This window comes from Alkalihalobacillus bogoriensis ATCC BAA-922 (genome assembly GCF_000621445.1).
Taxonomy (GTDB): Bacteria; Bacillota; Bacilli; order Bacillales; family Bacillaceae_F; genus Bacillus_AO; species Bacillus_AO bogoriense.
The window spans coordinates 57,672-115,342 of record NZ_JHYI01000011.1 but is presented as its reverse complement, the minus strand read 5'-3'; the positions used below and the strand labels follow the sequence as shown (position 1 = coordinate 115,342).

The window sequence follows — 57,671 nt, the reverse complement described above, 5'->3', positions numbered from 1 at the left end:
TAACTAATGCCTCGCAACCCTAGTCTTGTAAGTAAATCAAATTTCGCTTGGATAGAACGGGCATCTTCAAACCAAACTTTATGCTCATTCCCTTGTTCATCAACATAATCAAGATGTGGTGCCATAGCATCCAAATCAAATTGAATTGGAACATTGTATGATCGAGCAAGCCCAATCGCCTGTTGAGGGCTAATCGCTCTTGCGTACTCTCCTCCAGGTACAAACGGCAATGTCCAATCATACCCATATAAGTTTTGCCCCATCATGATTTTTGACCCTGGCATTTCTGTTAATGCGTACTGCAATACTTCTTCCACCGGACCGATTGGAGACACAGGCATTGGCGGGCCTCCACTATATCCCCATTCATACGTCATAATCACAACAAAATCCACGATTTCACCATGCGCCCTATAATCATGGGCTTCATACCATACTCCAGGTTGATCAGCTCTTGTTTTCGGAGCTAATGCGCTTGAAATGAGTAATCCTCTTTCACGGATCCTACGAGCCGCTTTTCTTAAAAATTGATTATACGCTTCCCGATCAGCAGGTCGTAAATATTCAAAATCAAAATGAATATCAGAAAAGCCAACCCGCTCGGCTTCAGCAAGAATAGTATCCAATAATAAATCTTGTACCGATTCACTCTGCAGGATATCCCGCCCAAGCTCATCACTAAATTGACCTTCTTCAAGATTTGTAATGACCATCATAAGCGCTACATCTGTTTGCTCCGCAATTTCTGGAATTCCAGCAAGTGGCTGCGGATTTAAAGATCCATCTCTTCTTGCCTCATAGCTGAACGGTGCTAAATAAGTTAAATATGGAGTAACATTTCTTGCTTCTTGCAAAAGTTCTGGTGCAACAAATTCTCCTCTCGGCTCAATATAAGCATTAATTTCTGCCTGTCTTGTAGGGAGCGGAGGGATATAAAGCCGTAATCCAATTGGCAGTGGTTGTGTTACATCAAGTTGGTTCACTTCGGCCAAGTTTTCCCATGATACCCGATACATTTGGGCAATCGATGATAATGTATCTCCTGCTCTCACCCAATAAAATCGACCGACAATCGGGATAACTAACGCTTGACCGACAACTAATTGTTCCGGTGCTTCTAACTGATTGGCTTCAATAATCGCTTGAGCGGTCGTTTCATAAGCTTGAGAAATTCCAAATAATGATTGACCTGGTTCAACAACGTGAATTTGCATATCTCCACCTCACTTCACATTAATATTCTCCCTTGATTTTATGAGGGAGATAAAAGATTCAGAAGCAAACAAGTTTTCTTTTTGATAGTGAATTTCTTAAAAGCTCATACTAAGGTAAAAAGGAGGAATGTTATGATGGAAGTTGCCATTATGGGAGCTGGTTTATCCGGATTATCGTGTGCTATCATTCTAGAAAAGAATGGGATAACACCAACAATATTTGAACATCGCAAAGAAGTAGGAGATCGCTTTATAAACGGCGAAGCAATTTTACCTTTACTTGATCCGCCAATTGATGATGCCATTCAATTTTTATCTGAACAATACGGTATATTTTTAAAACCAGTGAATAATATCCAACGGTTAACATTTGTTTCTGAAAATGAAGAAACAACGGTTCGAGGACATCTCGGTTTTATTAATACACGTGGTCGACATAAGCTCTCATTTGAAAAACAACTTATGTCTCAATTACAGGTAGACATTGTGTTTAATTCGAAAAAAACGTATGAAGATTTACTTCATGAATACTCACATGTTGTTTTAGCAACAGGTGATGCGAGTTTTAGTGAAGATATTTCTATTTTCCAAAAGGACTTAACGACTACGGTGAAAGGGGCAACAATTGAAGGTTCCTTTGATCCACGTCACGTCTATTTATGGCTGAACAATACATTTGCTCCAAAAGGATATAGTTACTTACTCCCATTTTCGAAACAGGAAGCAAGTATTGCGATTGCTTTTCCAGAATATGAGCCACAACAGGCGGACTTATTATGGGATGCTTTTATTAAAGAAGTTTCTCATTCATTACAGCAACAAATTCAAATAACAGACCAATTCCAAGTGTCCAATTATATTGTCGGTTTAAACAAATATCCGCGCATTGGCAACACGTTTTTTACCGGAAATTGCATGGGATCCATCCAGCCGTTTATGGGATTTGGTCAATTGTTTGCGTTTCTTACTGGTATTTATGCAGCAGAAGCTATTCTTGGTCAAGGCTCTTACGAAGCGAAAACAAAATCTCTCATTAGGAATTATAAAGACTCGCTTACGTTACGCAGACTATTGGAATCTTGCGATAACCAAAAATTTAATTTACTTGTCAAAAGTCTAAATACAGAAACGGGCAAAGAGGCGATTCGAGCGAAAAACCATCAATACTTAACAACCATAAGTTCTCTTTTAAAGCCTTTCTTTTCAAAATAGGAAACGGACATGGTATGCTAATAGCGGTGCAATGGAAAGGGGGAGTTTATTTGTTAAAGTATTCTTTTATCGTTTTACTAGGAGCATGCAGCTACGGAGTGTTGTCCACTTTTGTAAAGCTAGCGTATGGTAAAGGGTTTACACCGACAGAAGTAATTAGTAGTCAATTTTTAGTTGGTTGGCTTAGTATGGCTATTCTCTACATATTTACTCAAAAACAAAAAATACAAGGAAAAACCTTTATAAAGCTCGCACTTGTTGGAACAACAATTTGCTTAACTGGTACTTTTTATTATTTATCCCTTCAAACATTACCTGCATCAATTGCAATTATTTTACTGTTTCAATTTACATGGATTGGGATTATTTTAGAATCGATACATTCGAAAAAAAAACCACAAGTAAAAATTATAATTGCACTACTATTACTCTTTTCAGGTACGTTACTTGCGGCAGGAACAATAGACGTAACTGCTACTTTTTCTTTTTCCGGAATCTTACTTGGACTTTTAGCTGCTTTATCGTTTGCTTTGTTTATTTTCTTTAGTGGCAAAGTGGCTACGAACATTCCTTCCATCCAGCGAAGCTTTTATATGACATGTGGAGCTCTTCTATTAGCGTTAGTCCTGTTTCCACCAACCTATTTCATCCAAGGTACAACCGACCAAGGGCTCGTTTTCTATAGTTTGTCGCTAGGTATTTTGGGCATTGTATTACCGACACTTTTATTTGCAATTGGCATGCCCAAAATCGGGTCCTCCTTAGGATCGATTCTCGGTGCTGCTGAACTACCAACTGCTGTCATTATGTCTGTCGTTGTTCTTCATGAAGCTGTTACACTTGTTCAATGGCTTGGGGTTGTCCTTATTTTAATCGGAATTGCCTATTCACAAAAAAAAGATCAGTCTTTTGCGCTTCAACAACACACGCATTCAACCGATCATCCTTAAGAAAAAAGCGGAGCGTCTTTTCTTTCAAAGCTTCACTGCTATACAAAATTTTTCTTATCTTTAAAAGAAGGGTGCCCTATCGAAAAGGCACCCTCTACATTACTTTACTCCATTTTTGATCATACTTGCAATTTGAGCCGTTCGTTTAGCTTGAAACTTAACAGCTTCCATCACATCTTCTTTCATATTTCCTTCCTGGTCGACCGTTACACTTGTACCATAAGGGTTTCCCCCTGCACCAAATGTAATCGGATCAGCATATCCTGGTGCTGCAATAATAGCTCCCCAATGAAACATCGTTGTATATAAGGATAAGATTGTTTGTTCTTGCCCCCCATGCGAATTACTAGCAGACGCCATAGCACTAACCACTTTATTAACTAACTTCCCTTGAAACCAAAGGCCGCCCGTTGTATCTAAAAATTGCTTCATTTGCCCAGGAATATTACCAAACCGTGTTGGCATGCTGAATATAAAGCCATCTGCTTCTTCTAAATCTTCAAGTGTTACTTCAGGAACATCTTTTGTTGCCTCAATATGAGCCTTCCAGCCAGGATTGGATTCAATGGCTTCTTTTGGAGCAATTTCTGGTATTTTTAATACTTTTACTTCTGCCCCAGCTTCTTTCGCACCTTCTTCTGCCCACTGAGCTAATTTGTAATTAGTCCCTGTAGAACTATAGTATATTACTGCTATTTTCGTCATAGTCATCCTCCTTTTTATTTCATATTCATTATTACCTTAAATTATAAAATCATTTATTCTAAATGAAATCATGATATAATATGCCAATACTAGGTCTATTAAAAAAGGAGTTACTTACACGAATGCAAACAAACTTATTATTAATTGATGGATTTAATTTATTAAGTCGCGGATATTTCGCAACTTCTTATGGTAAATCAGATGAGGAATTGACGAAGAATAGCCAAGGACTTTATACAAATGCACTCCGAGTGTTTTTTCAAAAACTATGTAATTTAATATCTGATCATTCGATTAGTCATGTTGCAGTAGCATGGGATGTGAAACGAGAAGAAACAACCCGTAGACAAAAATATGATTTTTACAAAGCTACTCGAAATGAACTTCCAGACGCTTTAATTCAACAATACGAAACATGTACAGCTTTACTTGATAAACTAGGAATTACTCAACTTGTCACTCCCCCATTTGAAGCCGATGATGCAATTGGTGCCATGGCGTTAAAATGGACCCGTCTCGAACAAGGACATTGTTATATTTATAGTAATGATAAAGATTTACTACAACTTTTAAATGAGCAAACATCACAAATCATTGCTGGAAAAAAAGGCGATATGATTTATTCAGTTTCACATTTCCGCAATGAATATCAAATCGAACCAAATCAGTGGGTTGACGTTAAAGCTTTGTTGGGGGATAAAAGTGATAATATTCCTGGTTGTCCTGGTGTAGGGGAAAAATCTGCATTGCCACTCATTCAACAATACGGCTCAATTGAACAATTGTTTGAGCAACTAGATGAGTTAGATGCAAAATTTAATCGCTATAAAAAGAAATTAGTAGAAGGAAAAGAAACGTCAATTATTAGTAAAGAATTAGCGAAAATCATTTGTGACATCCCACAACTACATGAACTAGATATGGAAACATTAACGTATGAATTAGAAAGAGAAAAATGTCTATCGGCTTTCTCTGAAATTGAATTAAAGATCAAAGTATTAGCGTAAAGAAAAACATGGGAGCGTCTTTTCATTTCATGCGAAGTGCGGAGCCCTGCCCGCTTTTGACAGTGAACCCCAAGTGGTCTTCTTGGGGTGAAACGCGCAGGTGCGCAGCCTTCGCTCTTCTAGAATAAGCTTCCAAAGCTTTCAAAGCTTTCAAAGCTCCCCTACTATACCAAGATTTTCTTATCTTCAAAAATAGGAAAGACGTAGTAATGTCAACGGTTTGTGAACTACTACGTCTTTTTTATTAGTTGTTGTTATTGTTATTACGATTATTACGGTTGTTGCGGTTGTTTTGGTTTACATCGTTTTCAGCTGCAAATTCTGTATTTGCATTGTCGACGTTTAACTCATTATTATTGTTGTTATTGTTGTTATTGTTATTGTTGTTGTTACGGTTGTTACGTGCCATGTGTACTCACCTCCTTAACAATAACTACTATTCCTCAAGAAATTTAAACATATACAAAAAAATGTAAAATAATTTTATACTAAAAGAAAAACAGCGCCTCGTGAAGTAGAGGCGCTGTTTTTCTTTATAAATATACAAGGATTAATGTCCCTGCAATGAAACAATAATAAGAGAAGTATTTTAAGTTTCCTTTTTGCATAATCCCCATAAACCATCGAAGGGAATAATAAGAAAAAACTAGTGCTAAGAGAAAAGCAATCGTATATGGAATCCATAATACGTTAATTTGTGGGTCATTGATTATATCTGATATTCCTAAAATACCCGTTCCAACACTGATCGGAATATAAAGTAAAAATGAAAAGCGTAATGCTGTTTCTTGTTTCATTCCTAGCCCCATCGCCGCTACAATTGTCGCCCCTGATCGGCTTATACCTGGCAACAGTGCTAATGCTTGTGCAAAACCTACAATGATAGCATCCTTCACTGTTAAATTCCCATCATTTTTTCTTCCCTTTAAATTTCGAATCAGCCATAATGCAACACCAGTAATGAGCAAGCTAATCCCAACAACAACCGTTCCTTTTAATGTTTCACCGATAAAATCTCCAAAGAGGAGACCAAGGACACCAGCTGGTATCGTGCCAATAATTAAATAGACAATAAAGTTGAAATCTGATTTTGCTCCTGGTTCACGTTTCACAATATAAACGAGTCCATTGTTGATTATCATGAATAAGTCACGACGATAAATGATAAGGACTGCGATCAAAGAAGCAAAATTGACGAGGACTTCAAAACTCATTCCTTCTATGATAACTCCTGTCATCTCTTGGATTATCACAAGGTGACCACTTGAAGAAATCGGAATCGGCTCTGTAAATCCTTGTATTATACCAAGCAATGCATATTTTAATAATGTATACAAGTCTTCCACTAACATTTGCTCCCTTCCCTTACTCTGCCTTAACTTGCTTCACTTCTTGTCCAGCCACTTCTTCCTTTGATAAAAACCAGCTAGCTAAAACAATAATAACGAGGACTGTCCAAAAAATTATCTTCCACTCAGTTTTATGCGAAAACCCTTCAGGTAAGAACGCCAAATTTGGATGGGCCATCGTATAAACCGCTAATTTCACACCAACCCAGCCAACAATTAAATAGGCCCCTGTTTCTAATCCAGGTTTACGATGTAACAAGGCTACAAACTTCCCTGCCGCAAATCGCATAATAATGACCCCAATTAATCCACCTGTTAAAATGACGAGAAATTGTCCCCCATCAAAGCCACCAATATTCGGTAAAGACGTCGCAGGTAACATTACCGCTAAAGCAACAGCAGCAAGGATGGAATCAACAGCAAAAGCGATATCAGCAAGTTCAACTTTTAATACCGTTATCCAAAAATTGCTTTTTGCTTTTTCTTTTGCTGCTATTACTCCTCCGTCTTTTGCTTTTAATACATATTTCTTAAGGAGAAAATGCACAGAAATAAACAATAAGTATAAAGCACCAATAGCTTGAATTTGCCATACATTGATTAGAAATGAAATCAAAAACAACGAAGCAAACCGAAAAACAAAAGCTCCTGCTAACCCATAAAACAAAGCTTTTTTACGTTCTTTTTCTGGCAAATGCTTTACCATCATTGCTAACACAACCGCATTGTCTGCTGCTAATAAACCTTCTAATCCTATTAGCACGACTAGTACCCAACCATACTCCAACAATAACTGAACATCCATCTTCATTCGTCTCCTCTTTTTATCATACTGTTCTTGAAACAATTGCTGCCCAAGGTGCCGTGAACCGATAAAACAACAAAGTATGCAAAAAACAGCATGTCATAAATAAAACCCTTCACTACTTTTCCTAGTAAAGACTTTTATCCAAAGGAAAAAGACCTCTACCAGAGTTTGGCAAAGGTCTTGCTAACAACGAATTCGTTGCCACCAAAGCCGGGGTTTTCGTTTAAACCCGGGATGACGACTTTGAATGAACAGCTACTCCCCTTTGAGTAGTATGAAGTTAAACGTATCTTAATCTATAGGAACTTAACCGTCAATAACAATCCTGTGTAAAAATAAATAAAAAAATTTTAAAAATGTGATAGTTTTCAGTAAATTGGACAAACTTATATAGAACAAGGGAGAAATCGTTTTCATTATTTGATTTTTTTATTGACATTCATTCTAATAAAGTGATAATATTAAAATTTTACGAATTTTGATTAACTTCACTTAATATGATATAATGTAGACATTAGCTTTTTAAGGGGGCATATTATGTATCAAGTTGGCGATAAGATTGTGTATCCGATGTATGGAGCTGGAGTTATTAAGGACATTGAGGAAAAGGAAATTTTAGGCGAAACGAAATCATACTATATTTTCCATATGGACCATAGTAATATGCAAGTGATGATACCAACTGGAACAACATCAAACCTTGGCATTCGTCAAGTTGTAGACTCAGAAACGTTAGAGCAAGTATTAGATATTATTTTTGACGGGGAACCAGATATGAGTGTAAATCGTCATCAACGATATCATCTTAACGTAAAGAAAATGAAAAGTGGCGATATCTTTGAAAGTGCTCAAGTTATCCGTGACCTTATTCATTTAAAAAGTCAACAAAAAATTAGTACACAAGACAAATCGATGCTTGATAACGCCCTGCAAATTTTAACAAGTGAACTTATTCTCGTTAAAGGTATTTCCGAAGAAGAAGCAAGTGAGATACTAAATAAAAAAATAAGTTAATGAAAAAAGAACTCTCTCCAATGGAGAGTTCTTTTTTTTTTGCAATTCATCCTTATATTATGAAATTTTTTCTATACAATGTAAAAAGTTGTATTATAATAGTCCCATAAGGATTAAGGGGGAAAGAACGATGTCAAAGGAAGATTACATGATTCAAAGTCGAAATAAACTGTTAACGCTTTTATTATGGATCGGGTATGGTTTGGGGATTATCGGAAACGCGATTGCAAATCCATCAAAGATGATTCCATACGTTATTGTTGGATTGCTAGTAGCAATTATTATTACTTTCTTATCATGGCAAAATATTGCTCCTTATGCGATCCAATATATCGCTGTCATTGCTTTAGCCATTTTAACTTTTGCAATGATTTCAACTTCACCTCGACTTACAAATTTCTTTATGATTTATGTCTGTCTTTCATTTATTACGATTTATTTCAATTATCGTGTCATCATTTTCTCTGGAGTTGTCGGATTAGGATTAATTAATTATTTTTTCCTTACTTTTCAAGAAACAATGTTTTTTGGAGCGGGGAATGATTACCTTCTTGGCTTAAATCTTTTTTACCTTGTCGTCACTATTATATTATTAATGCAAACTCGAATCGGGACAACTCTTCAGCAGCAGGCTGAACGGGATAAAGAAAAAATTGAACAGCAGCAAAAACAAACCGAACACCTATTACAAAACGTATCTCAAACTGTGGCTACCTTGTCAACATTCAGTGACAATCTTAAAGCTAATGTCCAGTCTGCTGGAAGTATCTCACAAGAAATAACGGCAGCCTTTGGCGAAGTCGCAAAAGGGGTAGATTCGCAATCTGCAAGTGTGATGGGGATGAATGATTCGATACAATCGACATGTCAAAATGTATTTCAAGTAGCAGACTCTTCTGTTTCTATGAAAACACGCACAGAAGAAACAAAACAAATTACAGTGGATGGACATACACAAATGGAAAGACTTTCCGAAGAAATTAATAATGTTTATGGCATTATCGATAATACGGTCGTTTTAATGGAAGGATTAACGAAACAAAATAAAAATATTAACGGGTTCTTGTCTAAAATCACTGAAATTTCCGAACAAACAAATTTACTTGCCTTAAATGCAGCCATCGAAGCTGCTCGTGCTGGAGAACATGGTCGAGGGTTTGCCATTGTAGCTGATGAAGTTCGAAAGCTAGCGGAAGACTCCAAACAGGCGACAACAGATATTCGCGAAATCTTACAAGCTATTGAAACACAAACATTGACTGTGACAAATGAAGTAAAAGAAGGACAATTGGCCATTCAAAAAAGCGAACAAGTCACAAAGGACACACTTCAACGATTCAACCAGATTAGCACAAATACAGAAGCAGTTGCCACTCAAGCAACATTGGTTGAAAGTTTAGTAGAAAAACTTCAAAAAGATATTGAAGCGTTAATTACCGAAATATCTTCTGTCACTGCTGTTACACAACAGTCAAGTGCGTCAATTGAGGAGATTTTAGCGAGTGTAGAAGAACAGCATCAACGAATTGAAGACGTTGTTTCTACTTTTAAAGAATTAGAGGAAGTCACATCAAAATTAACAGTATTAATGGAATCCTAAACATGAAACCCCAACGTTTCCTAAACGATTGGGGTTTCATTTATTCCCATGCTTCTTTTACGATATGTTGAAAGAAGGCTGTAAGCTCCCCCTCTTCCTTCCTTATACTTTTCTTTTTCACAACTTTGTGGGCAAAATCATTTAACTGTTGTAAAACAAATGCTTGAATGGCATTAAAGTCAAGCTGTTCTGTTATTTCACCCCGTTTTACTTGCGCCATTTTCAGGAATTGCTCTTTTAGCGAGTCTGTTATATTTACAGCTTGTACTAATGTTTCAAAATGAATAGGTGGAATTGTCCCATATTGAACAATCCACCTACATGCTAATAGCGGTTTTACCACCGTGATATAGGACTTTACATTATCAATATCCACTTTTCTTTCATTTGCTTCTGCCATCTTCCTATAGTGATAAAAACATGTACCAGGACAGAAATATAAAAGACTTTTCTCTTTTAGTTTCTGAAAGATAGCCTCATTTGTCACTGGAAGTTGCGGGGATTGGAACCACTCTAATAAGGATGGGTTTGATTTTATAAGAAGCAAGATCGCTTTTTTCATATCCCAGCCGTGTAGCTCAATCTTGTTTTCTAATAACGTGATTGTATCTGGATATTCAAATAGAGTGACATACGAGTCAAAACGCCTAGTATAAATAAAACGGTTATCATAGTCACTAAAAGGAGAGTGTAACCCTGCTGCCAAGCTCCCTGTTTCACAAGCAAAGACGATTTTCACATCATGCTTTGTTTCAATTTCCTTTATCATTTGATTGATATACGTATGCACTGATAACTCCTTTTTTTATTTACGAAAAATAATGTTCGCCCTCTGTTTCTTCCCCCTTAATATAATCTAACATCTCGAGTGAAACTAGTCTTGAATGAATGACATTATCCATAAGAAACCGGATAAATAACTCATCACGGGCGAGGGAAGCACCCTCTGTTCGCTTAATCATTCGTTCTGCTTCTTCAAAGCTTGAATATTCTTGCTCCAGCTTTTCTCCATTTTTTTCAATTGCCCAAACTTCTTCTTCGGTTGGATAAAGGTAAAATTGATCTTGCTCGTAATTTACGTATAAACATCCATGACTGGAGCCTTTTTCATTATAACGATTTCTTGTCGCATCAATTCGCAATGGCTCTAACGGAAATACCTTAGCTACATATTCGTCATATGCTTCTGTTGTTAACGAACAGCCCGACGCTTTCGCATGACCTCCTCCTCCATAACGGTGTGCAATTTCGGATACATCAATATCGTCATGAATCGTTCGTAAACTAATACGTTTCCCGCCGACATTAATAATAGCAATATAGTCAAGATGAGGACTGTCTTTTCCTAGTTCATTTCCTAATTCTGAATGATAAGATTCCGCGTGAACAATCCCAGTACAAAAACCATGAATAAACGTTTGGGTTAGCTCTCGACGTTTTTTCCTCACATACCGTCCAATCTTATCTTCTTCCATCGCCAATATTTTTTGTTCAAACTCATTGAATTCAAATTGTGTTTCAGTCTGTAATCGGGCCACCATTCTTTCTTCAAATTCATCAATCGACAATAAGAAAAATAGGTCATTTAACTGTTTCGCTGTCAGTTCATTTTTTCCTTCCCATTCCCATGTATCATACAGTCTTACAAGTTCAACAAACTGTTCGACAATAGGAGTTGGGGGCAACAGCTTATTTTCAATGAAATAATCATAAAGTAAGCTCGTGGCAGAAGTTAATCTCCCATCCTCATAAGAGACTTTCACATGTCCCCAACTATATTCATTCAAATGAAGCGCTGTTTTATGATGGTCTAGCAATGTGACATGACCACCTGCTTTTACAAACGCTTCTATTTTCTTTTCATTTTCAGCATGAACAGATAAATCAGTAATCAACAATACATCTTGCTTATGTTTTTTTTCCAAATACCGTTCAACTTGTAAATCTAACCCTGACACAGAATTATAGCGTACCTCTGCTTGTTCGCCGAAAGCTAATTTAGCTAAAATCCCACAACCGACACCATCTAAATCATTATGGGAAAACAAAAAATACATAGCGCTCCTCCTCTTTTCTTTCATCAACAATAGTATGTGTAAACACAATAAAAATTATGGAATAAGAAAAACGCGGATCCATCTTTTCGTTTCAAGCGAAGTGCGGATCCCTGCCCGCTATTGACAGTGAACCACAAGTGCTCTTCTTGGGGTGAAACGCGCAGGTGCGCAGTCTTCGCTCTTCTTGAATAAGCTTTCAAAGCTTCACATGCTTTCTTATAAGTTTAGAAAAGGAGAACACGGTTCACACTTTCTTCTTATTTAATAACCAAGAATATATCTATACTTACAAATGAGGCTATGGTACTATTACTTTAATAACAAAACTTTTAAAAAAGAGGTGTAACCATGACCGCAATTGAACAATTACATGTATCTGATTATAAAAAGAAAAATCTTTTATTGCTCGTCACTTACTCGATTACATTAGTTACTGTCCTAATTCTCTCTATTATTACAAATGCTGTTGAAATGATGATTATATATGGAGCTCAATTAGTTATTCTTACTACGGCTTATTTCATTCAGTTGTACTTAAATAAACCGTTCCCTTTTCCATACGTTGCTATCATTGTTATGAATATTGCTGCAATTTCTGTTATTTTTGTTATCGGAAGTCAAGAAACCATTCTTTTAATCTTTCCCTTTACAGCTTTATTAGCGGCTGTTCATTTAAACCGAACTGTGTTTTTAATCGGCTTTTCATTTGGGATTGTAGGACTTATTTTAAATAAAGTGATGGCGGTTGGACCAAAAAAAGAAGCTATCGATTATCTCTTTAGTTATTCGATGTTACTGTATGTGTTATTAGGAGTTATTTTGCTCGTTGTTATTTCTTTAAATCAAAACCAATTTAAAGCATTAAAACGTTTTACACAGGAAGCTGAGGAAGAAGCGGAACGAAAAGAAAAAGAACGGGTACTTCTTCATCAAAACGTTTCAACGATTATTGAAAATGTAACAGATGCGAACAAACGCATTCAATCAAACTTAACGGCTCAAAATGAATTAAAGACAGCCATTCATGAAGTTTCAGCTGGAAGTCTTATACAGGCCGAACAAATTAGCGATATTTCAGAACGAGCCTTTGAAACAAAACAATCGATGGAACAATTGCATCACCTATCCATTGATCTATTATCAGAATCAGAGCAAGCAACAGGCGTTATCCAAGAAAATCAAAAACAAATGGAATCTCACCATAAAGAAATGGCTGAATTAAAAGAAGGAATCCTCGCTTTAAATAAAACATTTAAAGTGCTTAGTCAAAAAATCAGTGAAACAAACTCGTTCGCAGGAACGATTAAAGAAATAACAGAACAAACGAATTTACTCGCGTTAAACGCTTCGATTGAAGCGGCTCGAGCAGGAGAAGCCGGTAAAGGATTTTCAGTTGTTGCCAGTGAAATTCGCAAACTAGCTGAAATCACAGGAAAAACAACAGAAAAAATTACAACAAACTTAAACGAATTAAATCAAAGTAATAATGAAGCTGTTGAAAGAATGGCCGTTAGCAGCTCAAGAATTGAAAAAGGCGCAGAAACAACGGATAAAGTTTCCCAATCGTTTATTCTCATGGCCAAAACATTAACGAATTTAAATCAAAATATCGAACAATTAACAAAAGTTTCTGTTGGGGTAAAAGAGGGTTCTACCAAAATTGAAGGGGCTACTTCTGAACTAGCTGCAATTATTGAAGAAGCTAGTGCAAGTCTCGAAGAAATGAATGCTACTGTTGAAGATTTAACAAATGACAACTTAAAGGTCGCACAATATATGGATTCAACAACAGAAAAGGCTCAAAATTTAATGTAATCAAGTTTCTATCGGACATCGATTCCGCTATTGCACGAAAAAAAGGCCATTTTCATTTTGTTACGGACATACGTTCCGTTACTTAAAAAAAACAGTGGTAAAAATGCTTTATTCCTTATAGATAGCGGAACATACGTCCGTAAGCAAGCACGGAATCTCAATTTTTTACAAATAGCGGAACCAATGTCCGCACCCAAAAAAGAAAACCACACCACGTGGTTTTCTTTTTTTTATGGCTGTTTTCTTGCTTTATGATGCTCCCATTTTGGGATGAAATCAGATTCCTTTACTTTTTTATGATGTTCTTGCATTTTCTTTACGATTTCTTCTGCTTTTTCAGTTGAAATAACTCCAAACTCAGCATACTTTTTGATGATTTCTTCTTTTGTAGAAAACAACTCTTCATACAAAACTGCCATTTCTTGTTTTTGTTCCTCATTTAGCTCAATGGCTTGTTCTGTTTCTTTATGCAGCCCATTTTCTTTTGCGTCTACAGTTTGTCCCACAAAGGATGCTGTACTCATCATCATAAAAGCTATACCTGTTACTATCATTTTTTTCATATACATACACTCCAATCCTCACACTGTTTTGTTAGTGTGTTTGGGTACCACCAACTTTATACAGAAAGGCACAATTTTTTTTATGTACCTTGGATTTACTCAGTTGTTTGAGCTTCCTTTTGTTGATAATACACTAATATTCGCCGAATAATCGTTCCAATAAATAAACCAATCGGTAAAAATAGAATTGGTAAAAATACTGGACCAAATAATATCCCAAAGATTGTAACCCTTTCCGAATACATTAACCCTATCGTTACAAAATAGGCCCCAAATACAAATGGCAAGTAGAAGTGAGGAGGTGAATCCCCTTCTGCATCACTGTAGGCGTCCCATAAGGAATACATATATAAACATGGATAAAACATCAACCATTGGTAGTCAATAACTTCAATCGCTTCTTGTATTTTCCAATTGAATGAATAAAGAATCGCTAAATTAAAGCGACTCAATACATTAATGACGACCTCTGAAACAGAAAATAAAATACCTTTTATTATTTTTCCATTTAAAAACTGACCAAATCCTGGTAAAGCAATAGTCCATAACAACGCTTCATGTTTTGTAGGTTTCTTTTTTCTCATATTGACCTACCAGTTCAAAAAAAGTTTTTTGTTTTTTTGAAATAGAAACTTTAGATTATATGTATTCTTCCTCCATGTTTTCTTACCTTTTGTTTCACCTCCTATTCTTAATACATGAAAACGCCTCACCTCTAAGATGTGTTCCATCCTATTCTCTCCCTTTACTTAGTTGATAATGTTAGGATTTGTAAATTTGCATTTTTTCATACTGTTGACTTCTTCCAGTTTTTAATTACTTTTTTTAACAATCTTACACAATCCTTTACGCCTTCTTCATTGACTGTTTTTCTTGTTAGCAGTACGATCAAAGTGACCAAGTGGTCATTTTGTTAAAAAGGAGTATTCTTATGGACAATTTTAAGAAATGGAAAGACTTTCTGTTACCATATAAATTTGCCCTTGATGAATTACAAACAAAAATAAACATCATTGCTGAAGAAGCAAAATTTATGAATGACTATAACCCAATGGAACACATTAAAACTCGACTAAAAACACCTCAAAGTATTATGCAAAAGCTCAAACGAAAAAATATAGAGCCTACCTTAGATAATGCAAAAATGAAGCTTTTTGATATTGCCGGATTACGGATCGTATGTCCATTTACTACTGATATTTACATTATCCATCACCAGTTATTGAAACGAACGGATATCAATGTTGTTGAAGTAAAGGATTATATTCGCTTCCCTAAACCAAACGGATACCAAAGTTTACATATGATTATCGAGGTTCCAATTACGCTCTCTACTGGTGTTGAACATGTCTATGCAGAAATACAACTTCGGACGTTAGCCATGGATTTTTGGGCAAGTATTGAACATAAAATTTTTTATAAATACGGAAAAGCCATTCCAGCGTACCTTGAAAAAGAATTAAAAGAAGCGGCTCATACTGCAAATTTAATGGATGTAAAAATGAAACGGATCCATGAAGAAGTAAAATCAATCAAACAAGAAAACGATGATGAAGTTTATTTATATTTACAACAACCATAAGAAAAACGTGAGAGCGACTTTTCATTTCAAGCGAAGTGCGGAGCCTTTGCTCTTCTAGAATAAGCTTTCAAAACTTCACTGCTATAGCAAAATTCTAATGCTCTTTCTTATCTTTTAACAAAAAGTCCTAAAGGGATTAACACCCTTTAGGACTTTTCTATTATTGTTTCTCATCATTATCTTCTTTTTTTCCTTTTCCTTTATCAATAATTTTTTCTAATAGGAAAAGCAATTCTTCTTTCGATAAGTCATCTGATTTTTGAGTTGATGGTAAAGCTTCTTCATCTTTATACCCTTCATTTAATTCCATTCTTTCTTCATGTTTGATTTCTTTTGTGTCTTCTTCTCTTTCTTTCTCGACTACACGCTCTTCAATCAAATAAGCTGGAATTAATTGTCCATCTGTCGTTACATATTTTTTATTTAAATTTCTCGTATCTTTATCAAAGAAACTATATACAACAGGGATGAAGAACAAGGTTAGGAATGTACTACTAATTAAACCACCGATAACTGTAATTCCTAACGGCTGCTGCATCTCAGTTCCTTCACCAAGCCCAAGCGCTAATGGTACAAGTCCAAGAATTGTCGTAATCGCCGTCATTAAAATTGGTCGTGCACGGTCTTTTACTGATTCAATAATAGCATCATAACTCTTCACACCACTTGCTTTCTTTTGATTGATATAATCGACGAGCACAATGGCATTATTGACGACAATACCAGCCAATACAATGAGCCCAATAAAGGCCATAATACTTAGTGGCGTCTGAGTTGCGGTTAAACCAATCATGACTCCAATGATAACAAGCGGAATGGAGAACATAATGACAAATGGATATTTAAACGATTCAAACTGAGCAGCCATTACTAGATAAACAAATACAATCGCGAGTAAAAAGGCAAACATTAAATCTCCCATTGTATCATCTAACAATTCTTGGTCCCCTGTAAAGCGAATTTCTGTTGCTTCATCAAGATTTAAGTCGTCTATTTTTTCCATGACATTCGTGGAAACGACACCTAAATTCGTCGATGATGAAAACCGAAGTGAGAATTCGACGGCTTCTCGTTGGTTTTGACGGTTGATGGCAACCGGACCGTCCCCTTCAGTAATTTCTGTTAACTCAGCTAGCTCAATGTATTCACCATTTTGATTACGAATTAATAACTCACCTAAACTATCGATACTTGCCAATACTTCATCATCATAACTCACATGAACTTCATAAATGTGGTCATTACTCTCATCAACCAATTGTGTGGCAAACGCGCCTCGTGTGACATTATTAACAACATTTGCAATTTGAGCTGGTGCCAAGCCATTCTCTCTCGCTGCTTCTTCATCTACTGAAATTTGAATCTCTGGTACCGTTTCTTCACGGTTATTTGTCACTTCTTCAATATCATCGACATCTGCTAATTCAGTCCGTAATAATTCAACAGCTTCATCTAAACGGTTTTTATCACTATCACTGACAACAAAGGATAACGTATTAGGAGCTCCTCCGAACGAAGCTTGTAAGTTTACCGTTACTTCTGCATCATCACCCGCTGCGCGTTGAAGGTCTCGACGAATCGATTCTGCAAATTCCATTGTTGTTTCATTTCTTTCCGTTTGAGGAACCATCGAAATAAACAATTGAGCTTCATGTCCACTAGCTCCTCCACTAAATCCGTCACTAGAGCCTATTACTGATAGATAATCTTGAATTTCTTGCTTATCTTCTAGAACATCTTCTATTCTAGATACGACTTCATCGGTAATTTCTAGTGCTGTTCCATGTTCTAGCTCAACATCAACCGTAAAAAATCCTTCATCTGATGCAGGAATAAACTCGAGTCCTACTTGAGTCACACCGACAGCCCCAACAACGAGAAGGGTGAATGTTAAAATGATTACTACAATTCTTCGGCGTAATGACCAACGTACAGCTTTCTCTATTCCTTTTAAGAACGAGGAATTTTGGCGCTTTGCTTCTTGATCTTCTTTAGGCGCTTTTAAAATTCTGCTCGCAATCATCGGAACTACCGTTAATGCTACGGCAAGAGAAGCAAACAAGCTAAAGGAGACCGTTAATGCAAACTCTCGAAATAAGTTTCCAATAATTCCTGTAATAAATAACACTGGTAAAAAAACAGATATCGTCGTAAACGTGGAAGCAGCAATAGCACTAGCTACTTCTTTTGTCCCGTCTAGGGCTGCTTTTTTCGAATCCTTACCCATGGATAAGTGACGGTAAATGTTTTCAATAACAACAATCGAGTTATCGACTAACATCCCAATACCAAGCGCTAATCCACCAAGTGTCATAATATTTAATGTGAAGTTTGTAAAATACATTAATACGAATGTAACAATGATTGAAAACGGAATCGCAATCCCAATAATGAATGGACTTTTGAAGTTTCTTAAAAATAAGAACAACACAAGCATTGCAAACAGTCCACCTAGAACTAGAGCATTTGACACATTTCCAATCGCTTCTTTTACGAATTCACCTTGGTCAAAAAGAATGGCTACTTCAATATCTTCATATTTTTTTTCATCTAATAAATCATTTAATCTTTCATTAAAAGCAGTAGAAACCATTGCTGTATTGGCATCAGCTTGCTGCTGCATACTTAACATAACAGATGATTCATTATTTGTTCGTGTAATGGTTGTCACCGTTTCTGGTGCAATTTCAACAGTACTAATATCACGTAATTGAACTTCATCACCTGTTGCCATATCGACAGTGACGACGATATCTTTCACATCATCAACACTCGTTAAAAGCGAGATAACTCTTGTCGTTAATCTTAAATCTCCACTTTCTACTGTACCACCTGGCATAGTTACATTATGACCTTGAATAATGCCTACAACATCATCTTGAGATAAGCCGTAATCACGAAGTTGTTCCTGGTCTAATTTCACTTGAATCTCTTCAATAATATTCCCAGAAACATCAATGCTTGCTACGCCCTCCACTCGGGCAAGCTCTAGTTCTAAATCATGAACGAGGTCTTGAAACTCCGTTGTATCCGTCGTATCGGAACGTAACGTAAATTGAATAACTGGAAGCTGAGATGGGTCAAACTTTAAAAATTGGGGATTACCAGCATCTGAAGGAAGTGGCGTTTGATTCATCCTCGTAATAATATCCGTTTCAACATCATCAATGGAAGCTGTCCATGAGAATTCTAATAGTGATAAGGACACTCCTTCCATTGATTGAGAAGTAATATTTTTCAACCCTGGAATTGTAGATAAATTATCTTCAAGTGGTCGTGTAACTTTATCGACAACCTCTTCTGGACTCGCACCTTGGTAACTTGTGACGACAGCTGCAATTGGAGGGTCAATATCCGGAATTAATTTAAGTGGAATGTTTAATAGTGAAACAACGCCGAGCAATAGGAATAAAATCATTCCAACAATCGTAAATATTGGCCGACGAATCGAGAAACCTGTTATTTTCATGTAGTACCCCTTTCTTGTTCTTCAATCATTACTTCTTTTAGTTTTTTAAATGAATCTCGAAAAACAGTTAAATCTGCTTCTGTCATTTTTGAGACATATTTATTAAAGATAATCGACCGTTTTTGCTCAAACTCTTGTAAAATTCTCAATCCTTCAACATCTAACTGTACAATGATGTTTCTCCGACTTGATTCATCAATCGAACGCTTCACAATTTTCTGTTGTTCAAGCTTTGATAAAATTTGACTTACTGCACTTGCAGAAATGTTTAGTTCTTTTGCTAAATCTTTGACATTACTCGCTTTACCTTTTGCAATTAATAACAGAACATATTGTTGATTTTGTGTTAACTTATTATTAATTCCCATTTGAAACTCACGATGTATGACACGGGAGACATCTAACATCATTTCTTCAATTTCTGTATATATTTCTACGATTCTATCATTGCCCATTATTTTCCCCCTTTGTTTATCCTCCTAAATAATAAAGTGAATTAATTGTTAAGTGGATTAACTATTAATCGAATTAACTATAATACTACTAGGCTAATGTCCTATAGTCAACATTGAAAGAGTTGATTTTTTGTAAACATTTGTAGTGCTTTGTAAACTGTCACAAAATGATCAAAAATAAAGAAAAGTATGTAACGAAGATCAAAAAAAACCACATGCAGTCCATGTGGTTTCTTTGGCAGTTTGTTGCCTTATGGCCAATGTAGTTATCGATATAGGAATGATCTCGGAGTTATCGGACATCTGTTCCGCTAAAGTCAAAAAAAGGACCATTGACAGCACAATTTTCGATGGTTAAAGGAACAGATGTCCGTAAAAAATGAAAATAGCTCATTTTTTCTAACTTAGCAGAATACGTGTCCGTTAAGCGACTCGACTAATCATTTGCTTATGCTTCATGTAAAGATGCTATAATTTCTTCTCTTTTTTTCTCACGTTCCTCTTTTTTCATAATCGGACATGTATAGCAATATCCAGGTTGCTGAGTCGTTTTATAGTATTTACAACACGTTGGCTTCATCCGAAGTTGTTCAGACGGTTTCCATGGATTGTCTATGTATATCCATTTAAAATGTAGTGGATTTTTTTTCAAGAGAAAGGGTAACACAGTTTGTTTATTTGTTATATACTCAATATCTTCTTTTATCGCACGCTTGTTTTCTTCTGAAGCCAACGATTCATATTGTTCGAAAATCCAAGTCATAATGCCATATGCCTGCCTCCACAAATGAGCAACAGGAACATTCCCCGCTTTTGCTAGGTGTAATAACAGCGGTGACATCGTTTCAGAATAAAATGCGGTAATTTCTTTTTGTCTTTCTTCTATCGATTCAACCAATGGCCACCCCTTCCCTGTTTTCAATGTAAAAAACAAGCTAGGAAATGCCCCCTCTCCTACTAGCTGCAAAGAAAAACTACTGAAATCTTTTTCGAGAGTATTGTTTTCCTCAAGCATTAAGAGGTGAAACCCCGCAATAAAATAGCCAAGTTGATTTGCTATAAATGTTGCGGTAGCATCATTAGATATTGTACAAGCTTCTTGTGCATAGCGTGTAAAAAACAACTCAAATAACGTATCATCGAACAAAAATTGTTCTACTGTTATTGACTGTATAACGTTCGGGTGATCACTCGTCATTATTTTTGTATGGGCCAATAACATTTCCTTCATGTTCATCTTCGTTCCTCCGCTACTGAAACTGATTCTCAATTTCATTTTATCGAGAAAAAAAGAAAAAAACAACCCCATCCAAAAGGAAAGAGGATGAAAGTTGTTTTTTTCTTAGTCTTTTTTTAAATTCAATTTCGCTAACGCTTCGGCTAAAGCTGGGTTAAATGGCTCTTCCTGAGTTGAATTGTTTTGTTTCTTTAAATATTGATTGACATCTCGTTTCGATGCTTTTGTATTTTTTTCACGTTGTTTGCGTTCATTAAATGTTGATAATTTTTCTTTATGACCACAACGGCAAACGAAAACTTGTCCTTCACCTTCACCGCGTAATTCTAATTTCTTTTTACATTGCGGGCATCTTGCGTTTGTTACTTTTGCGATGTTTTTTCGATAGCCACACTCACGATCTTGACAGACACGAATTTTTCCTTTTTTTCCATTTACCTCTAACAGCAATTTGCCACATTCCGGACATTTACTTCCAGTTACATTGTCATGCTTGAACTTTTTATCACTTTGCTTAATTTCGGTTACAATTGATGTGGCATAGCCTTTCATTTCTTCGGTAAAGGTTTGTTTTGTTAATTTTCCTTTTGCAATAAGCTCAAGCTTTTGTTCCCATTCACCGGTTAATGCTGCAGATTTTAAATCAGGAGGAACAAGCTCTAATAATTGTTTTCCTTTTGAGGTAATGATGATTTCTTTGCCCTTTTTTTCGATTAAGAAGCTGCTAAATAATTTCTCGATAATATCGGCTCGAGTCGCAACAGTTCCGATTCCTCCTGTTTGCCCTAACGTTTTAATAATATCTCGGTTTGAACTTTCTACAAACTTCCCTGGGTTTTCCATTGCGGACAAAAGACTCGCTTCATTATAACGACTTGGTGGTTTTGTTTTTCCTTCTGTCGGGATTAGCGAGGAAACCGCTAATGTCATCCCTTTTTCTAATTGTGGTAATTGTTGTTCGGATAAATCGTCCGTATCTTCCTCATCAAAATTACCTTCATAGATTTCCTTCCAGCCTAACATTTTCACCTTTTTTCCTTTTGCGATAAAAGATTCTCCTGCTATTTTTGCTTCAATCGTTGTTTGTTCGTATTCAAAGGCAGGAGATAAGACGGCTAAAAACCGCTTGACAACTAAATCATAGATTTTCCGTTCTTTTTCTTGTAATGCCTGTAGATTCGCCCGTTCTTCTGTCGGGATAATAGCGTGGTGATCGGATACTTTATTGTCATTCACAAAAGAAGGTTTTGCCTGAATCTTTTTTGTTAACAATTTATTCGTTTGTCTTGCATATGGCCCTACACCACAGCCACGAAGGCGGTCTGAAATTGTTTCAACAATATCACTCGAAAGATACCTTGAATCTGTTCTCGGGTAAGTTAACACTTTATGTTGCTCATATAATTTTTGCATAATCGATAACGTCTCTTTTGCTGAAAAGCCAAATCTTTTGTTTGCGTCACGTTGAAGCTCTGTTAAATCATATAAAGCGGGTGCTTCTTTTTTCTTTGGTGTTTTTGCTATATCGGTTATAATCGCTTTTTCATTTTTCATAAGCTGTAGTTTTTTTTCGCGCGTTTCTTTATGAAACACTCGTGTACTCTTTGTTTTCTCATCTTGCCAAACAAGGACAACACCGTTTACTGTTTTCGCTGTAATGCCATAGTATGGTTTTGGGATAAACGCCATAATTTCTTTTTCTCGTTCTGCTATCATCGCCAGTGTCGGTGTTTGGACACGCCCACAAGATAGTTGTGCATTGTATTTTGTCGTTAACGCTCTCGTTGCATTTAAGCCAACAAACCAATCTGCTTCTTGTCGAGCGACAGCTGCTGCATATAGATTTTCGTATGCTTTTCCATCTTTTAATTGAGCAAATCCTTGTTTAATTGCCTTATCTGTAACAGATGAAATCCATAGCCGCTTTATTGGCTTTTTTACATTGGCTTTTTCAATGATCCACCTTGCGACAAGCTCCCCTTCTCGGCCCGCATCTGTAGCGATAACAATGGCTCCGACATCATGACGTGTTAACTGTGTTTTTACACTTTGAAACTGTTTTCCTGTCTTCTTAATGACAACGAGTTTCGTTTGTTTAGGAAGCATCGGCAAATCTTCTAATTTCCATGTTTTATATTTTTCATCATATAGTTCTGGGTCTGCTAACGTCACTAAATGACCAAGGGCCCATGTGACAATATACTTGTCCCCTTCTAAAAAGCCATTTCCTTTTTTATGGCATTGTAAAACTCTAGCTATATCTCGTCCAACAGATGGTTTTTCTGCGATGACTACTGTTTTCTTCATATAAACATTCCTTTCTTTCTGCTCCACTACTATACCATAGTAGTATACCTGATTCGAATAAACTCGTGCTACATGTTACTCATATAAAAAGGGTGACTTACAGCCATACTGTAAAATCACCCTTGTTTTTACTATATTTTAAATGTTGCTAATTCGGCTTGAAGTTTTTCTGACATTTTTGCTAATTCGTTTGCACTTTGTGCAATCTCTTCAACAGTTGCGCTTTGCTCTTCTGAAGAGGCCGCCGCTTCTTCCGTCGCTGCAACACTAATTTCAATCGTATCATTAATTTCCTTCACAGATGTTAGTACATCTTGAGCGTTTTGTTTAATTGTTGTTAACACTTGTTTAATTAATTCTACGCCTGATTCGGTTTCCTTTACGTTGTTCACGATACGATTTAATGATTCTCCACCTTTTTGAATCATATTCACTTGGCTGTTAATTGCCTCCATATTGGATTCCATCGTATTGACCGTTACTGTCGTTTCAGATTGCACATCTTCTATTAAACTTGTAATTTGTCCAGCTGCTTCGTTTGATTGCTCAGCTAGCTTTCGAACTTCAGTTGCTACGACCGCAAACCCTTTGCCATGTTCACCTGCTCTTGCTGCTTCGATGGCCGCATTTAAAGCCAATAAGTTCGTTTGATTAGCAATATCTGAAATCACAGTTATAATGCCACCAATTTCTTCTGAACGTTTGCTTAATTTTTGAATAGAATCTGTCGCAAATTCAATCGTATGAGTGACTTTATCTAAATGTTGAATCGCATCATTAATGGCGATATTGCCACTTTCAGCTTCACCTGAAGATATTTTAGCCCACTCTAATGTTTTTTGTACCATTGTATCCCCATTACCGACTTCTTCCATCGTCACATTCATTTTCTCTAAAATTGCAGTAGCTTCATTGGATTGTTTTGAAGACGCTTCTGCTAGGTCATTGACAGTTTTGGCAATTTGAGAGCTCATATCTCCTGTTACATCTGAACTCGCAGCAAGCTCTTCCGCTGTTGCTGCTGTTTGTTCTGATGTTGAAACAACTTCTGATATTAATCGTTTTAAATTATCTATCATTTGATTAATTGATTGTGAGAGTACGCCAATTTCATCTTTTGATTGAACCGATAATTTCTCTACTTGAAGGTTCCCACCTGCAACTTCTTTTGCAATTTCAGTAATTTTTACTAATGATCTTACTCCACGTTGAATGACAATGAAGACAATCACTGCCATAATAGCTACCGATATCACTGCAAACATCACAACTGTAAATTGAAATTGCGATACCATTTGATAATAAGGAGCCGCTGATTGACCAACAAATAACATGCCAATCCTTTCTCCACTATCATCTGTAATTGGCTCATATATCGTAACAAGCTGTCTACCAACAACCGTTGCTTCCCCTAGATATGTTACTCCTTCTGTTAACGTCTTTTGTTCCACTTCTGGAGATACTTGTGTTCCTACAGCCCGCTCTCCGTTCTCTAAAAGTACACTTGTCGCTACCCGGGTATTTCCTTGAAAAATCGTGACGGCATTGTTCGTTAATTCTGACACCTCATCAATAATCGAAAAATTATCATTCATCAATGTTGTTCCTTTATATAACGCACCATCTTGAATCGACCATTCTCCTGGAATTTCACGGTCTAGTAACCCTTTTGTTACTTTTAAATCATCAACTAAATTTTCAGAGGCGACTAACATCACATCTTTTTTAACCGTATAAACGGAATATGAAATAATAATCGACACTCCAATGATAAAAAACAAAACAAACAATAAAGTTAATTTCCCTTTAACTGCAAGTTTCACTTGTTATTCCTCCTCTTCTCCAGCCATTGCTTCTTCTACGGTATTATAAATAGGAAATACTTGATTAAGCTTTGCGATTAAAAGTAATTCCAATAAAAAGGGATCTTCGATTACTATCGACATCTTTTTTCCTTCTACTGCTTTCAAAAACGTAAGTAAAATTCCCATCCCTGTACTATCGATTACAGTTACTGATCGTAAATCAATGATATATTCCATCACTTTTTCGTTTACGTTTTCTAGCATTTTATGTTTGATCTCATCGCTATTCGCATATTGAATTTTTCCTTGTAACGAATAGATTTGAACATGTTCAACTACTTTTTGTTCTACTATTTCTTTTTGAGTTGTCATTTGCTTATGTCCTCCGTTTTCTTATCGTTGTAATGACATCGTTCCCGTTTCCCTTTTGAAACGAGACATCATCAACAAGTTCTCTTACTAAAAGTAATCCTCTTCCTCTATCTTCAAACAACGTCTCATCGATTTGCTTTTCATTTACAATCGCTTGACAGTGTTCAATATCTCCACCACCATTATCGGTCACAGTGCCAATAACTTCTTCTTGATTTAATTCTATTGACACGATTAATGAATTCCTCTCAGTTTTATCCCCATATTGAGATTGCACAGATTCATAAGAATTAATTAAAATTTCGTGTAAAGCAAAATAAAAGCGGTGTTGTGTCACCTCACCAGATTGCTCAATCACAAATGGAACAACTTCATCTAAATACGAGATGGATTGTAATGAGCAAGGTAATGTAAAATTAATTACCATTTGTTATCACCTCTTTGTTGCTAAGATTTCTACATGTACAAAACAAATATCATCTTCATAATGCGGAGCAGATAATTCTTTTTTTACATAATCGACGATAGAGCATTTGGATTGAATTGCGATTTCTACATGATTGGTTATCATTTGTCTTGCAGAGGTTGACTCCGTTTTTAGTGCATCAATTAATCCGTCTGTATACAACATGACTTCACATGTTTCGGTAATTGGAATCTGCTCCGATTCAATTGAAATCTGTTTTATGAGCCCTAAAGGAAGCGACCCCTTTTCTAAAGGATACAGCTGTTTGTCAATAAGTAAATATCCAGGCGGATGTCCTGCATTACTATACTCCACCATCATGTTTTCCACATCAATAACGAGATAAATTCCAGTGACATACGTGATCACTTCTTCAAAATCACCAAAAAGGCGGTAAAATTCTGTATTTAGCTTTTTCATCATTTCTTTTGGACAAATACTTTCTGTTGAAGCTAATTGAATGAGCGCCTTTAATGACATTCCGATTAAAGCAGACGATACACCATGTCCCATTACATCAAGTACAAGGACCCCGTATTTTTTTTCATGAATCGGAAACCAAAAAAACAAGTCACCTGAAAGCTGTGAAGATGGTAAAAATATATTGTGGATGCGTAGATATTCATCTTCATAATCTTTACTTAATACAGAATTTTGAACTTTCCTCGCTAGTTCGAGCTCTTTTTTCGTCTGAATTTCATACGTTTTTAACTTACGAAACACCGTTTCTAACTCAATTGCGTTACTAATGAGCAAGGCATAGCTTTGGAGTTTTTCAACATCTTCTAACGTCACTCGATAAGGCATTGGGTCTAGCGCACACAATGTACCAAATACCGTATTGTCTTCTAGTAAAATCGGAACACCTGCATAAGATCCAATTGAATACTCTTTCGTGACCTCCAGATTTTTAACTAAATAAGACAAAGACGTATTCTCAATAAAAAGCGGTGTTGCTGTTTTGGCAACAATCGAGCAATATGATTTTTCAAGTGGTTCATCAACAAAGCTCGGAATCGTACAACCATCATTTGTATTAATGACTTCCACAATTTTAAACCGTTGCTTTGTCGTTGTTGCAATAAAAAACGTCCGAGCTTGTAATGTGTCTCTCATTAAACGTAAGACATTTTTGGCGGTTTGTTCAAATCTAGATAGCACGTCTTCCATTATAGAGCTCCTCTGCATTATATAGTTTTAACTATAAACTATAATAAGGGTAAAATCTACTAGGAAATTTATACTACTCATTTCTAAAAGTGGAAAAAGAGATCCCAAGGTTCTCCTTGAGATCTCTTTAACTATTTATTTCACTCTATACGTGTTGTTTTATCGTCTCTTTCAGAACATAACGTATTTCAAAATACGTCACTTCTTTCGGTAAACATTCTTTAATCGGTTTAAGTTTTTCTGCACCTACTTGATTAATCGCCTCTGTGATTAACGGGATATGTTCCTTAGTAATAAATTGCTCGAGAGTAATGTCTAATCCTTCTTCAGCGCATTTTTCCATATGAGTAAGAACGGTTTCTATTGAACATTCTCGTTCCTTTGCAATTTCCTCAATCGTCAACCCGCTTTGAAAACGGTCAAAACTAATATGGTGGCTTGGTGTCTTTGTGTCGCGAAGCTTTACTTCACTTTTCTTTTCAACGATAACTTCCTTTTCCTTCGCAAATGGTTGTAGAAATAAAAGGAGGTCTTCCCCGTATTTCCTTAATTTTTGCTCTCCCACTCCACTAATTTGCAACATTTCCTCTTCAGACAAAGGAAGGACTTTACTAATTTCCCGTAACGTTTTATCAGAGAAAATAACGTATGGTGGCACATTTTCAGCCGTGGCAATGTTTTTTCGCCATTGTCGTAATTGCTCAAAGAGCTCACTATTTTCCTGCAAAACAGCGGCTTTCTTTTCTTTTTTAAATACTTGCTGTTCCCCTTTTAATACAGACACAGCTTGCATCGTTAATCGCAATGTCGGATATGCTCCTTCGGTAGGCTCTAAGTACTGCTCAGCAACTAAAAAATCAATTAACGCTGCTACATTTTTACTTGTCCAATGTTGGAGTAACCCATATGTAGATAAACGATGAAAACCTAATGATGTCACTTTTTGATTTTTTGAACCTGTTAATACTTGGGCAACAAGTGTTTTTCCAAATGATTCATTCATTCGTTTCACACATGAAAAGACCATTTGAGCTTCTTTCGTTAAATCAATTACTTCACTATCCTCAAGGCAATTTGAGCATTTGCCACACTCTTCAAATACATCGTTGAAGTATCGACCAATATATTGCTGTAAGCATCCGTCAGTATGACAGTAATCAACCATTTGTTGGAGTTTTTTATACTCCCGACTTTTTCGGTCTTCACTTCCTTCTGATTGTTCAATGAGAAACTTTTGAATGCGAATATCATCAGCAGAGAAAAGCAAAATACATTCACTATTTTCCCCGTCTCGACCAGCACGGCCTGCTTCTTGATAATACGCTTCAATCGTTCTCGATAAATTATAGTGAAGAACAAAGCGAACATTTGACTTATCAATGCCCATTCCAAACGCATTCGTTGCTACCATAACTGTAATATCATCACGGAGAAAAGCATCTTGAGCTTGCTCTCGCTCTGCTTCATTTAACCCACCATGATACTTCCCTACTTTAAATCCCTTTTCAAACAATTTTTGATACAATGTTTCCGCCTGCTTGCGTGTCGATGTATAAATAATGCCTGAATTATGGGCGTTTTTCTTTAAGTAAGAAAGGACATATTTAAGCTTATCCTGTCCCTTTGCGACTTGCAAATGAAGATTATCTCGTCTAGCTCCCGTAACGACAGTATGATGTTTTTCAATTTGTAAATAAGAACAAATATCAGCTTGGACTTGTTCTGTTGCCGTTGCGGTTAAAGCTAATATAACAGGTTTCGGTTGGAGAACGGAAAGAAATGTAGAAATCCCCATATAACTTGGGCGAAAATCATGGCCCCATTGTGAAATACAGTGGGCTTCATCAATGGCTAAAATGGAAATATCCATTTTTTCAATTAACGACTGAAAATACGAGTCTTGTAAACGCTCTGGCGCGACATAAACAAGCTTGTAGTCCCCACTTACCATTTTATATAAACGCATGTCCACTTCTTGTTGCGTCAAGGAGCTATTAATATACGTTGCTGGAATTCCCGCTTGTTTCAGTGCATCGACTTGGTCTTTCATTAACGAAATTAGGGGAGAAATGACAAGTGCTGTACCAGGCAGTAATAGTGAAGGAATTTGATAGCAAATGGATTTCCCACCTCCAGTCGGCATAATCCCAAGACTATTGTTTTTGGCTAGTATATTGTCTACAATTTCTTTTTGACCTTTTCGAAAAGAAGGGTAACCAAAATACCGTTGTAACAAAGCTTCTGCAGTTTGCATGATGTTACTCTCCTTTCTTTTTTATCCTATCGATTACTATATCATATTTTTTGAAGGGCTTGTTCACATTAATTTTAATGAGTAACTCGCAACTTGAGCTAGACTCTTTTTTCCTACTTTCTAGCAGGAATATTCTCACGTTTACGTCGTAGTATGATTGTTATCAGTTTAATATAAGGCTCTATTGGACACTTCTCTTCAGTTGCCCACTTGTTTTGTCTAATAGCGCCCCTTAAATTGGTTATATATGTTAAAAACAGTAAGAAAATATCGATAATTATAAAATTTGAGAGGATGAGTTGGATTATGGATAACATTGAAAAATTCAATACTATTGCTACACTTGCTGTCGCTAACTATAATTTCAAGCTTCAAGAAATCAAATTTTTAGCGGAAGAAACGAATATTTTATACAAATTGACGGATGACAAAGGCAATCCATTTATATTAAAGATTTATCAGGAAGACTCATGCTCTTTAGAAAATATTCTTATGGAAGTTTATATGATGGAACTAGTAAGCCAAAAAGGCGAAGTTTCTGTCCCATTCATCATGACAGCCAAAGACGGGAGTAAAATACAAGAAATAAAGATCGATGAGGATAGCGAGCCTAAACAAGTTGTGGTTTACAGCTGGTTAGAAGGAAAAGAGTTAGATGGAAACGAAAATGAAGAGAGATTCGTTCAATTAGGAGAACTCACTGCCAAATTACATAATGCGACTTACGGTGCCACGGTTCCGAAGACTTTTTCACCTAAGCGATGGGATTCGGTATTTTACTACCATCAAGAAAACGTCGTCTATAAAGATAGCAAATACCAGCATTTCTTGACAAAAGAATACCATGATATCATGGACAAGATTATCCCCTATTTAAATCATCAATTATCGTCATATTATCAAAAAAATGAAGAGAATCTCCAACTCATTCATAGTGATTTAAACCCATGGAACATCTTAGTTCATGAGAAGGCTATGCATGTTATTGACTTTGGCGATATATTGTTGGGATTACCACAACATGACATTGCTATTCTATTATACTATTACCGATATGAAGAAGAATTTAATTATAAAGAAGTTCAACAGCTTTTCTTTAAAGGATATGAAAGAGTAAGACCTTTACCAATGTTTGAAGAGTTTGACTTAGAATTGTTAATGACCGCTAGGAGAGTAAATTTTTTAAACTATATTTTAACAGTAAGTGAAGACCCAAGTAACTTCATTGAAAAAAGTCTGCTTAGAGTGAAGGAGTTTATTAATACGTATAACCCTAAAATATAAATTTTCCCCTCGTTTTATCCCATAGAGCCTTTGAATCCTAAAACGCCAAAGAAAAAGGGCCATTTCCCCTTTTTTCTTTGGCTTTCTATCTATTTTAAAGCGGGTCCTTTTGATGCTTTCACTTCATATAATCCGTGCTCAAAATTTAATACATGATCTGGCTTTGGTTTGCCACGATTCGCACGATGCCCTGCAATATGTTCTTCACTTGTTTCCCACTTTTTCCAGACTTCTTCAGATTCCCATCTTGTCATGACAATCACTTGTTCATCTCCACGCCTTACCTTTTTTACAAGCACGCTTGAATCAATAAATCCTTCTGATTTTTCAACTATCCCTGCTCCACCAAAGCGTTCTAGGACTAAGTCAGATGTTCCTTCTTTTACAGTTATTGTTTTTGTTTCAATAAACACTATGTATCATCCACATTCTTCTCGTTTCCTTTATTGTATTGATAATAATAATTATCGTCAATTAAATTAACTCGACACCATTTCACCAATAGAATGAGTCGTGTTCTTTCAGAATGAAGATAAAAATGGTATAATCGCAAAGGAGATTAGTATTGGAGGAATTAATAAATATGATTACAGTAACAAATGTTAGCTTACGATATGGTGATAGAAAGCTTTTTGAAGATGTCACGATCAAATTTACACCAGGAAATTGCTATGGGTTAATTGGAGCCAATGGGGCTGGAAAATCCACGTTTCTAAAAATATTATCAGGTGAAATTGAATCACAATCTGGTGATGTACATATGGAAAAAGGCCAGCGATTAGCCGTTCTTAAACAAAATCACTTTGAATATGAAGAACATGAAGTCATTAATGTTGTCATTATGGGCCATGCTCGTCTTTTTGAAGTAATGAAAGAAAAAGATGCGATTTATATGAAAGCTGATTTCTCAGATGAAGATGGAATTAAAGCAGCTGAACTTGAAGGAGAGTTTGCTGAATTAAATGGTTGGGAAGCAGAATCTGAAGCCGCTATTTTATTAAAAGGTTTAGGTGTCGATGAAAGCCTTCATAATAAAAAAATGGCTGATTTAACAGGTGGAGATAAGGTAAAGGTTCTCCTTGCCCAAGCTTTATTTGGCAAACCTGATGTTCTCCTTCTTGATGAGCCAACAAACCATTTAGATATCCAAGCGATTGAATGGCTCGAAGAATTCCTTATTTCCTTTGAAAATACAGTAATTGTCGTATCCCATGACCGCCATTTTTTAAATAAAGTGTGTACTCATATCGCAGACCTTGATTTTGGAAAGATTCAAATTTACGTAGGAAATTATGATTTCTGGTATGAGTCTAGCCAACTTGCTTTGAAAATGGCTCAAGATGCAAATAAAAAGAAAGAAGAAAAAATCAAGGAATTACAGGAATTCATTGCCCGATTTAGTGCCAATGCTTCTAAATCAAAGCAAGCCACTTCTCGTAAAAAATCACTAGAAAAAATTGAATTAGACGATATTCGCCCTTCATCCCGTCGTTATCCTTTTGTTCAATTTACACCTGAACGTGAAATTGGAAATGACGTGTTAGTGGTGGAAGGATTAACAAAAACAATTGACGGAACAAAAGTGTTAGACAATGTAAGCTTTCGTATGAATAAAACAGACAAAATCGCTCTTGCCGGTTCAGATGAAATCGCAAAAACGACATTGTTTAAAATCTTAATGGGTGAAATGGAGCCAGATAGCGGTTCTTACAAATGGGGGATTACGACATCCCAAGCTTATTTTCCAAAAGACAACTCCGTCTATTTTGAAAATAACGACATGGATTTAGTAAACTGGTTACGTCAGTTTTCACCACAAGACCAAAGCGAAAGCTTCCTTCGTGGCTTTTTAGGAAGAATGCTATTCTCAGGCGAAGAAGTAAAGAAAAAAGCAAGCGTCCTATCTGGTGGAGAAAAAGTTCGTTGTATGCTTTCCAAAATGATGTTAAGCAGTGCTAATGTATTGCTACTTGATGAGCCAACAAACCATTTGGATTTAGAGTCAATAACTGCACTGAACAACGGCTTAATTGCATTTAAAGGAGCTATGATTTTCTCCTCACATGACTACCAATTCAATAACACAATCGCAAATCGCATTATCGAAATTTCTTCTAACGGTGTTATCGATAAAGAAATGACATACGAAGAATTCATGGACACAAAACTAAAACAAAAACACGCTTAATAGAAAAAAGAGTCGAAAGGGTGGGTTTCCCTTTCGACTCTTTTTTTTCATTGTATGTGAAAGAGCCGGAGCCTTTTTCAAAGACAATAGCGCTCTTCTATTGGCGCGCTCCGTGTGATTTCACATACCCCAGAAAGGGTGGGTTTCCCTTTCGACTCTTTTTCTATTTTTCCGTTTCTAATTTCGGCTGTTTTCCTAACACCACCATCGCTAAAAAGACAAAGGCTACTCCTACCCATGTTAGACCTGTAAGCATTTCTCCAACAAAAAAAGCACCTAATAATGTAGCAGTTAATGGCTCAGCAAGTGATAAGGTCACTGCAGTCGACGCGCGAATGCCATGTAACCCTCGCACAAAAAAGATATATGCTATAGCGGTTGCCACAATTCCGATATATAAACTTGACACAATCCCATTAATTTGGAATAACCAAGATAAATCAAAGAAAAACAACAACGGAACAAGCAAAATGGCACTACATGTGAACACAACAGCAACAACAACATCAGGAGGGTGAGTCTGTAACAATTGTTTACTCGCTAACGTATAAAGAGCAAACGACAAACCCGCTCCTAATGCAAGTGCAATACCAAAGGGCTGTATTGTAACGGCACTATCGTTTAAAAATAAGAAAACACAACCTGTTATTGCTAATCCCGTTGCTAACCACCAATATTTAGTTGGCTTTTTCTTCTGAAACGCCCATTCGATAATCCCAGCAAGAATTGGAGCACTCCCAATAGCAACAACGGTTCCTACAGCAATTCCGGTTAATTTAACAGCCGAAAAGAAAGCTGGTTGATAACATGCCATTGAAATAGCGGCAAGAAGTAAATGAGAATAAGACCAATTTGCCCATGTTAACTTTTTTTGGAATGCTACGAATAAAAATAATACACTTCCCCCAATTGCTAGTCTCATAGCGCCATAGGCGATCGGGTGGGCCGAATCTGGTGCTAGCGCTTGTGCTGTTCCTGTTGTGCCCCACAGGATGGCAGCAAGCAATACAAAAAAAATCGAACCTTTCAAGTTAAACCACTCCCCGTCTTTTACCGATGCAGCTTTGCATAATGTGAAATTAATTCTTGAAGAATAGCATCTGTCTTATCAAAAGTAAAGCCGAGGTTTGTAGCTCGATCCGATCGAAGCGAATAGTGGTCTGGTAATACAAATGGAGAAACCTTTTTGTCTCCATCTTTGCAAATGATTGCTTTTTTTCCTACTATCGATTCAATCATCGTTATAAAATTCCCGATTGTAATATCATCTACAGCTGAGCCGTTAATCGGTCCTTTAAATTCAATTTCACCTAGCCAATGAAGAAAATGTGCAGTTTGAGTTGATGTAATAAAATCAATCACTTTCGTTTGATCAGGAATAATCATCGGTTGTTCGTCTAAAATAGCGTCAACATGAAACTTTAATCGCTCTGTGTAATCATCTTTACCAACGACAAAAGGAAGCCTTACCATTGTCACTGGAAAGTCTGCTTCTGTAGCATATACTGCTTCAGCTTGACGCTTTGCTTCCTGATAGCCGAATATCCCTTTATATTCTGTTCTTCTTTTGAATAGTCCTTGTTCATATTCATATGGATTAAACTCGTCTTCTGTCCGCTTTTCTCCAAAGTCATAAACTGCTCCACTAGACGTAAATATTAACTTTCCAATCTTTCCATTTAACGTTTTGCAAATATCATATGCTTCAATCGGAGAAAAACAACTTTGGTCATACACGACGTCCCAACTTTTATTTTTAAACGGTTCACGAACAAAGTTTGAATCTTCACGATCTACAATGATACGTTTGACACGGTCACCAAACCTATCTTTTGCTTTTCCTCTCGTTGCAATCGTGACGTCGACACCATGTTCAAGAAGTCTATCGACAAGCCTTTTTCCAAAAAACATCGTTCCACCTAATACTAATGCTGATTTCATTCTTTTCCCTGCTTTCTCCTCTATTTCCACTCGATCCTACTGTATGTATAGTTCTTTTCCATTCCACATAACCTAAATATTAAAAAAGGAGGAAAAGTGATGGACTACAATCAACTTACCCAAATTGTATTATTGACTCAAGATGCAAAAGCACTTGGTTGGGACTTTTCCGTTGAAGAAAATAGACTAACTGCCATTGACAGCAATTATCAAGAAGACCCTGTTCAATTTGACTCTACAGACCAACTACTAGAATGGTTTGAAGAACAGTTTGACAAAAGAGATTCCATTTAATCTTTGATTCATAGGTTACCAAATATTTCGTATTTTCACAATCATTCAGAATCATCAATTGCTATGTTCTAATTAATCACCTCCTTTTCATATGATATGAGAGGAGGTGATACTCTTGGATTTCAACAAAATCCTTCGTTTACCATCGTATTTATATTTATTAGCACAACATAAAATTGAAGTAAAAAAATATGAAAGAGATATTATCCATGAATATAAACGACTTTATTTTCCACAAAAAACCATCGAAATGTTGAAATTAAAATTACATCGAGTATATCATAGCCATTCCAAGCAAGCACCCACTTCAATCGAACGAAAGCTTATAGATAACATTCAAAAAAAACGTAAGCTCGCAAATCAAAATAATATTACTCGTACGAAAGCTTATCTTGATTTCTATAACAATCATCCTGAAATACACTGGTCTCTACTCGCCCACCTTGTTTCCCGAAATGGTGGTTGGAATATGACCGATTTAAAAGGTAGTTTACTTTCTCCCTTTTTAACATCAGAACGAACATCAGACTTCTTTTTATTTTTAGAAAGAGCAAATGCTTATATTTTTTATGATGCATACCCACAATTACTTCTCTATGAAGCTAGTAAAAAGGAGAAAAAAAATTATTTTCATTTACTTCGATATTTTTCCGTCTCCACCTTTATGAAACCTTTTTGGGACCATTTTTATGCACTAAAAGACTCCAAATTATTAACGGTTGCTTTAATTATTAATGAACAACACTATATTCAAAAACGAGTCATTGAACATCCTTTTTTCAAACAAAAAGTCACAAAAACGATGCTATTCCAAGCACAGGATGCCTTTCAATTTACTCATGTTACATTCCCTTATGTTGTTTCTCATAATAAAATAAAACTAACAGGAATCTCGGTACAAGACTTTACTGATATCACCCAACGAATATTAATTGGCAAGCAATTATATATGCAATTATTTGGAATTTCCCCTCTGACACAACATATAAAAGCGTTCACTACAATTGACCATACTGGGTCTCGTGAAGATTTTTGGCCAACTGTATTTTCAAAAGACAAAAAAGCAGTAGCTGAGAAAGAAAATTTTTTTCTAAGTAAAAAAAGAAAACCTTTTATTTATAGCCCTGCTCTTGAGGATGTATGGGGATTGATCCATCATGCAACACCTAGTAAAGAAGATTGGTATACACCCGAATCACATGCATTTGTCTATTTTTCATCAATTGAGCAACCAGGTTTTCACGATATATCAGAAACATACTATAAGCAATTGCTTAAGCTTTCAACCATTACCGACCTTAAACAATTGCTTCCTTAAAGGTATTAATCAAAAAAAAGCTGGGACAACATTGTCCCAGCCTCTTCTTCTTTTTCTATAATTCTTTTGCCATTTTTTCTAATGTGACATAATCCGTTTTTCCACTTCCAAGTAACGGAATTTCCTCGATATAATGTACCTCTGTTGGCAAGTATAACGCCGGATGTTTATGAGAACGACTATACCGTTTAATTTCTTTTAAATCGGCTTCTTTCACGTTTGTAAAGAGAATGATTTTTTCCCCTTTTCTTCGGTCCGATGTACTGACGGCTGCAAAGCCAATATCATCGTAACAATCCATCGCAATTCTTTCCACGACTTGAAGGGACACCATTTCCCCGCCAATTTTCGCAAATCGCTTTAGTCGTGCAGTAATGGAAATAAAACCTTCATCATCAATTTCAACGACATCGCCAGTGTTGTACCAGCCTTCTGAAGGGACAAATCCTTTATTATGAATCAAATATCCTTTCATTACATTAGGACCTTTGATAAGTAAACTTCCACCCTTTTCTATTCCTTCAACCTTTTGAATTTTATATTCCATGCCCGGAATAATTTTCCCTACTGAACCTGCTTTCGTATAAAGCGGTGTATTCAGTGAAATGAGTGGTGATGCTTCTGTTGCGCCATACCCTTCTAAAATACGGATTCCGAACTTTTGGAAAAACAATTCTTTCGTATCTTCCTTTACATTTTCTGCCCCTGCTATCGCATACCGTAATGTATGTAGATCAAAAGGATGGGCATTTTTTCCGTATCCATTTAAAAATGTTGGTGTACTTAATAATAACGTAACATCTTCTTGGTAAATAATTTCCGGTATGACTTTGTATTGAATTGGTGAAGGATGAATGACTAGTGATATTCCTGATAATAAAGGTAAAAACGTACCAATCGTTAAACCGAAACTATGGAACATCGGGAGTGGATTCAACATTTTATCATTCGAATCTAAATCCATCACTGACATTGCTTGATGAATATTCGCAAAGATTTGGTCGTGTGAAAGCAATACACCTTTTGGTTTGTTTTCACTTCCTGATGTAAACAAAATAATATCATTGCTTGATGTAGTTGCTTTTTGAGAACTTGCGTAATTTTTTAAGCCAATCATTTTTTCTTTCGATGTAATTTGCTCTCTAGCTTCTTCTAAATAGATAATTTCATAGCCACTTTCTGTTAGCGCATCAACGACATGCTGGAGTTCAGCTTTTTCTATAAACAATTTTGATGTTAATATTGTTTTAATTTCTGCTGTTTCACAGCAATCAATTAATGTTTTCGGTCCCATTGTAAAATTAAGGACAGCAGGACTGACACCAATTTTAAATAAAGCGAATAACACGACCGCTTGACCGATAGACGAAGGAAGAAATACCCCAACTCGATTTTCAGCTAATGTATTTTCCAACTTCCCACTTAATACTTGAATACCTAAAATAAGTTTTTTATATGACAGGGCATTTGTTGGGTCTTTGATTATTGCCTTTTGGTTATCAAATTGTTTTGCCGCATCAAGTAATTCGTTAAAAAGGTTCACATCTTTTTTTATGAAATGATCGGTATATCCATTTGTTAATTTACGATAAATCGTCCATGCTGCTACAGAACGATTTCCTTCTTCATTACCAATCGAAACAGAAAACGGTTCCCCAATCGACACTTCAGGTTGATTGTCTAAAAGATTTAAATTAATACCAGCGCTGTTTACCATTGGTTTTATCACAACTGGAACAATCGTTGCTTTTGTTTTCAAAGCAATCCATGCGATTTCTTCGTAAACTTTTAACACCCTACCAATTCGTGAAATCCGCATTTCTGGGAAAAGTAATATCGGTTCTCCCTCTTCCACAAACGAAATAATCTTTTTCATATGTTCTGGTGTTAACCCTTCAAACACTGTCACTTTCCGTCCTACTAAATTTTTTTCATTGTTTTTATATTCTGTTTCATCAAATACGATAAAATGAACATTGCGAGGTACCTTTGTATGTAAATAAGATAAATCTTGTTTTGACACATGGTTCGCCATATAAATAATATGATTCGCTTCGACCTTTGCTTTTGGTTGCTGGCGTTTTTTCTTAAATAAGTTAAACATCTCGTCTTTCCTCCAATTTGTTGCTCTCCGTTATTCTGGTGTTCTGTTTCATGTATCCCCGTTTTCAAACTAGACGATCCAATCCAATTATACATGAAAGGATTTCAATTGAAAAACATTGATTCCATGATAAAATGAGAAAAAGGATGTTTTGGGTGGGATGAATATGAACAGATGGGTTTCAACAACAGAAAAAAAACAATTTCTTCGATGGTTTTTAGATAATCATCGACTAAAGCGGACAGAAGCTCGAATGATTATTGAATATATCGTAAAGCACCCTCATCTCCTTGAAAATATATCATTTACTGAACGCGTTCCTCAAAACGGAAAAGCAATTGTTATTTCAAGCATTAACTCAGATGAGCCAGGGTTTGAATTTTATTATCGAAAGCGGAAATCTGATAATATTTCACATGCGCTCGGCGAATTAATGGGGAGTCCATCAGATAGAGTATACTTACTCATTCATTTTCATGGAAAAATGCGCAACCATCATTATACACAATTAGTCGAATCACCAGCACTAGACAATATTAAACGATATGAACAGTTTCAAAAATATTCAAAAGAAGCAGATGTCGTCATTGAAAAAGCGATGTTAGAAACGAAAAAAGCAGAATTAAGAAAACAAATTGATGACGCCCTTGACGAAATGAATGAACCTCTATTTAAAAAATTAGTTGCCGAATTAAATGAGCTTGAACAAAAATTGGCCTAAACCTCAACTAGGTATACACAAGTTACGTTCCATTTAAAAAACCCTCTCACCTTAATTATGTTAAGGAAAGGGGGTTTTTCTCTTATTCTAACGCTTTTTCAATTGCTTTTATTTCTTCTTCTGTAAACCGGCTTAACGCAATGTCCAATGTTAACGATTTTAAGTCCGACTCCAACCCTTGTTCCACAAATTGACGATATCTCTCTAGTTCTTCTTCCGTAAACCGGCTTAACGAAAATTCAATCGCTTCTTCGGCTGTTGCAAAAGATAAGTCTTCTTCTTGTTCTTCTGGATTTGAAATTTGACTCGTTTCTACAACTGTCGAAGCAGGAATAGCTTCTTGTTCATGCAATGTTTCGTTGACAAGCATAGTTTTAAATGCGTCTGTTTCCTTTGAGTTCAAATCACGATGTATTGAATGATCTTTTGAATATTTTACTTCCCCTTGATAACTTTCAGAAAACACATAAGCCCCTGTACCTACTGTTACTCCTAATACGATAACACCAATAACAAGTAATAAAATATCTTTTCCCTTCATTGTAGTTGCTCCTCTTCTCTTAAAATTCAAATGATAATAGAAGTGTTGCCACAGCTACAATGTTTTATACTAGTTTTGAGGCATTATCCATAGATTACTATACGACAAATTCCTACAGTTTTCTTTGCAATGATGACAAGACTCATTGGAATAAAAGAAAAATAAAAATCTGTCATTCCACCTTCTTCTAGTAAAAGCGGTATCAATGTAATTGCTAGAAAACTAACACTGAAACGAATCGACAATTAATTCGTAACATGTTTCTAGCTGAAACTATGAAAACTTTTCTTAAAATGCGAGCTCGCACATGTTATTTATTTATCCATTTCTCCATAAAAATTAATTCATCACTTGTATAACCTAATTTTTTATAAAATCCTTCCACTTTTCGATTATGTATTTCAATGAGTAAATTTAGTTTCTCACACCCTATACGCCGTAACCTTTGTTCCAAGTTTTCTAACAGCTTCCGACCTATTTGTTCACCTTGAAAATTTGGATATACAGCTAAATGATTGACCCAACCTCTTCTCCCATCGTAGCTGCCCATCACCGCGCCGACTATTTCGCGCTCTGAATTTTCAGCTACGATAAATAATTCGGGGTCGCGTTGTAATTTATGTTTAATTTGATTTATCGAATCTGATGAAGACAATGAAATCCCTGCTTCTTCCCACAAACCCATGACAGCTTGATAATCAGCTAAACGAAACTCGCGAATACGCATACTACTCACCTTTCTTTGTTAAAAAGTCATGAAACCACGTTGTAATTTGTTGTTTTTCCAATTCGGTAAATTGAAAATTAGGAGAATCACACCCTTCTTCTTGCAACACAATTTGAAGCACATCTTTTTCTTTGTTTACAATGAGTAAAGCTGTCGGGTCTTCCATTGACATTGGTAGCTTGTCACTAGTAAATGAAACAACGTAATGAGACCAAGGATATACGTCATAGTTATCAACGAGTGAAAAGTCCGTAAAAACCACTTCACTATACTGTTCGAATTGGAAATCAATCATAAACAAAACCTACTTTCTTTTACTTTCCTTGATTTTAACAAGAAAAAGTTCAATACAAAAGAACTAACATTTTGAGAGTCGAAATATTTTCATTGCACTCTGCAAAGTTCCAGACTACAATAACGATGTAGTTCTGAGTAAAATGATACGGAGTGGAAAAAGATGAAAAATGAACAACAATTAGGAATCTCGTATGCTATGAGTGCATACTTACTGTGGGGGCTACTTCCCCTATATTGGAAATTAATTGACACTGTCCCAGCCGATGTCGTGTTAGCCCATCGCATCATTTGGTCATTTGTTTTAATGACCGTTATTTTATTTTGTTTACATAAATTTGAACCATTTCTCGTCGAACTTAAAACCATTATGACGTCTCCGAAACAACTACTTGGATTGTTATTAGCTACGATCTTTATAAGCGCAAACTGGTACACGTACATTTGGGCAGTAGCGAATGATTTAGTTATCGAAACGAGTTTAGGCTATTATATGAATCCATTAGTAAGTGTTCTCTTAGGTATTATTTTCTTAAAGGAACGGCTATCCATTTGGCAAATCATTGCCCTTATCCTTGCTTGTTTAGGAGTAATGAATATGGTCTTTAATGTTGGGCATGTACCATGGGCTGCCTTAATGTTAGCTTTTTCATTTGCTTTTTATGGCTTATTGAAAAAAGTTGTCAACGTCGGAGCTTTAACAGGATTAACGATTGAAACATTGTTATTGCTTCCCTTTGCATTACTTTATGTTCAATTTTTCAAAGCAAATGTAACGCTTTTTTCTTCAGGCTTATCAGTAGAAATGGCATTGCTTATTGGTGCTGGTGTAGCAACCGCTGTTCCACTTTTGCTTTTTGCAAGTGGCGCTAGAAGGATTCCTTTATTTATGATTGGATTTCTACAATATATTGCTCCGACAATTACCCTTATTTTAGGTGTCTTTATTTTTCAGGAACCATTTACTAAAGTTCATCTCATTTCATTTATGTTCATTTGGAGTGCACTTGTTTTATTTTCTGTTGCAAAAACAAAAAGCTTTATGTATCTTGAAACAAAATATTTCACGAAGAAAAAATCGTTTGAAGGTTAATCGAGGATAAGAAACTGAAAAAAGTGGGACCTTAAAGATAAAAAGGAGGGACCATGATGGCAAAAGAGCGTACAGAAGATACAGGGCACCGTGATGAAAGCTATGAAGTAAAAAGCGTTCCAGCCAATCAAACAAAGTTTGAAGCTTCGTATGAATATGCTAGTGGCAATGAAACAAACAAACGTAAAAAAACAGATGTCTAATGTAAGGCACTGAATGGGCTACCCTTCAGTGCCTTACATTGTCTAACCGGTTATTTTTCGTGTATGATAAGCTAAGGAACTTATGATAGGAGATGTAAGTGTGGCAACAGAAATTTTTATTCTTTCCGGCTTCTTAGGAAGTGGGAAAACATCTTTATTAACTCAATTGCTTCAATTCGAAAAAAATCAAGAGCGCAAAGTCGGTGTCATCATGAATGAACTAGGTCAAGTTTCCATTGATTCCACCGCTGTTTCAAAAGACACTCCTTTAGCCGAGCTATTAAACGGTTGTGTGTGTTGCTCATTACAAGACCAATTTGAATCTCAATTACAACAGCTTCTATTCACCCATTCTTTAGATGTCATTTATGTCGAAACGACCGGTGCGGCGCATCCTATGGAAGTATTTGATGCTTGTATGTCGCCTTTATTTGCGGACAAAATTATTGTTAAAGGCGTCATTAGTATTGTAGATTTATACCAATGGAAGCATAGAAAAAACGTTTCACCTATCGTTCAACAGTTGATGAATGAACAAGTCCGTCATGCCGATTTACTACTGCTAAATAAAATGGACTTAGTATCCGAACAAGACCAGGCTTCGACTTTATATGAAATTCAATCTTTAAACTCTCATGCGTTATGCCTATTAACGACAAAAGCAAAAATTAATCTATCTGTTATTCAACAGCTACATAAAAAAGAAATAGATAATCATACACCAATTGAAGTCTCATCACATCTCCATTTAAAAAGCATGACCTATACTTTTTCAAAACCGATTCATCGAAATGAATTTGAACAGTTTTTACAATCACTGCCTGAAACTATATATCGGATAAAAGGATTTCTTCGGTTTACAAATTCAAACGTACTTTATTCATTTCAATATTCATACGGTGTGCCGCTTTTTATTCCTGATATGATGAACTATCCGCTCACACTTGTCCTAATCGGTGAAAATTTAAACACCGACAAGCTACATGAAGCATTAAATCAATTGGAAAGTGATGAGCGACCTAACCCCGCAGGAATCGAGTGACTTCGACTCTAGAGTAAATCCATACAGCGAAATAAAAAGAAGCCGTCCTCAAGAATTTCATATTCCTGAACGGCTTCTTCTTATTTCGTTACTTCTGTAAAATACTCTTTATAAAATCCGCCAACTTTACCTGTATTGTCAATGACAAAATAAAATTCTTCTGTTTCATTTTGTACATCATATTGTTTATCTACAGTCAAAACATTGTTTACTTTATATTTTTTCGCTTGCGTATGTACACATTTTACTTGTTTCACAGGGGCTGTTGATTGCCATACTAAATGTTTCATCTTTTCACCTCATTATGCAGTCTACCCTCATTATAATGAATTTCCTTCATTATGCAACCTTTCATCTTTCCAGCTTTCTTCGATTATCCATGGTGCCGCTTCGAGCAACGAGGAAAAAACCGCATCCGCTTTAGCTGTATCTTCTTTTTTCTTGCCGATAAACACTGTAGCTACTCCTGCTTTTTTCCCAGCTAAAATATCTGGTTCCCGATCACCGACCATCACACTATTTTGCAGTGATACATGATGTTTTTTCGCTAATTCCTCGATCATTTTTGCTTCAGGCTTCCGACAAGGACAACCCGCTTGTGGTTTATGCGGACAATAAACAATATCATCAATCATAGCTCCTTGTTCATGTAATCGTTCTTTCAAATGATGATGCACTTTTTCAAGCATGGATTCTTTCATGAACCCTAGTCCAACTCCTCCTTGGTTCGTTACAATGAACACTTTAAAACCTACTTCATTAAATGCTCGAATGGCTTCTGGGACTCCTTCTAAAAGATAAAGTTGTTTTGGATGATTGACAAACTTCACTCGATGGCTTAATACTTCATTTATGACTCCATCACGATCTAAAAAAACAGCTTTATGCATATTCTTACTCCTTCTTCCCTATTTCTCATTTCCCTTGCTTTTTCTTACTATTTTCCCCAAAAAGAAAAAACCGATTCCTTAAAAAAGAAACCGGTGATAATTATTAATTTCTAGCATAATAATCATTGATTGATTCTAAAATAGATGGCTCTTCATTCACTTGCTCTACTTGACTTTTTTCCTCAAGAATTGGTGCTCTTTTCATGTTGGTCACTCTCCCTTAATTAAATTTTCTGATTTATCTGTACTTTTATTATACTAATCTGTTATATAATAGTCAACAGATTATTTTATAAAAAACAACAGATTTTTCGTCATTTTTATATTTCCTTAGAAATACACTAATAAAACAGCTGAGTTTAAACTTACTTGGACAATTCTGTATTGATACAGTTATGAACAAACGAGAAAACAGGCTAAAACACATGGCAAACCATTGTTTTAGCCTGTTCATAATTACCTTTATCTTTTTTCATCTTTTTTACTACTGTTAGATAAAAAGTCTTTTTCGATCCACGCTGTCAATTTTCTTCGGTCATAGGCTTGGTATAACATACTCGATAAACGAATCGGGTCTCCAAAAAAATAACGCTCATAAAGAGTTTGTCTCGTACCAAACGCACTCATGCAACAATCCCACGCCAGTCGAAATAACTGGACTCGCTCTTTAGCATCTTTTGTTTTCGATTGTAAATATTGATATAAATCTTCGTGAATATCCGACTCAAAGTCCTTTTCTGTCGGAATCGATACCAACCCGCTAGCTCCTAAAAGTTGTAAAATTTCTGTTAATCGTGGATAAATGCGAGGAAAGGTATTAATGGCTGCAAATAATGGATATAAAGCCGGAAGCATAAACCCGTGCTTTTTCGTCGCACCTTCCTCAGAGGCAATAAGGAAGGCTTTCATCGTTTCAAGAGCAACAATGATTTCTGCTATCTTTTCTTGAACATGCTGGTATTGACCAGAATTAATCGTATCGACAAGTAACTGTGCGACCCCTAAAATAAATTCAGTTTTGACCACTTGCCTAGAAACGACTTGGTGGAGGGCTAATGGGGCAAATGCGCCTTGTACCGATAACGTATCTGTAACCTTTATGTTTTCATAATAAAAGACACGCTCCCACGGAACAAGGACGTCATCAAACACAACAAGTGCATCACATTCCTCAAAACGAGAACCTAACGGTGAATTAAACTTTGAATCAGAAGAACGGAACGATTGTCGACATATAAACTTTAACCCTTTTGTATTGCTCGGAATTGAAAAGGAATACGCATACGATTTATCCATTATCCCTGGTTTGGAATACACAAGAATTTCGTCTGTTATTCCTCCTTGTGTCGCTAAAAGCTTTGCTCCTTTTATAATCAGTCCTTCTTTTGTTTTCTCTTTAATTTTAGCAGCAATAATTTCATCCGCTTCCTCAAACAATTGGTAAGGAGAACGATTGACTTGAGGGTCGATAAAGGTATGTGTGAAAGACCAATCGTTCTCCTTTGCTTTTTTATAGAAGGCCGAAACATTTTCTGGAAAACAATTTTCATGCTTTTCAAAAATATGTTGAGAAGCAACTAAAGATACTAATACAGTATTCATATAATCTGGGCTTCTCCCCATCATTCCTGCATTTGTTCTAGCCCATTGTTGAAACATGCGACGCCTTTTTTTTATATCTTTTTTTGTTCTCGGAAGCAAAAAGGAAGTTCCAACTCTTGAGCTCGATGTTGGTGACAGGTACGTCATAATATCACTTATATTCTTATCATGTTGTAAATCATAAAGTTTCGCTTGGCTATCCATTACCCCTTTAAAAGCTGGGTGCATAGAAATGTCACCTTGTACTTTCTCGCCTTCTATCCAAACTTCATTTTGCAATTTATCAATTCTTTTTTTGTACTCTGCTCCTGTAATCGCACCCATCATTTCACCTCAAAACAAGAATATAATCGTTTCCTTGACCTTATCTTTATAAAATATGCACGCCAAACTTTTAAAGTGAAAATGCAGTTTTTATCGGTTCACCAATACAAAAGATGGAGTAAGTAAAACGATAGAGGTAACAATACAAATACAACACAAAGAAGGTTGGGATTGTCACATGAACAAGAGGTTTTATGAATCATTGTTTTTACATAATCCAAACGCTTGTTACTTGCTTGATAAAAATGGGAAGTTTCTAGATTTTAATGAAAATACGATTAAATTAACAGGATATGCAAAAAACGAGTTGTTTGAAATGGACTTTCTACCCTTGTTCGAAGGAAGGGACCAATCCTATATTATCGATAAATTTCAAAGCACATTAAAAGGTGAAAAATCCCATTTCAACACTAAAATTATTACGAAACATCACCATGAAGTATTTATTCACATTACATGTGTTCCGGTACTCATTGAAAATAATATTTATGGTGTTGTTGGGATTGCAGAAGATATTACAAATGAGGTTATCCGAAAAAAAGAACAAGAGAATGAACTAAGCATCGCCATGCAAACTCAATTTAGTTTACTTCCACAACCACTTACATCTGGGAGGGTACATATCGAAGGTGTGTACTATCCTTCTGAAATGTTATCTGGTGATATGTATTGTTTTGCAAAGCTTGATAAGTCTCGCTATGCTTTAAGTATTATTGATGTGATGGGTCACGGCGTCACCGCATCTCTTATTGCCATCGCTTCGATTTCGTATTTACGAGGTCAACTGACGCCAACCGTTAATCCAATGAGCTTAATGGAAGATTTAAACGAACATATTTTTGAGTTGTTTAATCTTCATTCCGCGGTTCCTACGTTTGTTACCGCCATTTCAATCATTATCGATGTAGACAAAAATATAATCGAATATACAAATGCAGGTCATCCTCCTGGGATTGTTATTACAGAACAGGAACAACTTTTATTATCTTCATTAAATACACCTTTAGGATTAATGAAGGACTTGCCATTCAAAAGTAAAAAAATCAAATTTGACGGAAAAGCAAGAGTGATTGTATATTCAGATGGTTTTGCCGAAACTTTCTCCCCTTCAATTTCTAGTTTTACAACTCAATTTTCATCTTGTTTAAGAGCTACTTTTTCATTAAACAATAGTCAATTTGTAGCAAAACTAAAACAAGACTTGCCGGATGACCAGCTGAATCAAAGAGATGATCTTTCCATGGTAAGTATGACAATCGAAAAGCGGTAAGTAACAAAAACTCTCCTTATTGGAGCTAAGCTCCAATAAGAAGAGTTTCTCTAAAATTAGTATTGTGCTCTCGCTAGTAAGACCGTTACCCTTGCAATAGTAACACTTCCGGATTTTCTAACAGTTCTTTTATTTTCACTAAAAAACTAACCGCTTCTTTGCCATCAATAATTCTATGATCATAAGATAAAGCGATGTACATCATCGGACGATTTTCCATTTTTTCTTTATCAATGGCAACAGGACGCCATTGAATTTTATGCATGCCGAGAATTCCAACTTGTGGAGTATTTAAAATCGGTGTTGACAATAAAGAACCGAAAATTCCACCGTTCGTTATCGTAAATGTTCCACCCTGTAAATCAGATAAGCTTAATTTCTTCTCTCTTGATTTTTCTGCTAATCTAGCAATTTCTTTTTCAATACTTGCAAAATCTAATCGATCCGCATCTCTTACCACAGGTACAACCAAACCTTCTTCTGTTGATACGGCCACACCAATGTCATAGTGTCTTTTTACAATGATGTCGTCCCCTTGAATTTCCGCATTTAAAAGTGGATATTTTTTTAATCCCGCTATAATCGCTTTCGTAAAAAATGACATATACCCTAATTTCATATCATGCTCTTCTTGAAATTTCGGTTGATGACGTTTGCGAATATCCATAATCGCAGTCATGTCAACTTCATTAAATGTCGTTAGCATTGCCGTATTTTGCTGAACGTCCATAAGACGTTTGGCAATGGTTTGTCGGCGTCGTGACATTTTTATTTTTTCAATTGGCTTCTCTGAAGGATGAGGCTGTTCTTGTTTATGTTCTGTCAGACTAGACGTTTTTTCTTCTTTTTCCGAATGGTTTTCAACATCCTGTTTTCTAACACGCCCGAGCGGATCTGTTGTTTTTACTTTTTCCAATGATAGCCCTTTTTCTCTTGCTAATCTCCTTGCTGCTGGTGAAGCAATTGGGTCATGAAATTCTTTCTTTTCCGACCCTTTTTCGCTTTCACCACTGTTTGATTTGTCAGATTCGTGTGATTGGTGTGATTGGTGCTTTTCTTCCGTAGTATTCTCACTTGCTTCCTCATCAATTAACGCAATCACTTCACCAACTTTTACATTATCCCCTTGTTCTTTTACTTGCTCTTTTATCATTCCAGATGCCTCTGCAGTTACTTCTATATTTACTTTGTCTGTTTCCAATTCCACAACATAATCACCTTTTGAAACAAAATCGCCAACTTCAACTAACCATTGAGCAATCGTTCCTTCTGAAATGGATTCTGCTAATTCAGGAACTTTAAGTTCTTTCATTTGCATCCTCTCCTCTTCTATTTCAATGACAACGCTTCAGTGACCATTCGCTCTTGTTCTTTTTTATGCGCAATCGAAGTTCCTTCTGCTGGACTTGAACGAGCAATTCGACCAACATAACGAATAGGTAAGTCAGTCATTTCTTTTACATGTTGAAAAATATATGTCCACGCCCCCATATTTTTTGGTTCTTCTTGTACCCAAACTAATTCAGTCACAGAAGGAAGCTCTTTCAATAATTGGCTTACATGCTCTTTTGGAAATGGATATAATTCCTCAACTCGAACGATTTGAGTATGTTCACCTAAAGAAGCTGTTTCTCCTTTTTTCATTAGAAGGTCCACTGCTACTTTTCCGCTTGCCAACACAAGAGTTGTCGCCTGTTTGTTTGTGATTTGTCCTTGCTCGATAATAACCGGTTCAAATGCCCCTTTTGAAAATTGTTCATTTGGAGATGCGGTTTGTTCATGGCGCAACAAACTTTTCGGGGTCATCACGACTAAGGGGCGTACTTCCTCTTTTGTTAACATCGCGGCTTGACGTCGAAGCAAATGAAAATATTGAGATGCCGTTGTCACATTCGCAATCGTCCAATTATGTTCTGCTGAAAGTTCTAAAAAGCGCTCTAGTCTAGCACTAGAATGTTCAGGCCCTTGCCCTTCATAACCATGTGGTAATAACATGACTATCCCAGATTTTTGACCCCATTTCGCCCGACCTGATGATATGAATTGGTCTATTATCACTTGTGCTGCATTGGCAAAGTCTCCAAACTGAGCTTCCCAAATAACAAGTGTGTCTGGTGATTGGATATTGTATCCATATTCAAAACCGAGTACACCTGCTTCTGATAATGGACTATTATAAATGGCAAAAGAAGCACTGTTTTGCAAAAGGTGCAATGGAGAATAAGACTGACCATCTTGATAATCATGCAGGACTAAATGACGGTGGGCAAATGTACCTCTTTCCACATCTTGACCTGTCATTCGTATTGGGATGCCGTCTTGTAATATAGCTGCAAAAGCCAATGTTTCCGCGTGAGCCCAATCTACTTTTCCCCCGTCGATAAAAGAGCGTTCTCTTCGTTTTAATATTTTCTCGAGTTTCGGAAAAACAGAAAACTTCTCTGGCCATTGTAACAATCTATCATTTATTTTTTGTAATTTTTCATGCTGCACATTTGTTGCCACTTGAGAAAATCCTTTTTTGACTACTTTTGGTGGAGATAATGTTGAAGATGGCTTATTTTCTACCCTTTCTATTTTTTCGTAAGCTTGCTTCAGTTTTGCTTTTATTTTCTCCTCCATTTGTGCCATTTTTTCTTTAGTGACATATCCTTTCTCCGTTAACGTTTGTGCATACTGTTTTCGAATACTTGGATGTTTCTTTATTTGTTTATAAAGCATCGGTTGTGTCGTTTGAGGTTCATCCATTTCATTGTGGCCATAGCGCCGAAAGCCAATTAAATCAATGACAAAGTCTTTATTAAATTTTTCCCGGTACAAATAAGCAAGCTTCATTGCCGCTACGCAAGCTTCTGGGTCCTCCGCATTAACGTGAACAATCGGTATTTCAAACCCTTTTGCTATATCACTCGCATATTTCGTTGAGCGCGAATCACTGCTTTCTGTCGTAAAGCCAATGCGGTTATTCGCGATGATGTGTATTGTCCCCCCTGTTTGATATCCTTTTAAACCACTTAAATTTAATGTTTCCTGTACAATTCCTTCACCAGGAAAGGCAGCATCACCATGAATTAAAATCGACACTGCACGGTTGACATCTTGCTCAGGAAATCCCGGCTCATCATTTGTTTCTTGTGCAGCACGTGTACAGCCAAGAACAACTGGATTGACAAATTCTAAGTGACTTGGGTTGTTTGCCAATGTGATATGAGCCTGGTTTGAATGTTTCTTTATATCACGGTCTGCCCCTAAGTGATATTTTACGTCTCCTGTCCAACCGTAATTAATTCCAACTGACCCTTCTGAAGGAACCAATTCTTTATTCGGAGAATGGTGAAACTCTGAAAAGATGAGTTCGTATGGCTTTCCTAATATATGAGCGAGGACGTTCAGCCTTCCTCGGTGTGCCATCCCTATCACTATATTATTAATTCCTGCTTCTACCCATTTCTTTATCCCTTCATCCAAAATCGGAATTAATGTATCCAACCCTTCTATTGAAAATCGTTTTTGTCCAACAAAAGTTTGGTGTAAAAACGTTTCAAATTCTTCTACTTCTATTAATCTTTCTAAAAGCGTAACCTTTTCATCTTCTGATAAAGCAGGAAAAACATCTCCACTTTCAACTGTTTTCGTTAACCACTCTTTTTCCTCTTTCACATGAACATGTTCAAACTCAAAAGCCATTGATTGTGTATATACTTCTTTTAATCGTGCAATGACTTGTTCACCATTTTGAAGTGGCAGATGCGGACTAAGTATATGACCTGGCAAAGCTCGCAAGTCCGATTTGGAAAGATTAAATCTCTTTTCATTAAAGAGTTGATCATTGTCTATCTGGTCTGCTGTTAATGGATTTATCTTTGCTGCCAAATGTCCTTGGGCTCTAATCGCTTCTGCAAATTGAACGGCACGGACTACCGTTTCTAATGGCGGCTCTTGTCTTGTTTCCCTTTCATTTTCTTGCTGTTCACTTTCTTTTGGTGGTCCCCATCTTTCAAACAATTCCATTAACTCTCGGTCAACGTCACGATCTCCTTCTTTATATTTTTCATACCTTTCTAATACATACCCTAGGTTTGGTCCGAAAAATCGTTGCCACGGATCTTGATTCATGAAAAACCTCCACTCCTATTTAATCCTCATCCTTAAATTTATGTTCTCTTTTATTGTAACAATGGACAAATTTTCCTCACAAACGATCTCTCTTACTTTTTTATATCCTTTCTGTATAAATAAAAACCTGTTATTTAAACCGTTGACTATCCGTACTGCCCCACAAAAATAAAATGAGTAATGAAAAAAGGACGATGAACAAAGGCACAACATTCATTTTCACACCTCCTTATCTTTTTCCCTTTACATACTCTTTATCGTAAATAAAAAAACGGAATACCAAAAACAAACTCGGGACAAGGACAATCAATCCTATTGATAAAGAAATCCATAACGCTTGACTCATCACACTCGTCGTAAAGCCGTTATATGCTGTTACATGAGGGTATAGCAAATAAGGAAAATGTGCCTTCCCATACCCTATAAAAATAAACGCATATTGTATGAGCATAAAGCAACATGCTCGTCCAAATTGCTGAAACTGTAAATGGTAGATTGACCATAGAGCAGCGATTAAGGCTAAAGAGAAAAGCAAGGAATTAGTCATGACACGTTCAAATAAAACAGGACTGTGTTCGTTCATCAAATATAAACACACACTGGAAAAAAGCAACACAAGCCCCGCTGTATACAATGTCCTTTTTTTCATTCGTTTTGTTAATGACACTTGGCCAGCACGGTGACTATAAAATGTAAAAAAACTTGCAGAAATATATAAAACACTTACAACCGACAACACAATCAAGCTCCATGTATAAGGATGGGTCATGAGCTGTGTATAATGAAGAATCCATTGGTTATTTTCTTCAGCGTAAAACAACCCTTCAGATAGTGGGAAAATAACAACAAATGACGCTGGAATGAACAATCCTGAGATACTATATAAAAACAAATAAATGCGATTTTCCTTATTCACATAATGATTGATTGCGTAATATGTGCCTCTAATTATGAGCAACAATAAAGATACACTTACTGGCAATAACAGTAATGTTCCATAATAATAGGCGGTTTCTGGAAAGAATGTGACGAGCCCCACAAAAAAGAAAACTAGAAATACATTGGTTACTTCCCATACTGGAGATACATAGCGGGAAAGAACAGGCTCTGTCCATTTTTCTTCGTTCCTTAACCGACTAATGAAATGATAAAACCCCGCTCCACAATCAATGGATGTGAGTATGAAATAAAGAAATAAAAAGACCCATAACAAAAGTAAGCTTATCGTTTCGATTTCAACACACTCCTTACCGAATCCGTCTTTCTTTTAACTCTTTTTCAACAGGATTTTGTTTAAACATCGCTCTCATTACGGCAACTAACGAAATGGATAAACAAACATAAAGCAAACAAAAAAGAATAAGCATCCTATCCACATGTGAAGAAGCCGTTGCTCCTTCAGAGGTGAGCATATAACCAACTAATATCCATGGTTGCCTTCCAAATTCAGTAAACATCCACCCAAATTCAATAGCAACCATTGATAATGGCCCACCAGCAACAATCATCCATAATAACAGCTTATTATACTCATTGACTAACGGAATCCAACTAACAACGAGGAAAAGAACGGAAACAAACAAGAGATATACACCGATGAAGACCATGCCATCAAATAAATAATGGATAAATAGAGGTGGTCTTTCTTGTTCCGAAAACTCATGCAAGCCGATTACTTCAGCTTTTGAATGACCGTGTGCTAATATGCTAAGGGCATATGGTATTTTTAGTGCATATCGAATTTCCTCATCTTCGGTCAACACACCTCCAATGATGAGCGGTGCTTCTTTCTCTGTTTGAAAATGCCATTCTGCAGCAGCCAGCTTTTCAGGTTGATAGTCTGCTAGAAACTTTCCAGAGAAATCCCCAATTAAAGCTGTTGCCATCGCGAATACACACGCGGCTATCATCGATAGACGTAACGCTTTTTTATGGTAAACATGATGTCTTCCTCTTAAAATTGCAAACGCTGAAATCATGGCTAACAAAAAAGCAGAGGTTAAGTAGGCTGATGATAGAACATGTGCAACTTTTGTTGGCATAGCTGGTGTAAACATCGCAGCTACCGGTTGAACGTTTGCAAGAACCCCATCCTGTATAGAAAACCCTTGAGGGGTATTCATAAATGCATTGACCATCGTAATAAAAATAGCAGACGAGGAAGATCCAATGACAACGGGAATTAACAGCAATAAATGTTTCATCCTGTTTTTAAAACGATCCCATGTATATAAATAGATACTAAGAAAAATCGCTTCGATAAAAAAAGCAAAAGTTTCTAAAAACAATGGCAACCCGATGACATGACCTGCAATTCTCATAAAGTTTGGCCAGAGTAAATTAAGTTGCAACCCAATTGCTGTTCCTGTAACAACACCAACGGCAACCGTAATGACAAACCCTCTCGCCCATCTTCTTGCTAACAACAGATAATGTTCATCATTTCGCTTTATCCCGATCCACTCACATAATAAAATCATCATCGGTACTCCGACACCAATCGTCGCAAAAATAATATGGAAGCTTAATGTAAGTCCTGTTAAAACACGACTATAAAAGACGGGATCATATTCAATCATTTTTCTCCTCCTATATAAATTTAGATAGGAGCGCTACGCCTAACATACAAGAAACAATAATACAAAGAATAAGCAACCATTTTTCATGAACATCTGAACTCTTTTTCATCCGATTTCCTCTTTTCTTGTGCACGGTTGTCCCTCTCCTCTTTCCATCATATTCGTTTGTTTTCTATTTTAGACGAGCTCATTTCTATTAAAATAATCACTATTATTTTAATTTTCTAAAAATATTTCTTTCGAATGTAGAAAAAACTATTTGATTTTTCCTTTTTTGTAGTACAATGATGAAGTATATAGAGAAAGAAGGAGTGGGACAGTATGGTGAAAGCGGTTATTTTTGATTTAGATGACACACTTCTATGGGATAAAAAAAGTGTAAAAGAAGCGTTTCGCGAAACCTGTTTGGAAGCAAAAAGACATGTGGAATTGGACCCGAATGAGTTAGAAGAGGCGGTTCGAGCTGCAGCAAAAAGATTGTATTCAACATATGAAACTTATGAATTTACACAAATGATTGGTATTAATCCATTTGAAGGACTTTGGGGGGACTTTACGGATAAACACCATCTACAATTTCGCAAAATGAAAGACATTGTTCCTCGGTACCGAAAAGACGCATGGACAGAAGCATTAGCTGCAATTGGAATTGATAATCCAACATTAGGTGCTACACTTGCAGAACTCTTTCCAAAAAAACGGAGAAGCTTACCTTTCGTGTACAAAGATACATTTTCTGTGTTAAATGAATTAAAAAATAAGTACCAACTTATCTTACTGACAAATGGTTCACCAACATTACAAAACGAAAAACTAGATTTAACACCACAATTGGTTCCTTATTTTGATCATATTGTCGTTTCTGGTGCTTTTGGACGAGGAAAACCTGACCCGGCTATTTTTCAACATTGTTTATTTTTAACGAATCTTACTGCCAACGATGCCATTATGGTTGGTGATAATGTGAATACCGATATTCTAGGCTCTAACCGAGTCGGAATGAAAAATGTCTGGATTAACCAAGAAAACAATCAAGTCACTGACCCAGAGAAACAACCAACCTTTGAAATTCAATCATTAAGTGAACTACCTCAGGTTCTTCAAACCGTACCTGTATAAGCTATAAGAAAAACGCGGGAGCGTCTTTAGAATAAGCTTCCAAAACTTCACTGCTAAACTAATATTTTTATTCTTAGATATAAAAAAAACCGGTAGACATTCTACCGGTTTTTACTATTCAAGCTCAAAGTCTTGTAATAATACAAACGAAAATCCTGCTTCTTTTAAAAGCGGGATTGCGGTTTTTACACCTTTTCCTGTTCCGCTGTTCGGTTGATTCATATGTAATAAAGCAATATCACCAGGGCTCGCTTGTAGCAAAGCCGAAGCAACCGCATTAGCTGAGTATGTTCCACCTGCATCACCAAGAAGCGAGTAATTGACAACTTGTAAACCAAGTTCCTTTACAATTTTTACTGCTTCTTCATCATAAAAAGCAGTTCCGGAACGAAACAGTGTTGGTGAGCGTCTTGTCAGTCTCTTAATTTCCTCTTGATTCCCAAGTACTTCCTCTACGACTTCTTCTGGTGAGGATGTTCCTTTTATCCCCCAAGCGCTTTGTCCATTGACTGAAAGAGGTAAATGCTCCGTACCATGGTTTTCAATTTGAAATAACGGATTTTGAGCCAGTTCTTTAAACGTATCCCTATTTTCATGAATCCAGCGTTGATTGACAAAAAGTGTTGCCGGAATTTCTTCTTCGATGAGAAAAGTCAACAGCGCTTCATCATACTCACTCCCATATGGACCACCACAAGCATCAAAAGTTAGAGCTATTACTTTCTCATCTGTCTTCAGCTTTGTCAACACACCAGATACCCTCTCTCCCCATTGATGTGTGTGTTGATTAATATGAGAAAGATCAACCTCATTTCCCGATCCGTAGTCTTCCATACCTTTCATCTGTTTATCTATCATTTCTTGCTTGATTCCATGTTCCATTCCTTTTTTTCCTATGGCTTCGTTTGAACACCCTATACTCATCAAACAGAGAATGAAAACAAGGAGTACCCTTTGTAATTGCAACGTGCGCCTCTCCTCTTGTCTTGAGCTTATGAACCAGCTTCTTCAATAAAAGCTATTTTCTTTTTTTCAAAAACAACTCTATTTTTTTCGAGTTGTTTACACTCTTGTTTGACCGTTTTTAATACGGAACTCGTTTCTTGTTTCGCTTTTAAAATTTGGTCTAAAGACTCTTGTATTTTACCATGCACCATCCAGTCAATAAATAACCCATCAAAAAAGAAATCTGCAAACGATAAAAACGAACCGAGCTCAATTTGGGCATTCACATGATGTTTTACATCTAATAACTCTTCATAAAAATGCCGTAATTTCTTTTGTGCCGTATGAATCGATTTTTTCGCTGAATCGAGATGGTCATGCTTAATCGCTGTTGTTAACAATCCACCACCAACCATATCCCACGTAGACCATCCTTTTGCTTTTTCTAAAAAATCTATCGCTAAATCTAAAGATTGAATTGCTTTTTTTCCTGCTAAAATAGCATCCTTATATTCTTGAATGGCTCCTTTTAAATCAGCCTCATGTTCTGCCATCTCCAACAATTGAGCTTCCCAGTTTGAATCCCCTTGTTTCATTAATTTTTCTTTTTCTAACAGAAGGGCATAGTATCGTTCGTCTGCATCCGAAACCGTCTTGAGCAATGCAGTCCATTCCTGAATTTCTTCTTTTATATCTTCCACAGTCTCTCTTGCTTCATCATAGGCTAACGTTGCTTTGATGACTTGCTCTTTTTCTTCTGCTAATCTCTCTTCTTTTTTCCCAATTAAACTATAAAAAATCGTGTACAGTGACATTCCTTCAAGCCGTTGTACATCATATGCCTCTTTTTCCATTAGCGACTTTAACTTATTCATCTTTTCTTCTTGGTGTTTCAATTCTTTTTCCGCTCTCGTAATATGCTCACTCCATTTACGTTTCAACCAAACTTTTTCTTTTGCTTGATGCAACTCATTTGTAACCTCAACTAACATAAGTTCACCTCTTTATTGGTAATACGATTACCTTCTGAATAAGTTTCATTTAATTAGGTACGTGCCTACACACGTTTGTCACTAGATTAATAAACTATATTGGATTCTAAGCAATAGGAGGGATGAAAACCACCTTGAGACAATATATTATACTTGGAATTACGTATGTCCTTGCTCTAGCATCCTTTTATTTCTTTGTTGTCAATCAAACTTGTGATTGTACGAAAGTCATCGTTCAACCCGTTATCGAGGAACGCGATGAGGATGAAACGGACTCGGATGAAAATGGAGATTCTCAAAATGAAACAAACGGTACCGATGAAAACGGTGAATCTCAAGATGAGTCAAACGGCACTGATGAAAACGGAGATTCTCAGGATGAAACAAATGGTACCGATCAAAATGGTGAATCTCAAGATGAAACAAATGGTACCGATCAAAATGGTGAATCTCAAGATGAGTCAAATGGAACTAGTGAAAATGGAGATTCTCAGGATGAACAAGATACAACGGTAAGAGAAGAAGCGAGTGGTGACGACATTTTATGGGGTGTTGACTCCGCAAGCTTAACAACTGAAGACTTTTACCGATGCGTTACAACGAATTTTGGTGACCCCGAAATTTGGGGAAGATATCTGGAAGATAAAGAAGGAGTTTCTTTTGGACTAACGTC

52 protein-coding genes (2 of these 52 cut by a window edge) are annotated in these 57,671 nt (G+C 36.3%); 18 read left to right on the top strand and 34 right to left on the bottom strand.

Annotation, left to right across the window (positions count from 1 at the left end):
* On the bottom strand, positions 1–1,214 hold the 5' portion of the coding sequence (locus T323_RS0104540; protein WP_026672203.1) for a glycoside hydrolase family 18 protein. It extends 73 nt beyond the left edge of the window; 1,214 of the gene's 1,287 nt are visible here — the first part of the coding sequence; its start codon is at positions 1,212–1,214; its stop codon lies off the left edge, out of view.
* Positions 1,215–1,346: 132 nt separating this feature from the next.
* Here T323_RS0104540 and T323_RS0104535 point away from each other — a divergent pair, with 132 nt between their 5' ends.
* Both T323_RS0104535 and T323_RS0104530 read left to right on the top strand, forming a co-directional pair.
* Positions 1,347–2,426 carry an NAD(P)/FAD-dependent oxidoreductase gene (locus T323_RS0104535; protein WP_218971032.1) on the top strand — a complete coding sequence of 360 codons (1,080 nt, stop codon included), beginning with the start codon at positions 1,347–1,349 and terminating at the stop codon, positions 2,424–2,426.
* A 50-nt stretch (positions 2,427–2,476) separates the two neighbouring features.
* Positions 2,477–3,376 carry an EamA family transporter gene (locus T323_RS0104530; RefSeq protein WP_026672201.1) on the top strand — a complete coding sequence of 300 codons (900 nt, stop codon included), beginning with the start codon at positions 2,477–2,479 and terminating at the stop codon, positions 3,374–3,376.
* Between the two features lie 99 nt (positions 3,377–3,475).
* Here the strand turns inward: T323_RS0104530 and wrbA are convergent, their stop codons facing one another.
* Positions 3,476–4,087: an NAD(P)H:quinone oxidoreductase gene (wrbA, locus tag T323_RS0104525; protein WP_026672200.1), complete on the bottom strand. Its 612-nt coding sequence runs from the start codon at positions 4,085–4,087 to the stop codon at positions 3,476–3,478.
* Positions 4,088–4,203: 116 nt separating this feature from the next.
* On the opposite strand from wrbA, the gene T323_RS0104520 reads away from it, so the two are divergent.
* On the top strand, positions 4,204–5,088 hold the full coding sequence (locus T323_RS0104520) for a 5'-3' exonuclease (protein WP_026672199.1): 885 nt from the start codon (positions 4,204–4,206) through the stop codon (positions 5,086–5,088).
* 244 nt (positions 5,089–5,332) lie between these two features.
* On the opposite strand, the gene T323_RS29120 is transcribed toward T323_RS0104520, so the two are convergent.
* The 3 genes from T323_RS29120 to T323_RS0104505 all read right to left on the bottom strand — a co-directional run bounded on the left by T323_RS29120 (position 5,333) and on the right by T323_RS0104505 (position 7,242).
* Positions 5,333–5,497 (bottom strand): hypothetical protein, encoded by a 165-nt coding sequence (locus tag T323_RS29120; RefSeq protein WP_169737873.1) that lies wholly within the window; start codon positions 5,495–5,497, stop codon positions 5,333–5,335.
* Between the two features lie 124 nt (positions 5,498–5,621).
* Positions 5,622–6,434: an undecaprenyl-diphosphate phosphatase gene (locus T323_RS0104510; protein ID WP_026672198.1), complete on the bottom strand. Its 813-nt coding sequence runs from the start codon at positions 6,432–6,434 to the stop codon at positions 5,622–5,624.
* Positions 6,435–6,453: 19 nt separating this feature from the next.
* On the bottom strand, positions 6,454–7,242 hold the full coding sequence (locus tag T323_RS0104505; protein WP_026672197.1) for a TerC family protein: 789 nt from the start codon (positions 7,240–7,242) through the stop codon (positions 6,454–6,456).
* Positions 7,243–7,782: 540 nt separating this feature from the next.
* Here T323_RS0104505 and T323_RS0104500 point away from each other — a divergent pair.
* Together T323_RS0104500 and T323_RS0104495 are read left to right on the top strand one after the other, a co-directional pair.
* Positions 7,783–8,259, top strand: coding sequence for a CarD family transcriptional regulator (locus T323_RS0104500; RefSeq protein WP_026672196.1), 477 nt, complete (start codon positions 7,783–7,785; stop codon positions 8,257–8,259).
* Between the two features lie 130 nt (positions 8,260–8,389).
* Entirely contained in the window at positions 8,390–9,859 is a 1,470-nt protein-coding gene (locus tag T323_RS0104495) for a methyl-accepting chemotaxis protein (protein WP_026672195.1), read from the top strand.
* A 40-nt stretch (positions 9,860–9,899) separates the two neighbouring features.
* On the opposite strand, the gene T323_RS0104490 is transcribed toward T323_RS0104495, so the two are convergent.
* Together T323_RS0104490 and T323_RS25985 are read right to left on the bottom strand one after the other, a co-directional pair.
* A complete protein-coding gene (locus T323_RS0104490; RefSeq protein WP_026672194.1) occupies positions 9,900–10,649 on the bottom strand; it encodes a nucleotidyltransferase domain-containing protein in 750 nt (249 codons plus the stop codon).
* A 19-nt stretch (positions 10,650–10,668) separates the two neighbouring features.
* Positions 10,669–11,916 carry a DHH family phosphoesterase gene (locus tag T323_RS25985; protein WP_051556366.1) on the bottom strand — a complete coding sequence of 416 codons (1,248 nt, stop codon included), beginning with the start codon at positions 11,914–11,916 and terminating at the stop codon, positions 10,669–10,671.
* 348 nt (positions 11,917–12,264) lie between these two features.
* Between T323_RS25985 and T323_RS25980 the strand changes: the two genes are divergently transcribed.
* Positions 12,265–13,731, top strand: a complete 1,467-nt coding sequence (locus T323_RS25980; protein ID WP_051556365.1) for a methyl-accepting chemotaxis protein — start codon at positions 12,265–12,267, stop codon at positions 13,729–13,731.
* A 230-nt stretch (positions 13,732–13,961) separates the two neighbouring features.
* Here T323_RS25980 and T323_RS27790 read toward each other — a convergent pair whose 3' ends face one another.
* A complete protein-coding gene (locus T323_RS27790; protein ID WP_051556364.1) occupies positions 13,962–14,294 on the bottom strand; it encodes a DUF2680 domain-containing protein in 333 nt (110 codons plus the stop codon).
* 95 nt (positions 14,295–14,389) lie between these two features.
* Positions 14,390–14,878 (bottom strand): hypothetical protein, encoded by a 489-nt coding sequence (locus tag T323_RS25970; protein ID WP_035177691.1) that lies wholly within the window; start codon positions 14,876–14,878, stop codon positions 14,390–14,392.
* Positions 14,879–15,225: 347 nt separating this feature from the next.
* On the opposite strand from T323_RS25970, the gene T323_RS25965 reads away from it, so the two are divergent.
* Positions 15,226–15,876, top strand: coding sequence for a GTP pyrophosphokinase (locus T323_RS25965; protein WP_084309101.1), 651 nt, complete (start codon positions 15,226–15,228; stop codon positions 15,874–15,876).
* A 160-nt stretch (positions 15,877–16,036) separates the two neighbouring features.
* Here T323_RS25965 and T323_RS0104455 read toward each other — a convergent pair whose 3' ends face one another.
* The 9 genes from T323_RS0104455 to recQ form a co-directional block, all read right to left on the bottom strand.
* Complete coding sequence (locus T323_RS0104455) at positions 16,037–19,345, bottom strand: efflux RND transporter permease subunit (RefSeq protein WP_026672193.1); 3,309 nt, start codon at positions 19,343–19,345, stop codon at positions 16,037–16,039.
* A complete protein-coding gene (locus T323_RS25960; RefSeq protein ID WP_051556363.1) occupies positions 19,342–19,800 on the bottom strand; it encodes a MarR family winged helix-turn-helix transcriptional regulator in 459 nt (152 codons plus the stop codon). The genes T323_RS0104455 and T323_RS25960 overlap by 4 nt, the downstream gene beginning before the upstream one ends.
* 448 nt (positions 19,801–20,248) lie before the next feature.
* On the bottom strand, positions 20,249–21,037 hold the full coding sequence (locus T323_RS0104445) for a hypothetical protein (RefSeq protein WP_026672192.1): 789 nt from the start codon (positions 21,035–21,037) through the stop codon (positions 20,249–20,251).
* Between the two features lie 105 nt (positions 21,038–21,142).
* Positions 21,143–23,344: a DNA topoisomerase III gene (locus T323_RS0104440; RefSeq protein ID WP_026672191.1), complete on the bottom strand. Its 2,202-nt coding sequence runs from the start codon at positions 23,342–23,344 to the stop codon at positions 21,143–21,145.
* A 131-nt stretch (positions 23,345–23,475) separates the two neighbouring features.
* Positions 23,476–25,167, bottom strand: coding sequence for a methyl-accepting chemotaxis protein (locus T323_RS0104435; RefSeq protein WP_026672190.1), 1,692 nt, complete (start codon positions 25,165–25,167; stop codon positions 23,476–23,478).
* A gap of 3 nt (positions 25,168–25,170) precedes the next feature.
* Positions 25,171–25,521: an STAS domain-containing protein gene (locus T323_RS0104430; RefSeq protein WP_026672189.1), complete on the bottom strand. Its 351-nt coding sequence runs from the start codon at positions 25,519–25,521 to the stop codon at positions 25,171–25,173.
* A 4-nt stretch (positions 25,522–25,525) separates the two neighbouring features.
* Positions 25,526–25,948: an ATP-binding protein gene (locus tag T323_RS0104425; protein ID WP_026672188.1), complete on the bottom strand. Its 423-nt coding sequence runs from the start codon at positions 25,946–25,948 to the stop codon at positions 25,526–25,528.
* Positions 25,949–25,954: 6 nt separating this feature from the next.
* Entirely contained in the window at positions 25,955–27,157 is a 1,203-nt protein-coding gene (locus tag T323_RS27785; RefSeq protein WP_026672187.1) for a GAF domain-containing SpoIIE family protein phosphatase, read from the bottom strand.
* Positions 27,158–27,302: 145 nt separating this feature from the next.
* Positions 27,303–29,411 carry a DNA helicase RecQ gene (gene recQ, locus T323_RS0104415; protein WP_035177688.1) on the bottom strand — a complete coding sequence of 703 codons (2,109 nt, stop codon included), beginning with the start codon at positions 29,409–29,411 and terminating at the stop codon, positions 27,303–27,305.
* Positions 29,412–29,717: 306 nt separating this feature from the next.
* Here recQ and T323_RS0104410 point away from each other — a divergent pair, with 306 nt between their 5' ends.
* Positions 29,718–30,695: a phosphotransferase enzyme family protein gene (locus T323_RS0104410; RefSeq protein WP_026672185.1), complete on the top strand. Its 978-nt coding sequence runs from the start codon at positions 29,718–29,720 to the stop codon at positions 30,693–30,695.
* An 89-nt stretch (positions 30,696–30,784) separates the two neighbouring features.
* Here T323_RS0104410 and T323_RS0104405 read toward each other — a convergent pair whose 3' ends face one another.
* Positions 30,785–31,108 carry an antibiotic biosynthesis monooxygenase family protein gene (locus T323_RS0104405; protein WP_026672184.1) on the bottom strand — a complete coding sequence of 108 codons (324 nt, stop codon included), beginning with the start codon at positions 31,106–31,108 and terminating at the stop codon, positions 30,785–30,787.
* 170 nt (positions 31,109–31,278) lie between these two features.
* On the opposite strand from T323_RS0104405, the gene T323_RS0104400 reads away from it, so the two are divergent.
* Positions 31,279–32,883, top strand: coding sequence for an ABC-F family ATP-binding cassette domain-containing protein (locus tag T323_RS0104400; protein ID WP_026672183.1), 1,605 nt, complete (start codon positions 31,279–31,281; stop codon positions 32,881–32,883).
* Positions 32,884–33,046: 163 nt separating this feature from the next.
* Here the strand turns inward: T323_RS0104400 and T323_RS0104395 are convergent, their stop codons facing one another.
* Both T323_RS0104395 and T323_RS0104390 read right to left on the bottom strand, forming a co-directional pair.
* Positions 33,047–33,913 (bottom strand): EamA family transporter, encoded by an 867-nt coding sequence (locus T323_RS0104395; RefSeq protein WP_026672182.1) that lies wholly within the window; start codon positions 33,911–33,913, stop codon positions 33,047–33,049.
* A 20-nt stretch (positions 33,914–33,933) separates the two neighbouring features.
* The gene (locus T323_RS0104390; RefSeq protein ID WP_026672181.1) at positions 33,934–34,824 is read right to left on the bottom strand and encodes an NAD-dependent epimerase/dehydratase family protein; all 891 of its coding nucleotides are present in this window, start codon (positions 34,822–34,824) and stop codon (positions 33,934–33,936) included.
* Between the two features lie 99 nt (positions 34,825–34,923).
* On the opposite strand from T323_RS0104390, the gene T323_RS0104385 reads away from it, so the two are divergent.
* Complete coding sequence (locus tag T323_RS0104385; RefSeq protein WP_026672180.1) at positions 34,924–35,118, top strand: hypothetical protein; 195 nt, start codon at positions 34,924–34,926, stop codon at positions 35,116–35,118.
* A gap of 115 nt (positions 35,119–35,233) precedes the next feature.
* The gene (locus T323_RS27780) at positions 35,234–36,436 is read left to right on the top strand and encodes a DUF2515 family protein (RefSeq protein ID WP_051556362.1); all 1,203 of its coding nucleotides are present in this window, start codon (positions 35,234–35,236) and stop codon (positions 36,434–36,436) included.
* Between the two features lie 55 nt (positions 36,437–36,491).
* Here the strand turns inward: T323_RS27780 and T323_RS0104375 are convergent, their stop codons facing one another.
* Positions 36,492–38,540: an AMP-binding protein gene (locus T323_RS0104375; protein WP_026672179.1), complete on the bottom strand. Its 2,049-nt coding sequence runs from the start codon at positions 38,538–38,540 to the stop codon at positions 36,492–36,494.
* Between the two features lie 166 nt (positions 38,541–38,706).
* On the opposite strand from T323_RS0104375, the gene T323_RS0104370 reads away from it, so the two are divergent.
* A complete protein-coding gene (locus T323_RS0104370) occupies positions 38,707–39,261 on the top strand; it encodes a YpiB family protein (RefSeq protein ID WP_026672178.1) in 555 nt (184 codons plus the stop codon).
* Positions 39,262–39,343: 82 nt separating this feature from the next.
* Here T323_RS0104370 and T323_RS0104365 read toward each other — a convergent pair whose 3' ends face one another.
* The 3 genes from T323_RS0104365 to T323_RS0104355 form a co-directional block, all read right to left on the bottom strand.
* On the bottom strand, positions 39,344–39,802 hold the full coding sequence (locus T323_RS0104365) for a hypothetical protein (protein WP_026672177.1): 459 nt from the start codon (positions 39,800–39,802) through the stop codon (positions 39,344–39,346).
* 310 nt (positions 39,803–40,112) lie between these two features.
* Positions 40,113–40,529, bottom strand: coding sequence for a GNAT family acetyltransferase (locus T323_RS0104360; RefSeq protein WP_026672176.1), 417 nt, complete (start codon positions 40,527–40,529; stop codon positions 40,113–40,115).
* Between the two features lies 1 nt (position 40,530).
* A complete protein-coding gene (locus T323_RS0104355; protein WP_026672175.1) occupies positions 40,531–40,824 on the bottom strand; it encodes a hypothetical protein in 294 nt (97 codons plus the stop codon).
* Positions 40,825–40,986: 162 nt separating this feature from the next.
* On the opposite strand from T323_RS0104355, the gene rarD reads away from it, so the two are divergent.
* From rarD to T323_RS0104340, 3 genes are all read left to right on the top strand, one after another.
* Positions 40,987–41,916 carry an EamA family transporter RarD gene (gene rarD / locus T323_RS0104350; protein ID WP_026672174.1) on the top strand — a complete coding sequence of 310 codons (930 nt, stop codon included), beginning with the start codon at positions 40,987–40,989 and terminating at the stop codon, positions 41,914–41,916.
* A gap of 56 nt (positions 41,917–41,972) precedes the next feature.
* A complete protein-coding gene (locus T323_RS28720; protein ID WP_156942393.1) occupies positions 41,973–42,119 on the top strand; it encodes a hypothetical protein in 147 nt (48 codons plus the stop codon).
* Between the two features lie 100 nt (positions 42,120–42,219).
* Positions 42,220–43,161, top strand: a complete 942-nt coding sequence (locus T323_RS0104340; protein ID WP_026672173.1) for a CobW family GTP-binding protein — start codon at positions 42,220–42,222, stop codon at positions 43,159–43,161.
* Between the two features lie 80 nt (positions 43,162–43,241).
* On the opposite strand, the gene T323_RS0104335 is transcribed toward T323_RS0104340, so the two are convergent.
* The 3 genes from T323_RS0104335 to hpaB all read right to left on the bottom strand — a co-directional run bounded on the left by T323_RS0104335 (position 43,242) and on the right by hpaB (position 45,977).
* A complete protein-coding gene (locus T323_RS0104335; RefSeq protein WP_026672172.1) occupies positions 43,242–43,451 on the bottom strand; it encodes a DUF6501 family protein in 210 nt (69 codons plus the stop codon).
* 30 nt (positions 43,452–43,481) lie between these two features.
* On the bottom strand, positions 43,482–44,051 hold the full coding sequence (locus T323_RS25945; protein WP_035177680.1) for a D-glycero-alpha-D-manno-heptose-1,7-bisphosphate 7-phosphatase: 570 nt from the start codon (positions 44,049–44,051) through the stop codon (positions 43,482–43,484).
* Positions 44,052–44,513: 462 nt separating this feature from the next.
* On the bottom strand, positions 44,514–45,977 hold the full coding sequence (gene hpaB / locus T323_RS0104320; RefSeq protein ID WP_026672171.1) for a 4-hydroxyphenylacetate 3-monooxygenase, oxygenase component: 1,464 nt from the start codon (positions 45,975–45,977) through the stop codon (positions 44,514–44,516).
* Positions 45,978–46,155: 178 nt separating this feature from the next.
* Here hpaB and T323_RS0104315 point away from each other — a divergent pair, with 178 nt between their 5' ends.
* Entirely contained in the window at positions 46,156–47,247 is a 1,092-nt protein-coding gene (locus T323_RS0104315) for a SpoIIE family protein phosphatase (protein WP_084309096.1), read from the top strand.
* 85 nt (positions 47,248–47,332) lie between these two features.
* Here T323_RS0104315 and odhB read toward each other — a convergent pair whose 3' ends face one another.
* The 4 genes from odhB to T323_RS0104290 all read right to left on the bottom strand — a co-directional run bounded on the left by odhB (position 47,333) and on the right by T323_RS0104290 (position 53,942).
* Positions 47,333–48,559 carry a 2-oxoglutarate dehydrogenase complex dihydrolipoyllysine-residue succinyltransferase gene (gene odhB / locus T323_RS0104310; protein ID WP_026672169.1) on the bottom strand — a complete coding sequence of 409 codons (1,227 nt, stop codon included), beginning with the start codon at positions 48,557–48,559 and terminating at the stop codon, positions 47,333–47,335.
* A gap of 17 nt (positions 48,560–48,576) precedes the next feature.
* Positions 48,577–51,363, bottom strand: a complete 2,787-nt coding sequence (locus T323_RS0104305; RefSeq protein WP_026672168.1) for a 2-oxoglutarate dehydrogenase E1 component — start codon at positions 51,361–51,363, stop codon at positions 48,577–48,579.
* 229 nt (positions 51,364–51,592) lie between these two features.
* Positions 51,593–52,588 carry a cytochrome d ubiquinol oxidase subunit II gene (locus T323_RS0104295; protein ID WP_281175712.1) on the bottom strand — a complete coding sequence of 332 codons (996 nt, stop codon included), beginning with the start codon at positions 52,586–52,588 and terminating at the stop codon, positions 51,593–51,595.
* A gap of 22 nt (positions 52,589–52,610) precedes the next feature.
* Positions 52,611–53,942, bottom strand: a complete 1,332-nt coding sequence (locus T323_RS0104290; protein WP_026672166.1) for a cytochrome ubiquinol oxidase subunit I — start codon at positions 53,940–53,942, stop codon at positions 52,611–52,613.
* A 321-nt stretch (positions 53,943–54,263) separates the two neighbouring features.
* Between T323_RS0104290 and T323_RS0104280 the strand changes: the two genes are divergently transcribed.
* Complete coding sequence (locus tag T323_RS0104280; RefSeq protein ID WP_026672165.1) at positions 54,264–55,061, top strand: HAD family hydrolase; 798 nt, start codon at positions 54,264–54,266, stop codon at positions 55,059–55,061.
* A 114-nt stretch (positions 55,062–55,175) separates the two neighbouring features.
* On the opposite strand, the gene T323_RS0104275 is transcribed toward T323_RS0104280, so the two are convergent.
* Positions 55,176–55,943 (bottom strand): polysaccharide deacetylase family protein, encoded by a 768-nt coding sequence (locus T323_RS0104275; protein ID WP_245613683.1) that lies wholly within the window; start codon positions 55,941–55,943, stop codon positions 55,176–55,178.
* Positions 55,944–56,053: 110 nt separating this feature from the next.
* The gene (locus T323_RS0104270) at positions 56,054–56,998 is read right to left on the bottom strand and encodes an AAA family ATPase (protein ID WP_026672163.1); all 945 of its coding nucleotides are present in this window, start codon (positions 56,996–56,998) and stop codon (positions 56,054–56,056) included.
* Between the two features lie 134 nt (positions 56,999–57,132).
* Between T323_RS0104270 and T323_RS0104265 the strand changes: the two genes are divergently transcribed.
* On the top strand, positions 57,133–57,671 hold the 5' portion of the coding sequence (locus tag T323_RS0104265; RefSeq protein ID WP_051556360.1) for a glycoside hydrolase domain-containing protein. The gene runs 526 nt beyond the window's last position; 539 of the gene's 1,065 nt are visible here — the first part of the coding sequence; the start codon lies at positions 57,133–57,135; its stop codon lies beyond the right edge, outside the window.

Excerpts from the sequence above, each read along its gene's own strand:
- T323_RS0104535 (WP_218971032.1), top strand. The coding sequence starts at position 1,347 with ATGATGGAAGTTGCCATTATGGGAGCTGGTTTATCCGGATTATCGTGT.
- wrbA (WP_026672200.1), bottom strand. The coding sequence starts at position 4,087 with ATGACTATGACGAAAATAGCAGTAATATACTATAGTTCTACAGGGACT.
- T323_RS0104520 (WP_026672199.1), top strand. The coding sequence starts at position 4,204 with ATGCAAACAAACTTATTATTAATTGATGGATTTAATTTATTAAGTCGC.
- T323_RS29120 (WP_169737873.1), bottom strand. The coding sequence starts at position 5,497 with ATGGCACGTAACAACCGTAACAACAACAATAACAATAACAACAATAAC.
- T323_RS0104505 (WP_026672197.1), bottom strand. The coding sequence starts at position 7,242 with ATGGATGTTCAGTTATTGTTGGAGTATGGTTGGGTACTAGTCGTGCTA.
- T323_RS0104500 (WP_026672196.1), top strand. The coding sequence starts at position 7,783 with ATGTATCAAGTTGGCGATAAGATTGTGTATCCGATGTATGGAGCTGGA.
- T323_RS0104495 (WP_026672195.1), top strand. The coding sequence starts at position 8,390 with ATGTCAAAGGAAGATTACATGATTCAAAGTCGAAATAAACTGTTAACG.
- T323_RS25985 (WP_051556366.1), bottom strand. The coding sequence starts at position 11,916 with ATGTATTTTTTGTTTTCCCATAATGATTTAGATGGTGTCGGTTGTGGG.
- T323_RS25980 (WP_051556365.1), top strand. The coding sequence starts at position 12,265 with ATGACCGCAATTGAACAATTACATGTATCTGATTATAAAAAGAAAAAT.
- T323_RS27790 (WP_051556364.1), bottom strand. The coding sequence starts at position 14,294 with ATGAAAAAAATGATAGTAACAGGTATAGCTTTTATGATGATGAGTACA.
- T323_RS25970 (WP_035177691.1), bottom strand. The coding sequence starts at position 14,878 with ATGAGAAAAAAGAAACCTACAAAACATGAAGCGTTGTTATGGACTATT.
- T323_RS25965 (WP_084309101.1), top strand. The coding sequence starts at position 15,226 with ATGGACAATTTTAAGAAATGGAAAGACTTTCTGTTACCATATAAATTT.
- T323_RS0104455 (WP_026672193.1), bottom strand. The coding sequence starts at position 19,345 with ATGAAAATAACAGGTTTCTCGATTCGTCGGCCAATATTTACGATTGTT.
- T323_RS25960 (WP_051556363.1), bottom strand. The coding sequence starts at position 19,800 with ATGGGCAATGATAGAATCGTAGAAATATATACAGAAATTGAAGAAATG.
- T323_RS0104445 (WP_026672192.1), bottom strand. The coding sequence starts at position 21,037 with ATGAACATGAAGGAAATGTTATTGGCCCATACAAAAATAATGACGAGT.
- T323_RS0104440 (WP_026672191.1), bottom strand. The coding sequence starts at position 23,344 with ATGAAGAAAACAGTAGTCATCGCAGAAAAACCATCTGTTGGACGAGAT.
- T323_RS0104430 (WP_026672189.1), bottom strand. The coding sequence starts at position 25,521 with ATGACAACTCAAAAAGAAATAGTAGAACAAAAAGTAGTTGAACATGTT.
- T323_RS0104425 (WP_026672188.1), bottom strand. The coding sequence starts at position 25,948 with ATGGTAATTAATTTTACATTACCTTGCTCATTACAATCCATCTCGTAT.
- T323_RS27785 (WP_026672187.1), bottom strand. The coding sequence starts at position 27,157 with ATGGAAGACGTGCTATCTAGATTTGAACAAACCGCCAAAAATGTCTTA.
- recQ (WP_035177688.1), bottom strand. The coding sequence starts at position 29,411 with ATGCAAACTGCAGAAGCTTTGTTACAACGGTATTTTGGTTACCCTTCT.
- T323_RS0104410 (WP_026672185.1), top strand. The coding sequence starts at position 29,718 with ATGGATAACATTGAAAAATTCAATACTATTGCTACACTTGCTGTCGCT.
- T323_RS0104400 (WP_026672183.1), top strand. The coding sequence starts at position 31,279 with ATGATTACAGTAACAAATGTTAGCTTACGATATGGTGATAGAAAGCTT.
- T323_RS0104390 (WP_026672181.1), bottom strand. The coding sequence starts at position 34,824 with ATGAAATCAGCATTAGTATTAGGTGGAACGATGTTTTTTGGAAAAAGG.
- T323_RS0104385 (WP_026672180.1), top strand. The coding sequence starts at position 34,924 with ATGGACTACAATCAACTTACCCAAATTGTATTATTGACTCAAGATGCA.
- T323_RS0104375 (WP_026672179.1), bottom strand. The coding sequence starts at position 38,540 with ATGTTTAACTTATTTAAGAAAAAACGCCAGCAACCAAAAGCAAAGGTC.
- T323_RS0104370 (WP_026672178.1), top strand. The coding sequence starts at position 38,707 with ATGAACAGATGGGTTTCAACAACAGAAAAAAAACAATTTCTTCGATGG.
- T323_RS0104365 (WP_026672177.1), bottom strand. The coding sequence starts at position 39,802 with ATGAAGGGAAAAGATATTTTATTACTTGTTATTGGTGTTATCGTATTA.
- T323_RS0104360 (WP_026672176.1), bottom strand. The coding sequence starts at position 40,529 with ATGCGTATTCGCGAGTTTCGTTTAGCTGATTATCAAGCTGTCATGGGT.
- T323_RS0104355 (WP_026672175.1), bottom strand. The coding sequence starts at position 40,824 with ATGATTGATTTCCAATTCGAACAGTATAGTGAAGTGGTTTTTACGGAC.
- rarD (WP_026672174.1), top strand. The coding sequence starts at position 40,987 with ATGAAAAATGAACAACAATTAGGAATCTCGTATGCTATGAGTGCATAC.
- T323_RS28720 (WP_156942393.1), top strand. The coding sequence starts at position 41,973 with ATGGCAAAAGAGCGTACAGAAGATACAGGGCACCGTGATGAAAGCTAT.
- T323_RS0104335 (WP_026672172.1), bottom strand. The coding sequence starts at position 43,451 with ATGAAACATTTAGTATGGCAATCAACAGCCCCTGTGAAACAAGTAAAA.
- T323_RS25945 (WP_035177680.1), bottom strand. The coding sequence starts at position 44,051 with ATGCATAAAGCTGTTTTTTTAGATCGTGATGGAGTCATAAATGAAGTA.
- hpaB (WP_026672171.1), bottom strand. The coding sequence starts at position 45,977 with ATGGGTGCGATTACAGGAGCAGAGTACAAAAAAAGAATTGATAAATTG.
- T323_RS0104315 (WP_084309096.1), top strand. The coding sequence starts at position 46,156 with ATGAACAAGAGGTTTTATGAATCATTGTTTTTACATAATCCAAACGCT.
- odhB (WP_026672169.1), bottom strand. The coding sequence starts at position 48,559 with ATGAAAGAACTTAAAGTTCCTGAATTAGCAGAATCCATTTCAGAAGGA.
- T323_RS0104305 (WP_026672168.1), bottom strand. The coding sequence starts at position 51,363 with ATGAATCAAGATCCGTGGCAACGATTTTTCGGACCAAACCTAGGGTAT.
- T323_RS0104290 (WP_026672166.1), bottom strand. The coding sequence starts at position 53,942 with ATGATTGAATATGATCCCGTCTTTTATAGTCGTGTTTTAACAGGACTT.
- T323_RS0104280 (WP_026672165.1), top strand. The coding sequence starts at position 54,264 with ATGGTGAAAGCGGTTATTTTTGATTTAGATGACACACTTCTATGGGAT.
- T323_RS0104275 (WP_245613683.1), bottom strand. The coding sequence starts at position 55,943 with ATGGAACATGGAATCAAGCAAGAAATGATAGATAAACAGATGAAAGGT.
- T323_RS0104270 (WP_026672163.1), bottom strand. The coding sequence starts at position 56,998 with ATGTTAGTTGAGGTTACAAATGAGTTGCATCAAGCAAAAGAAAAAGTT.